This is a genomic window from Actinomadura graeca, from assembly GCF_019175365.1.
GTDB classification, from domain to species: domain Bacteria; phylum Actinomycetota; class Actinomycetes; order Streptosporangiales; family Streptosporangiaceae; genus Spirillospora; species Spirillospora graeca.
In genome coordinates this window covers 5,864,474-5,921,940 of record NZ_CP059572.1, presented here as the reverse complement: position 1 = coordinate 5,921,940, position 57,467 = coordinate 5,864,474, and the positions used below count along the sequence as shown (strand labels likewise).

Annotated in this window: 52 protein-coding genes (2 of these 52 running past the window's edge); 18 read left to right on the top strand and 34 right to left on the bottom strand. The window is 72.7% G+C overall.

Annotated features, from left to right (window positions below; translation table 11 throughout):
* The 5 genes from AGRA3207_RS26200 to glf all read right to left on the bottom strand — a co-directional run.
* On the bottom strand, positions 1-1,516 hold the 5' portion of the coding sequence (locus AGRA3207_RS26200) for an HAD family hydrolase (protein ID WP_231329666.1). The gene continues 1,160 nt to the left of window position 1, outside the view; 1,516 of the gene's 2,676 nt are visible here — the first part of the coding sequence; its start codon is at positions 1,514-1,516; the stop codon falls past the left edge of the window.
* A gap of 138 nt (positions 1,517-1,654) precedes the next feature.
* On the bottom strand, positions 1,655-2,428 hold the full coding sequence (locus AGRA3207_RS26195) for an ABC transporter ATP-binding protein (RefSeq protein WP_231329665.1): 774 nt from the start codon (positions 2,426-2,428) through the stop codon (positions 1,655-1,657).
* A gap of 2 nt (positions 2,429-2,430) precedes the next feature.
* On the bottom strand, positions 2,431-3,300 hold the full coding sequence (locus AGRA3207_RS26190; RefSeq protein ID WP_231329664.1) for an ABC transporter permease: 870 nt from the start codon (positions 3,298-3,300) through the stop codon (positions 2,431-2,433).
* On the bottom strand, positions 3,297-5,459 hold the full coding sequence (locus tag AGRA3207_RS26185) for a glycosyltransferase (protein WP_231329663.1): 2,163 nt from the start codon (positions 5,457-5,459) through the stop codon (positions 3,297-3,299). The genes AGRA3207_RS26190 and AGRA3207_RS26185 overlap by 4 nt, the downstream gene beginning before the upstream one ends.
* Positions 5,456-6,640, bottom strand: coding sequence for a UDP-galactopyranose mutase (gene glf, locus AGRA3207_RS26180; protein ID WP_231329662.1), 1,185 nt, complete (start codon positions 6,638-6,640; stop codon positions 5,456-5,458). The genes AGRA3207_RS26185 and glf overlap by 4 nt, the downstream gene beginning before the upstream one ends.
* Positions 6,641-6,775: 135 nt before the next feature.
* Between glf and AGRA3207_RS26175 the strand changes: the two genes are divergently transcribed.
* Genes AGRA3207_RS26175 through AGRA3207_RS26165 form a run of 3 tightly spaced genes read left to right on the top strand, consistent with a single transcriptional unit; the run spans position 6,776 to position 10,292 of the window.
* On the top strand, positions 6,776-8,080 hold the full coding sequence (locus tag AGRA3207_RS26175) for a hypothetical protein (RefSeq protein WP_231329661.1): 1,305 nt from the start codon (positions 6,776-6,778) through the stop codon (positions 8,078-8,080).
* 8 nt (positions 8,081-8,088) lie between these two features.
* Positions 8,089-9,285: a hypothetical protein gene (locus AGRA3207_RS26170; protein WP_231329660.1), complete on the top strand. Its 1,197-nt coding sequence runs from the start codon at positions 8,089-8,091 to the stop codon at positions 9,283-9,285.
* On the top strand, positions 9,282-10,292 hold the full coding sequence (locus AGRA3207_RS26165) for a glycosyltransferase (RefSeq protein ID WP_231329659.1): 1,011 nt from the start codon (positions 9,282-9,284) through the stop codon (positions 10,290-10,292). The genes AGRA3207_RS26170 and AGRA3207_RS26165 overlap by 4 nt, the downstream gene beginning before the upstream one ends.
* Here the strand turns inward: AGRA3207_RS26165 and AGRA3207_RS26160 are convergent.
* Complete coding sequence (locus AGRA3207_RS26160; RefSeq protein WP_231329658.1) at positions 10,274-11,770, bottom strand: family 43 glycosylhydrolase; 1,497 nt, start codon at positions 11,768-11,770, stop codon at positions 10,274-10,276. The two genes, AGRA3207_RS26165 and AGRA3207_RS26160, sit on opposite strands and share 19 nt — an antisense overlap.
* A 123-nt stretch (positions 11,771-11,893) precedes the next feature.
* On the opposite strand from AGRA3207_RS26160, the gene AGRA3207_RS26155 reads away from it, so the two are divergent.
* Positions 11,894-13,411 carry a sulfatase family protein gene (locus tag AGRA3207_RS26155; RefSeq protein WP_231329657.1) on the top strand — a complete coding sequence of 506 codons (1,518 nt, stop codon included), beginning with the start codon at positions 11,894-11,896 and terminating at the stop codon, positions 13,409-13,411.
* 130 nt (positions 13,412-13,541) lie between these two features.
* The gene (locus tag AGRA3207_RS26150; RefSeq protein WP_231329656.1) at positions 13,542-16,850 is read left to right on the top strand and encodes a hypothetical protein; all 3,309 of its coding nucleotides are present in this window, start codon (positions 13,542-13,544) and stop codon (positions 16,848-16,850) included.
* Here the strand turns inward: AGRA3207_RS26150 and AGRA3207_RS26145 are convergent.
* Together AGRA3207_RS26145 and AGRA3207_RS26140 are read right to left on the bottom strand one after the other, a co-directional pair.
* Entirely contained in the window at positions 16,847-17,794 is a 948-nt protein-coding gene (locus AGRA3207_RS26145) for a glycosyltransferase (protein WP_231329655.1), read from the bottom strand. The two genes, AGRA3207_RS26150 and AGRA3207_RS26145, sit on opposite strands and share 4 nt — an antisense overlap.
* A 260-nt stretch (positions 17,795-18,054) precedes the next feature.
* Complete coding sequence (locus AGRA3207_RS26140; protein ID WP_231329654.1) at positions 18,055-19,509, bottom strand: LCP family protein; 1,455 nt, start codon at positions 19,507-19,509, stop codon at positions 18,055-18,057.
* A gap of 114 nt (positions 19,510-19,623) precedes the next feature.
* Between AGRA3207_RS26140 and AGRA3207_RS26135 the strand changes: the two genes are divergently transcribed.
* The gene (locus AGRA3207_RS26135) at positions 19,624-20,565 is read left to right on the top strand and encodes a DUF6177 family protein (RefSeq protein WP_231329653.1); all 942 of its coding nucleotides are present in this window, start codon (positions 19,624-19,626) and stop codon (positions 20,563-20,565) included.
* 66 nt (positions 20,566-20,631) lie between these two features.
* Complete coding sequence (locus tag AGRA3207_RS26130) at positions 20,632-22,062, top strand: DUF1266 domain-containing protein (RefSeq protein ID WP_231329652.1); 1,431 nt, start codon at positions 20,632-20,634, stop codon at positions 22,060-22,062.
* A gap of 39 nt (positions 22,063-22,101) precedes the next feature.
* On the opposite strand, the gene AGRA3207_RS26125 is transcribed toward AGRA3207_RS26130, so the two are convergent.
* Together AGRA3207_RS26125 and AGRA3207_RS26120 are read right to left on the bottom strand one after the other, a co-directional pair.
* A complete protein-coding gene (locus AGRA3207_RS26125) occupies positions 22,102-22,572 on the bottom strand; it encodes a hypothetical protein (protein WP_231329651.1) in 471 nt (156 codons plus the stop codon).
* Positions 22,572-23,702, bottom strand: coding sequence for a CpaE/TadZ family protein (locus AGRA3207_RS26120; protein ID WP_231329650.1), 1,131 nt, complete (start codon positions 23,700-23,702; stop codon positions 22,572-22,574). Before AGRA3207_RS26120 ends, AGRA3207_RS26125 begins: the two co-directional genes overlap by 1 nt.
* A 1,497-nt stretch (positions 23,703-25,199) precedes the next feature.
* Between AGRA3207_RS26120 and AGRA3207_RS26115 the strand changes: the two genes are divergently transcribed.
* Positions 25,200-25,865 (top strand): hypothetical protein, encoded by a 666-nt coding sequence (locus AGRA3207_RS26115; RefSeq protein ID WP_231329649.1) that lies wholly within the window; start codon positions 25,200-25,202, stop codon positions 25,863-25,865.
* A gap of 66 nt (positions 25,866-25,931) precedes the next feature.
* Here the strand turns inward: AGRA3207_RS26115 and AGRA3207_RS26110 are convergent, their stop codons facing one another.
* From AGRA3207_RS26110 to eccD, 7 genes are all read right to left on the bottom strand, one after another.
* A complete protein-coding gene (locus tag AGRA3207_RS26110) occupies positions 25,932-27,251 on the bottom strand; it encodes a S8 family serine peptidase (RefSeq protein ID WP_231329648.1) in 1,320 nt (439 codons plus the stop codon).
* A gap of 103 nt (positions 27,252-27,354) precedes the next feature.
* The gene (locus tag AGRA3207_RS26105) at positions 27,355-28,602 is read right to left on the bottom strand and encodes a WXG100 family type VII secretion target (RefSeq protein ID WP_231329647.1); all 1,248 of its coding nucleotides are present in this window, start codon (positions 28,600-28,602) and stop codon (positions 27,355-27,357) included.
* A 34-nt stretch (positions 28,603-28,636) separates the two neighbouring features.
* Positions 28,637-29,008: a hypothetical protein gene (locus tag AGRA3207_RS26100; RefSeq protein ID WP_231329646.1), complete on the bottom strand. Its 372-nt coding sequence runs from the start codon at positions 29,006-29,008 to the stop codon at positions 28,637-28,639.
* A 160-nt stretch (positions 29,009-29,168) separates the two neighbouring features.
* A complete protein-coding gene (locus tag AGRA3207_RS26095; RefSeq protein ID WP_231329645.1) occupies positions 29,169-29,456 on the bottom strand; it encodes a WXG100 family type VII secretion target in 288 nt (95 codons plus the stop codon).
* 43 nt (positions 29,457-29,499) lie between these two features.
* Positions 29,500-29,820 (bottom strand): WXG100 family type VII secretion target, encoded by a 321-nt coding sequence (locus AGRA3207_RS26090; protein ID WP_231329644.1) that lies wholly within the window; start codon positions 29,818-29,820, stop codon positions 29,500-29,502.
* Positions 29,821-30,061: 241 nt separating this feature from the next.
* The gene (eccB, locus tag AGRA3207_RS26085; protein WP_231329643.1) at positions 30,062-31,471 is read right to left on the bottom strand and encodes a type VII secretion protein EccB; all 1,410 of its coding nucleotides are present in this window, start codon (positions 31,469-31,471) and stop codon (positions 30,062-30,064) included.
* A 9-nt stretch (positions 31,472-31,480) separates the two neighbouring features.
* Complete coding sequence (gene eccD / locus AGRA3207_RS26080; RefSeq protein ID WP_231329642.1) at positions 31,481-32,836, bottom strand: type VII secretion integral membrane protein EccD; 1,356 nt, start codon at positions 32,834-32,836, stop codon at positions 31,481-31,483.
* 472 nt (positions 32,837-33,308) lie between these two features.
* Between eccD and eccCa the strand changes: the two genes are divergently transcribed.
* From eccCa to AGRA3207_RS26055, 5 genes are all read left to right on the top strand, one after another.
* A complete protein-coding gene (eccCa, locus tag AGRA3207_RS26075; RefSeq protein ID WP_231329641.1) occupies positions 33,309-37,283 on the top strand; it encodes a type VII secretion protein EccCa in 3,975 nt (1,324 codons plus the stop codon).
* A 519-nt stretch (positions 37,284-37,802) separates the two neighbouring features.
* Positions 37,803-38,105, top strand: coding sequence for a hypothetical protein (locus tag AGRA3207_RS26070; RefSeq protein WP_231329640.1), 303 nt, complete (start codon positions 37,803-37,805; stop codon positions 38,103-38,105).
* Between the two features lie 57 nt (positions 38,106-38,162).
* Complete coding sequence (locus AGRA3207_RS26065) at positions 38,163-38,837, top strand: hypothetical protein (RefSeq protein WP_231329639.1); 675 nt, start codon at positions 38,163-38,165, stop codon at positions 38,835-38,837.
* Positions 38,838-38,878: 41 nt separating this feature from the next.
* A complete protein-coding gene (locus tag AGRA3207_RS26060; protein WP_231329638.1) occupies positions 38,879-39,331 on the top strand; it encodes a YbaB/EbfC family nucleoid-associated protein in 453 nt (150 codons plus the stop codon).
* 16 nt (positions 39,332-39,347) lie between these two features.
* Positions 39,348-39,836: a hypothetical protein gene (locus AGRA3207_RS26055; protein ID WP_231329637.1), complete on the top strand. Its 489-nt coding sequence runs from the start codon at positions 39,348-39,350 to the stop codon at positions 39,834-39,836.
* 104 nt (positions 39,837-39,940) lie between these two features.
* Here the strand turns inward: AGRA3207_RS26055 and AGRA3207_RS26050 are convergent, their stop codons facing one another.
* Positions 39,941-41,128: a S8 family peptidase gene (locus tag AGRA3207_RS26050; protein ID WP_231329636.1), complete on the bottom strand. Its 1,188-nt coding sequence runs from the start codon at positions 41,126-41,128 to the stop codon at positions 39,941-39,943.
* Positions 41,129-41,260: 132 nt separating this feature from the next.
* On the opposite strand from AGRA3207_RS26050, the gene AGRA3207_RS26045 reads away from it, so the two are divergent.
* The 3 genes from AGRA3207_RS26045 to AGRA3207_RS26035 are packed head-to-tail and all read left to right on the top strand — an operon-like array spanning position 41,261 to position 43,208.
* The gene (locus AGRA3207_RS26045; protein ID WP_231329635.1) at positions 41,261-41,977 is read left to right on the top strand and encodes a hypothetical protein; all 717 of its coding nucleotides are present in this window, start codon (positions 41,261-41,263) and stop codon (positions 41,975-41,977) included.
* Complete coding sequence (locus AGRA3207_RS26040; protein WP_231329634.1) at positions 41,974-42,573, top strand: hypothetical protein; 600 nt, start codon at positions 41,974-41,976, stop codon at positions 42,571-42,573. Before AGRA3207_RS26045 ends, AGRA3207_RS26040 begins: the two co-directional genes overlap by 4 nt.
* Positions 42,570-43,208, top strand: coding sequence for a hypothetical protein (locus AGRA3207_RS26035; protein WP_231329633.1), 639 nt, complete (start codon positions 42,570-42,572; stop codon positions 43,206-43,208). The genes AGRA3207_RS26040 and AGRA3207_RS26035 overlap by 4 nt, the downstream gene beginning before the upstream one ends.
* Here the strand turns inward: AGRA3207_RS26035 and AGRA3207_RS26030 are convergent.
* The 10 genes from AGRA3207_RS26030 to AGRA3207_RS25990 all read right to left on the bottom strand — a co-directional run bounded on the left by AGRA3207_RS26030 (position 43,099) and on the right by AGRA3207_RS25990 (position 49,364).
* Positions 43,099-44,406, bottom strand: a complete 1,308-nt coding sequence (locus AGRA3207_RS26030) for a hypothetical protein (protein ID WP_231329632.1) — start codon at positions 44,404-44,406, stop codon at positions 43,099-43,101. The genes AGRA3207_RS26035 and AGRA3207_RS26030 overlap by 110 nt on opposite strands.
* A 120-nt stretch (positions 44,407-44,526) precedes the next feature.
* Positions 44,527-44,835: a DUF1416 domain-containing protein gene (locus tag AGRA3207_RS26025; RefSeq protein ID WP_067459603.1), complete on the bottom strand. Its 309-nt coding sequence runs from the start codon at positions 44,833-44,835 to the stop codon at positions 44,527-44,529.
* 45 nt (positions 44,836-44,880) lie between these two features.
* Positions 44,881-45,720 carry a sulfurtransferase gene (locus AGRA3207_RS26020; RefSeq protein WP_231329631.1) on the bottom strand — a complete coding sequence of 280 codons (840 nt, stop codon included), beginning with the start codon at positions 45,718-45,720 and terminating at the stop codon, positions 44,881-44,883.
* A gap of 41 nt (positions 45,721-45,761) precedes the next feature.
* Complete coding sequence (locus AGRA3207_RS26015) at positions 45,762-46,205, bottom strand: DUF4395 domain-containing protein (protein ID WP_231329630.1); 444 nt, start codon at positions 46,203-46,205, stop codon at positions 45,762-45,764.
* Positions 46,206-46,280: 75 nt separating this feature from the next.
* Complete coding sequence (locus AGRA3207_RS40330) at positions 46,281-46,325, bottom strand: hypothetical protein (RefSeq protein WP_420830918.1); 45 nt, start codon at positions 46,323-46,325, stop codon at positions 46,281-46,283.
* Positions 46,326-46,462: 137 nt separating this feature from the next.
* Complete coding sequence (locus tag AGRA3207_RS26010) at positions 46,463-46,882, bottom strand: TlpA family protein disulfide reductase (RefSeq protein WP_231329629.1); 420 nt, start codon at positions 46,880-46,882, stop codon at positions 46,463-46,465.
* A gap of 96 nt (positions 46,883-46,978) precedes the next feature.
* Positions 46,979-47,692, bottom strand: coding sequence for an anti-sigma factor family protein (locus AGRA3207_RS26005; RefSeq protein ID WP_231329628.1), 714 nt, complete (start codon positions 47,690-47,692; stop codon positions 46,979-46,981).
* On the bottom strand, positions 47,689-48,204 hold the full coding sequence (locus tag AGRA3207_RS26000) for a sigma-70 family RNA polymerase sigma factor (protein WP_231329627.1): 516 nt from the start codon (positions 48,202-48,204) through the stop codon (positions 47,689-47,691). Before AGRA3207_RS26000 ends, AGRA3207_RS26005 begins: the two co-directional genes overlap by 4 nt.
* 48 nt (positions 48,205-48,252) lie before the next feature.
* Positions 48,253-48,963 (bottom strand): LmeA family phospholipid-binding protein, encoded by a 711-nt coding sequence (locus tag AGRA3207_RS25995; RefSeq protein WP_231329626.1) that lies wholly within the window; start codon positions 48,961-48,963, stop codon positions 48,253-48,255.
* A gap of 140 nt (positions 48,964-49,103) precedes the next feature.
* Positions 49,104-49,364: a MoaD/ThiS family protein gene (locus AGRA3207_RS25990; protein ID WP_231329625.1), complete on the bottom strand. Its 261-nt coding sequence runs from the start codon at positions 49,362-49,364 to the stop codon at positions 49,104-49,106.
* Positions 49,365-49,571: 207 nt separating this feature from the next.
* Here AGRA3207_RS25990 and AGRA3207_RS25985 point away from each other — a divergent pair, with 207 nt between their 5' ends.
* Positions 49,572-50,285, top strand: a complete 714-nt coding sequence (locus AGRA3207_RS25985; RefSeq protein WP_231329624.1) for a winged helix-turn-helix transcriptional regulator — start codon at positions 49,572-49,574, stop codon at positions 50,283-50,285.
* A 49-nt stretch (positions 50,286-50,334) separates the two neighbouring features.
* Here AGRA3207_RS25985 and pstB read toward each other — a convergent pair whose 3' ends face one another.
* The 5 genes from pstB to mshD all read right to left on the bottom strand — a co-directional run bounded on the left by pstB (position 50,335) and on the right by mshD (position 55,482).
* Positions 50,335-51,111, bottom strand: a complete 777-nt coding sequence (gene pstB, locus AGRA3207_RS25980; protein ID WP_231329623.1) for a phosphate ABC transporter ATP-binding protein PstB — start codon at positions 51,109-51,111, stop codon at positions 50,335-50,337.
* Positions 51,112-51,159: 48 nt separating this feature from the next.
* Entirely contained in the window at positions 51,160-52,056 is an 897-nt protein-coding gene (gene pstA, locus AGRA3207_RS25975; RefSeq protein ID WP_231329622.1) for a phosphate ABC transporter permease PstA, read from the bottom strand.
* Entirely contained in the window at positions 52,053-53,036 is a 984-nt protein-coding gene (pstC, locus tag AGRA3207_RS25970; protein ID WP_231329621.1) for a phosphate ABC transporter permease subunit PstC, read from the bottom strand. Before pstC ends, pstA begins: the two co-directional genes overlap by 4 nt.
* A gap of 92 nt (positions 53,037-53,128) precedes the next feature.
* On the bottom strand, positions 53,129-54,235 hold the full coding sequence (gene pstS / locus AGRA3207_RS25965) for a phosphate ABC transporter substrate-binding protein PstS (protein WP_231329620.1): 1,107 nt from the start codon (positions 54,233-54,235) through the stop codon (positions 53,129-53,131).
* Between the two features lie 407 nt (positions 54,236-54,642).
* The gene (gene mshD / locus AGRA3207_RS25960; RefSeq protein ID WP_231329619.1) at positions 54,643-55,482 is read right to left on the bottom strand and encodes a mycothiol synthase; all 840 of its coding nucleotides are present in this window, start codon (positions 55,480-55,482) and stop codon (positions 54,643-54,645) included.
* A gap of 117 nt (positions 55,483-55,599) precedes the next feature.
* Here mshD and AGRA3207_RS25955 point away from each other — a divergent pair, with 117 nt between their 5' ends.
* A complete protein-coding gene (locus tag AGRA3207_RS25955; RefSeq protein WP_231329618.1) occupies positions 55,600-57,279 on the top strand; it encodes a bifunctional metallophosphatase/5'-nucleotidase in 1,680 nt (559 codons plus the stop codon).
* A 72-nt stretch (positions 57,280-57,351) separates the two neighbouring features.
* Here AGRA3207_RS25955 and AGRA3207_RS25950 read toward each other — a convergent pair whose 3' ends face one another.
* On the bottom strand, positions 57,352-57,467 hold the final stretch of the coding sequence (locus AGRA3207_RS25950) for an inorganic phosphate transporter (RefSeq protein ID WP_476692272.1). 1,048 nt of this gene lie beyond the right edge of the window; only the last 116 of its 1,164 coding nucleotides appear in the window; its start codon lies beyond the right edge, outside the window; its stop codon occupies positions 57,352-57,354.

Sequence of the window (57,467 nt, the reverse complement as noted above, 5' to 3'; positions counted from 1 at the left end):
GGTAGCCCTCGGCGCGGAGCCCGGCCAGGTACACCCGCTCGGCGCGGCGGTCGGTGGCGAGGTAGAGCCCGGCGGGGGCGATGTCGATCCGGGCGATGTCCAGGGCGCGGGCGAGCTGCAGCTGGATCGTCCCGCCCCAGCCGAGGTCGACGAGAGTCAGGCCGGGCCCGTCGAGCGCGCCGGCGTCGCGCAGCGCCTTGATCAGCCGTTCGCGGGCGGCGGTGACGGTGACGGCGAGCCGGTTGCACAGGTGCGGCGTCTCGGTCAGCGCGCTGCTGACGCGGTCGGCGATGTCGCCGTTGTCGATGACGGTGTCCAGCTCGGCGGCGAGGCCGGGCACGTCGCCGGGCTGGAGCTCCAGGACCTCCAGCGCCTGCCGGACGGTCAGCCGGTAGCCGGTGCGGAGGAACGCGTGGACGGCGTCGGTGTCGTGCGCGTCCAGCCCGGCGAGGGACGTCACGAACCGCGACAGCCAGACCGGCCGGGCCTCGACGTCGAGCCCGCGCGCCCGCGCCGCCTCGTTGATCAGCCGGGACAGCAGCTCGCCTTCGCGCATCGTGCACCACAGGACGCGCGTGCCGGACTCGTGCGCGCGCTGGGCCGCCCATTCGGCGAACCCGGTCAGGACCGGTCCAAGCACCCCGGCGCCGTACCGCCACGCCACGTCCAGCGCCGTGGTCGAGTACGGCACACCGGAGTGGACGGCCTTGGCTCGCAGGCTGGTGAGGCCGAAGTCGCCGTGCCGCTCGTGCAGGTCAGGGGCGTGGTCGCCGGAGTAGGTGAGGGGCTCGCGCTCGCGGCGCAGGACGTCCCGGTACTCGTCGTCGAGCCTGCGGTAGTGGACGGTGCGGACGCCCAGTTCCGCCGGTACCTCGTCGTCGGCGACCGGGTGGTCGCCGACGTGCACGATCTGCTCGGGGCTCAGCCCCAGGTCGCGCAGCACGATCTCCCAGAGGCCGGACGCCTTGGCGGTGCCGTGCCGGAGGGAGCGGAAGACGCGGGCGTCCTGGAGGGCGCCCAGCTCGGGGCGGTCGAGGAGGTGGGAGAGCTGGTCCTCGGTGAAGTAGGTGTCGGATACCAGGACGATGGTGACGTCCTGCTTGCGGGCGGCCTGCACGACCTCGGCGATGTCGAGGTCCACGACGGTCAGCTCGCGTTCCAGCGCCACCTCCTCGCCGACGAGCTGCTCCAGCGGCGCGGACCCGAAGATCCCGCCGGGCATGGCCCGCCAGATGTCGGACAGCGAGACCTCGGTGCCGAGGGTGTCGCGGCCGCCGCGGGCGGCGTCCTCGGCGGCGATGCGCAGCCGCCGGAACGTGGCGTCGGTGACCCAGGCCGGGCACAGCCCCGCGGCGCGCAGCCGGGCTCCGAGCAGGCCGAACGCGTCCGGGGGGCGCGGGACGCGGCGCCAGAGAACGGTGTCGAAGACGTCCAGGGAAAGGACGGCGCACGCCCGGTCGGCGATGATGCGATGGACCTTGTCGAGCAGCGGGCTCCCGCTCTCCTGCGTGGTCAACGCCGCACCCCTTTTCCGGAATCGGACCTGCGCCCGCGGTCCGCCCGCCGCGGTTCGGGACACCTTATCCAAGCCCATATCGGAATCCGCGCGCTTTGTTCCGCGTGCTTTGTTCCGCGGGCACTTCCCGCCGGGAATTCACAAGGGCGTCCCGGCGTCGGGGAGTGCGGCCGCGGCGCGGCGGGCCTGCCGGTCCTCCCGGACGAGCCGCCCTGCCTCGGCCGTGGGCCCGTCAAAGGCGACCCGGCCCTGGCGCATGGTCACGCCCCGGTCGCAGAGCCCGACGAGCATCTGGATGTCGTGCGCGACGATGACCATGGTGCGGCCCTCGCCGCGCAGCTCCCGGATGCGCTCCAGGCACTTCTCGCGGAACGGCGGGTCGCCGACGGCCAGCACCTCGTCGATGAGGAACACGTCCGGCTCGGTGTGCGCGGCGATCGAGAACGCCAGCCGCATGAACATGCCCGAGGAGTAGAACTTCACCTGGTCGTCCAGGAACCGGCCGACGCCGGAGAACTCCACGATCGCGTCGAACTTGCGCGTGATCTCGGCCTGGGACATGCCGAGGATCGCACCGTTGAGGTGCACGTTCTCCCGACCGGTCAGCTCGGGGTGCAGCCCGGCGCCCACGTCGATCAGCCCGGCGACGCGGCCCCGGACGAGGACCCGGCCCTCGTCCGGCCGCATGACCCCGGAGATGAGCTTGAGCAGCGTGCTCTTGCCCGATCCGTTCAGCCCCATCAGCGCCACGGTCTCGCCCTGGCCGATCGTCAGGCTCACCCCGTCCAGCGCCCGGAACCGGTCGGACAGGCTCTGCCCCCGCAGCGCGCGGACGCTCATCTCCTTGATCGACCGCGCGTGCCGGAGCGTGAAGTGCTTGGTGACGGAGTCGATGACGATCGAGGGGGTCACGGCTACAGCTCCTGCGCGAATCGCTGCTGCATGCGGCCGAACGCCGCGTGCCCGGCCAGGAACACCAGCACGCTGACGCCCAGCGAGAGGCCCGCGCGCGCGTACAGGTCCGGTGGGAAGGCGAAGGAGCCGTCCGTCCCGGGGTACCAGAACGCCCGCTGGAACAGGGAGACGGCGCTGACCAGCGGGTTGGCGAGGTACAGGTCGAGGACCCAGCCCGGCGCGTGCGTCCGGACGTGCGTCCACGGGTAGATCATCGGCACCGACCAGGTGATGACGATGACCGAGATGTCGACGACCTGCTCCAGATCGCGGAAGAAGACGTTGACGGCCGCGCACAGCAGCCCGAGGCCGAGCCCGAGCACCACGATGATCGCGAACCCGAGCGCGGCGGCGGCGAGGGCGCCCGGCGAGGGCCGCCATCCGGCGGCGACCGCGCCGCCCAGCAAGATCATCATTCCGGGCAGGAAATGCACCAGCGACACCAGCGCCGACGCCGTCGGGAACAGCTCGCGCGGAAGGAACACCTTGCGGACGAGTGATCCGTTCCCCGTCACCGAGCGGGTCGTGGAATGGAGCGTCTCGGTGAACAGGTTGATCAGGACCATGCCGGAGAAAAGGTAGACCGGGAAGTCCTCGACCTGCCTGTCCAGGCCCAGGAAGACGCCGACCACGTAGAAATAGACCGAGAACGTCACGGCCGGTCGTACGTAGGACCAGCCGAGGCCCAGCAGCGATCCCTTGTAGCGCGCCCTCAGCTCCCGGCGCACGAGCAGGCGCAGCAGGTACTTGTTCCGGAGCGTCTGCCGCAGCCCGCCGTCCTCCCCCGGCGGGCGCAGCCGGTCGTCCGGACGGATCGGCGTCGTCGTCATCCCCCGTCAGGCTCCCCGGCCCCGGCACCGGCCGCCCCGGCACCGGCGCCCGCGCTTTCGGCTCCCTCGCCCACGGCTCCACCACCGGGCGCGGACGTGGGCACGGACGTGGCCTCGCTCGCGGCGGCGTCGAACGTCGCGCGCCACGCCTCCGGGGAGGTGAGCTCGTCCATGGCGTCCCGGTAGCGGCGGCTCAGCTCGGGCCACTCCCGGCTGAGCCGCGCGTGCAGCAGCGACGTCCGCCTGAGCAGGCTCCTGAACCGCTCGGGATCGCGCTGGTACCAGGCGACCTTCGTGCCGTCGGCCGAGGAGACCAGCGCGCTGTCCACCTGGGAGAGCAGTCCCCAGTGCCGGTCGATGTGCGGCACCACGACCTGCGGGTTGTCGCGCCCGGCCGGGTCCACCGGCCGGAGCTGGCGCAGGGTGCCGAGCATCGCGCCGGCCAGTACGTTCACCGTGCCGCGCGGCGGCTTGAAGCCCCGTCCCCGCTTGGGGGGCCTGGTCCGCCGCACCTGCGGGAACTCCTCGTGGCTCGCGCGGTTCCGCGCGTCCGGGAATTCCGCCCGCAACGCCATGATCTCCGGCAGCTTCCGGGCGATCCCGGCGTGCATGTGGCCCGGCCCGCCGAGGACGTCCTCGATCGCCGACAGCATCAGCTCGGCGGTGGAGTACTGCATGGACAGGGCGTGCTTCACCGAGACGATGAAGCTCTCCTTGACGAGGTTGCCGCCGCGCTCGTACGGCGAGTGCGCCAGCGCCGTGACGAGCCGGTTCCGCTCGTGGAAGTACGCCTGCCAGTCGATGCCGTCGTCCTTGTCCTGCCACGGCACATGCCAGGCGGCCATGCCGGGCAGCGACACGGTCGGGAACCCGGCCGCACCCGCGCGCACGCAGTACTCGGCGTCGTCCCATTTGATGAACATGGGCATCGACAGCCCGACCTTGCGCATCACGTCGACCGGGATGAGGCACATCCACCAGCCGTTGTAGTCGACGTCCACGCGGCGGTGCAGCCACTTCGTCTCGCGCAGGCCGCCCCGGCTCTTGCGCAGGCGGGGACTCGGGTTGGTGTCGGGCGGGAGGGCGAAGTCGTGCTCGCGCCTGGTGTGCGGCGCCTCCTCCCACCACCACCGGTACCGCCCGATGGTCTCGCCGTAGGCGTGCAGCTGCGACCGGGCGAACAGGTTGAACATGTGCCCGCCGACGATCGTGGGCGTCCGGGCGTGGTCGGCGAACGCGACCGCGCGCAGCACGCCCTCGGTCTCGGTGACCACGTCGTCGTCCAGCAGCAGGACGTAGTCGCTGGTCCCGGCCCTGAGCGTCTCGTCCATCGCGCGGGAGAAGCCGCCGGACCCGCCGAGGTTCGGCTGCTCGATGAGCCGGAGCCTGCGGCCGAGCCCGCGTGCGGCGCGCTCGTAGCCCGCGTCGTCGCGGACGCGCCGGGTGCCCTGGTCGATGACGAAGACGTCGTCCACGACGTCCAGCACCTCGGGCGCGCCGCCCAGGGCGAGGAGCTGGTCGACGCAGAAGCCCGGCCGGTCGAACGTCGTGATGCCGAGGCTGACCCGCCCCTGGCGGACCGGGCCCGTCCGGGCCGGGTCGACGCACCAGTCCGCGCGCTCCAGGACGGCGTCCTGCTCGCCCGCGAGGACGTCCATCCAGTACCAGCCGCCGTCGATGAACGGGCCCAGCGTCAGCCGGAACGTCTCCTCGCGCGGGACGTCGGAGTCGATCCGCACGGACGCCACGCGCTGCACGTGCCCCTTCGCGCTGGACCGGTAGACGATCACGCTGGCCTGGCCGCGCATCCGGACCCGCAGGACGACCTCGTCCACATTCGTCCAGCGCCGCCAGTAGCTCGCCGGGAACGCGTTGAAGTACGTCGCGAACGAGGCCCGCCCGCCGACCGGGACGACGACGCTGCGCCGTCCGACGACGTCGGCGGCGGCGATGCCGTCCTCGGCGGCGGCCTCGGCGGCGAGGGCCTCGGCGCCGCGGCCGATCTCCCCCTCGACGTACAGCGCGAGGACGTCGAGGTCGCGGTCGACGGGCATCACCACGCGCTGGACGACGCGCAACCCGGCGGGCCCCAGGCTGGTGCGGGGGATGTGGGTGGTCGTGTCCTCACCGGGGGCGAGTCCCGCCTGCGGCTCGCTCACTCGTCCATACCTCCGCTTTGTCCGGGTGTGCTGGTAAGACGCGAGCCCCCGGTGAAATGGGGGCGCAGCCTGTTGTCGACCATGCTGAGCGCGCCCGCGATGGCCATGTGCATGTCGAGGTACTTGTAGGTGCCGAGCCGCCCGCCGAACAGGACGCCGTCCTCCCGCCGGGCCAGCTCGCGGTAGGCCAGCAGACGCGCGCGGTCGGCGGCGGTGTTGACCGGGTAGTACGGCTCGTCGCCGCGGGCGGCGGCCCGCGAGTACTCCCGCATGATGACCGTCCGGTCCGGCGGATAGTGCTTGCGCTCGGGGTGGAAGTGCCGGAACTCGTGGATCCGCGTGTACGGGACGTCCTCGTCGGCGTAGTTCATCACGGCGGTGCCCTGGAAGTCGCCGGTCGGCCTGACCTCGGTCTCGAAGTCCAGCGTCCGCCAGCCGAGCTCGCCCTCGGCGTAGCCGAAGTAGCGGTCCAGCGGCCCGGTGTAGACGACGGGCACGTTGCCGGCCGTGTCGCCGCGCAGGTCGAGGAAGTCGGTGCCGAGCCGCACCTCGATGCGCGGGTGGTCGGCCATCCGCTCCAGCCAGGCGGTGTAGCCGTCGGCGGGCAGGCCCTCGAAGTCGTCGTCGAAGTACCGGTTGTCGAAGGTGTACCGGACGGGCAGCCGCGTGATGATCTCGGCGGGCAGGTCGCGGGGGTCGGTCCGCCACTGCTTCGCGGTGTACCCGCGGATGAACGCCTCGTAGAGGGGACGGCCGATCAGCGAGATCGCCTTCTCCTCCAGGTTGGACGGATCGGACACCTCCGCGGCCTGCGCGGCGACCAGCGCGCGGGCCTCGTCCGGGGTGAAGGCGCGGCCGAAGTACTCGCAGATGGTGCCGAGGTTGATCGGCATCGAGTAGACGCGGCCCTTGAACGTGGTGTGGACGCGGTGCCGGTAGCCGGTGAAGGAGGTGAACCGGTTCGCGTAGTCCCAGACCCGCCGGTTGGACGTGTGGAACAGGTGCGCGCCGTAGCGGTGCACCTCGATGCCCGTCTCCGGGTCGGCCTCGCTGTAGGCGTTCCCGCCGATGTGCCCGCGCCGGTCGAGCACGAGGACGCGCAGGCCGAGGTCGGCCGCGCACCGTTCGGCCACCGTGAGCCCGAAGAACCCGGACCCGGCGACCACGAGATCAACGTTCACAGGAGGGCGTCCATCCCAGGCGAGGGGGGAGCGGAGGACCCGGCCGAACGGACGTCACCAGCCGGTCTATTGGTAGGGAATGGGGCTAAGATACCCGGCGTTTGTTCGGTACCGGCGCAAGAACCAAGGATCGCGGTGGTCTCCCCCCATTCCGGCAGGACGGCACAGAACGCGCGTCCCGCGGTCTATCTGCACGTCGGGGCGGCCAAGAGCGGCACGACCTATCTCCAGCAGGTGCTGTGGCACAACCGGGACCGGCTGCGCGGGCACGGCGTCCTCTACCCCGGCGCGGACCAGGCCGACCACGTCAGGGCCGCCTTCGACCTGCGGGGGACGTTCTTCCGCGGCGCGTCGGACCCGTCGGTCCCGGGCTCGTGGCGGGACATCGTGGAGCGCGTCCGGGAGTGGCCAGGCGACGCGATCATCTCGCAGGAGCTGTTCGCCCCCGCGACGGCCGCCCAGGTCGCGCGGGCCATGGACGACCTCTCCTTCGCCGACGTCCATGTGGTGTTCACCGCGCGCGACCTCGCCCGGCAGATCCCGGCGCACTGGCAGGAGGACGTCAAGAACCGGTTCAGCACCCCGTTCGCCGAGTTCGTGGCGGTGCTGCGGCGCACGGACTGGCGCAGCTTCGACTCCGCGCGGCTGTTCTGGGGGCTCCAGGATCCGGTCGCCGTGCTCGGGCGGTGGGGCGCGGCGCTGCCGCCGGAGCGCGTCCACGTCGTCACGCTGCCCCGTCCGGGCGCGCCGCGTGACCTGCTCTGGCGGCGTTTCTGCGCGGCCGTCGGGCTCGTCCCGGACGAGTACGACCTGTCCCGCTCGTTCGCGAACCCATCGCTCGGGCTCGCCGAGACCGGGTTCCTGCTCCGGCTCAACACCGCGCTGGACGAGGGGGTCGGCTGGCAGGTCTACAACGAGTCGGTCAAGCACCACCTCGCGCAGGAGGTGCTGGCCGCGCGCCCGGCGCCGGTCCGGATCGGGCTGCCGCCGGACGGCCTGCGCTGGGCGACCGAGCGGGCCGTCGAGACCGCCGAGGGCCTGCGCGCCGCCGGTTACCACGTGGTCGGCGACCTCTACGAGCTGGTCCCCGCGGCCGGGGCGGCGGACGTCCCGGCCGCCGAGGCGTCCCCTGCTGAGCTGGCCGACGTCGGCACCGACGCCGTCGCGGCGCTGCTGCTGCGCGTCCTGGACGCCGAGCGGCGCGCCGCGTCCACGCCCGGGTCGCAGATGGCGCCGGGCGACCGGCTGGGCCTGCTGCGGGACGACTCGGCGGAGCTGCTGGAGCTGACCGGGCGGCTCGTCCGCGACGCGACGCCGCTGGTCCACCGGGCGGTGCACAGCGCGACCGAGCGGTACCCGGCCGTCCGGCGGGTCCAGGGGGCATACCGTCGTCTTCACGACAAGGCAGGCCGATCGGACGCCGGGACGAGCAAGGGGTGAACGTCCGGATGGACACGCGGGGCACCACGAAGACCGTCTTCCTGCACGTCGGCGCGCCCACCGCCGGAGCCGCGTTCCTCCAGCGGGTGCTGTGGGACAACCGGCGGCGGCTCGGCGACACCGGCGTCTGCTACCCGCTCGCCGGGCCGCAGGAGCACTTCGCGGCGGTCATGGACCTGCGCGAGATGAGCTGGGGAGGCCACCGCGACCCGGCGTGGGACGGCGCCTGGGACCGCGTCGCCCGGCGCGCCCGCGAATGGGACGGCGACACCGTCGTGTTCTCCCACGGCCTGCTCGGCGGCGCGACGGAACGCCAGGTCGAGCGGGCGGTGGCGGCGCTGGAACCGGCCGAGGTGCACGTGGTGCTCGCCACCCGCGACCTGGGCTGGCAGCTGATCCTCGACTGGCAGGAGCAGATCCGGCACGCCCACGCGATCACCTTCGAGCGCTTCGTCGACGACCTCGTGACGCTCGGGCCGGGCGCGCCCGAGCCGTACGGGGAGATGTTCTGGGGGCTGCACGACCCGGTCCGGGTGCTGCGGACGTGGGAGTCGGCCGTCCCGAAGGAGCGCGTGCACGTCCTCACGCTCCCGCCGCCCGGCGGGTCCCCGGCGACCCTCTGGGAGCGCTTCCGCGCGGTGACCGGGATCGGCGCGGGGACGTGCGACATCGGGGGGATCGAGGACGAGGAGCCGCTGTCGGCGATCGAGGCGGAGCTGCTCCGCCGCCTGAACGTCAAGATCGCGCCGGTGCTGGGCGGCGACTACGAGCGGATGGTCCGCGACCATCTCGTCGGGCACGGGCTGGCGGAGGCCGCGGACGAGACGGGCCGCCCCCCGATGGGCCTGCCCGCGCGGCACGTGGAGTGGGCGGCCGAGCGGACCCGGGAGATCGCCGCGTCGCTGCGCGCCTCCGGCTACCGCGTTTCCGGCGACCTCGGCGAGCTGACGACGTCGCGGCACCCGGCGGAGACGATGCTCCCCGGAGACGTCCCGGACGAGCTGGTCGCGGCCGCGTCCGTGGGCGTTGCCGCGCACCTGCTGAAGGGGCTGACCAGGGCGAACGAGCGGATCGGGCTGGCGCACCTACACGGCGAGATGGCCGAGGTCCGGCAGAACCTGGAGAAGCTGCTGGAGGCCGCCGCGGCGCCGGCCCCCGCGCTCCAGCGGGCGGCCCGCCGTGCCACCGGGCGGCGCGGCCCGTGACGTCCGCCGCACGGGACGCGGACGGTCCGCAGAACACGGCGCGGGACCCGGCGCGGGACCCGGTCGTCGCCGCGGTGGTGGTCACCTTCGACCGGCGCGACCTGCTGGACGAGGCGCTCACCGCGATCGGCGCCCAGACGCGCGCACCCGACCGGATCGTCGTGGTCGACAACGCGTCACAGGACGGGACCGCCGCGATGGTCCGCGACCGCTTCCCCGGTGCCGATCTCGTGGAGCTGCCCCGGAACGTGGGTGGGGCGGGCGGGTTCGGCGCCGGGATGGCCCGCGCGCTGGACGCGGACCTGCTCTGGCTGCTGGACGACGACACCGTGCCCGAGCCGCAGGCGCTCCGGGCACTGCTGGACGCGCGGGAGCGCGCCACCGCCGCCGACGGCCCCCCGGCCCTGGTGGCCAGCCGGGTCGTGTGGACCGACGGCCGCGACCACCCGATGAACACGCCGCGCGCGAAGCCCCGCGTCCGCGCCGCCGAGCTGGAGGTCGCGCGGGCGGCGGGCTGCGTGCCCGTCCGCTCCGCGTCGTTCGTGTCGGTGCTGGTGGACGCGGCGGCGGTGCGCGAGCGCGGGCTGCCGGTCGCCGACTACTTCCTGTGGAACGACGACTTCGAGTTCACCACCCGGCTGCTGCGCGGGCGGCGCGGCGTCCTGTGCCCCGGCAGCGTCGTGGTCCACAAGACGAAGGTGTTCGGCGGGGCGGACGCCGATCCCGGCGACCGCTTCTTCTACGAGGTCCGCAACAAGATCTGGCTCTTCACCGGCAGCCCCGGGCTGGCGCCGCCCGAACGCGTCCTGTACGCGGGGTCCACGCTCCGGCGCTGGTCGCGCACGTTCGCCTCGTCCTCGGACAGGGCCGTCCTGCGCCGCGCGCTGCTGCGCGGGGTCGGCAAGGGGCTGTTCACACGTCCGAGGCCGACCGCCGAACTCCTGCGCGAGGTCGGCGTGGACGCGCCGCCGCCGAGCGGGCGGGGCCGCTACAGGAGCTCCAGGTAGTCGAGCTGCCCCTGGCCGTTCACGCGGCGCAGGCCGAGGGTGTTCCACCCGGCGGCCAGCTCGACCTCCGCCGAGGTCGACGTCCAGTCCGCGTCCTTGGTGACGCGCAGCCGCAGCCGCGTCGCGGCCGTCCCGTTCACCGAGAGCTCCAGGTCGGACTCCTGTCCCGACCGGTTGGCGTACTGCGCGCGGACGGAGTAGCGCCCTGCCGCGGGCGCGAACACCGGCACCTCAAGTCGGCAGCCGTCGCGGTCGAACGGCCCGGCGGCCTTGCCGCCCGAGGCGTTGGGCCGCGCGAGGACGGACACGCAGCCGTTCAGCCGCCCGTCCTCCGCCTCGTGGCGGACGGCCGTGCCCCGGATCACGGGCCGGGCCCCGTCCCAGCCGAGCGGCGTGACGTACATCCCCCGGTTCACGTTCGCGCCGCCGAGGTGCTTGAGGATGCCGTGGAAGACCAGGTGGTCGCCGGTGTCGTCGCTGAGGACGTCCGCGCTGCCCGGCCCCTCGACCTTCCCGCCGTATCCGCCGGTGGACTGGAGCGGCCGGCCGGCCTTCTCGTACGGGCCCTCGATCGACGGCGCGACCGCGTACCGGGTCTGGTAGTCCGGCCGGAAGTACCAGCCGGCCGAGTACAGCAGGACGTACTCGCCGCCGCGCTTCACCAGGTCGGGCGCCTCCACCAGCGCGGGCTCCGAGCCGCGCGCGAGGATCCGCTTCGGCTCGCCGTACAGGCCCAGCCCGTCCGGGGTGAGCCGGACGAGGTAGATGGCCGCCGTCTTCCTCGCGTCGCTCTTGTAGAGCAGGTACCGCGTCCCGTCCGGCTCGATGTAGGACGCGGGGTCGATGGCGCCGCCGAGGTCCATCGGGCAGACCAGCGGCTCGCCGTCCAAGGGGACGAAGGGCCCGGCGGGCGAGGTGGCGGTGGCGGCCCCGATGCACTGGGCGTCGCCGTCCTTGCGGCGGGCGGAGAAGTACAGCACGTACGTCTTGGACGGGCCCTGGGGCGGCACGACCTCCGGCGCCCACGTCCGGCCCGTGGTGGCCCAGGCGGGGAGCCGGGCGAGGCCGTCGCCGGGTGCGCGCGTCCACGGCCCGGTGGGCGACGGCGCGGTCGCGACGGGCATCGCCGCATCCGCGTTGTTCGTCCCGTACGCGAAGTAGGTGCCCGCCGCCTTGATGACGGCGGGGTCGGCGAAGTACTGGTCGAGGACGGGCTCGACCGGCGAGTATCCCGGCGGGGACACGGGCCCGGAGGTACCGGCCGGGCTCGGCTGCGGTGCGGGCGAGCCGGGAGCGGAGGCGCGCGCGGAGACCCGTGCCGAGGGACGCGGCGGCGGCTTGGCGGCGGACCCGCCCGAACCGGGGACGCAGGCGTCCGCCAGCGCGACGATCAGCGCGATCACGGCACTGAGCGCGGCGCCGGCGGCCAGTGGCGTCAGCGGCCCGCGCGATCGCGGATCCCCGGCCCACCTGTTCATCACCCCGCATGATGCCAACAACCCCCGGGGACGGCGAACCACACCTGGTGCGCGTCACCGCCGCCGGATCGTTACGCTGCTGACGGTCCCTGATCATGCGCCACGGCGAAGGAGAGACGGACGTTGACCCGACACAGGCGACTCCGGCTCCGTCCGGCGGGCGCGCCGGTCCTGATCCTGCTGACCCTGGTGCTGGCGCTGGCGGCGGGCTGCTCCGGCGGTGGGGACGCCCGGCCCGGAGCGGCGAAGGCCGCCCCGGCGAAGAGGCCGAACATCGTCTTCGTCCTCACCGACGACCTCTCCTGGAACCTGGTGGCGCACATGCCGCAGGTGCGGGACATGCAGGCGCGCGGGCTCACGTTCGACGGCTTCTTCGTGGCCGACTCGCTGTGCTGCACGTCCCGGTCCACCATCCTCACCGGGCGCTACCCGCACAACACGGGCGTGCGGACGAACTTCCCGCCGGACGGCGGCTACCAGGTGTTCAAGGCCCACGGCGGCGAGCAGGCGTCCTTCGGGGAAGGATTGCGGAAGGCGGGCTACCGGACGGCGTTCCTCGGCAAGTACCTGAACGGCTACCAGCCCGGCGACGCGCAGGGCGGCCCCTCGCCGTACGTCCCGCCGGGATGGGACGAGTGGTACGTCACGGGCAACGGCTACCCCGAGTACGACTACAACATGAACGAGAACGGCCGCCTGGTCAGGTACGGGCACGCGCCGCAGGACTACCTGACCGACGTCCTGTCGGGGAAGGCCGACGACTTCGTCAGGCGCGCGGGCGCCACCGGCCGCCCGTTCTTCATGGAGGTCGCGACGTTCGCGCCGCACGGCCCGTTCGTGCCCGCGCCCCGGCACGCCGCCGCGCTCCCCGGCGTCCGGGCGCCCCGCCCGCCCGCGTTCAACGAGCCCGACGTCGGCGACAAGCCGTCCTGGCTGCGCTCCCACCCCCGGCTGCGCAAGCCGGGGCTGAAGGCGATCGACAACGGCTTCCGCGACCGGGCGCGGATGGTCCAGGCGGTGGACGAGATGATCGCCCGGCTGCGGCGAACGCTCGCGGAGAGGGGCCTGGACCGCGACACCTACCTGGTCTTCGGCTCCGACAACGGCTTCCACATGGGCGAGCACCGGCTCGCGGGCGGCAAGATGACCGCCTTCGACACCGACATCCGCGTCCCGTACGTGGTCGTCGGCCCCGGCGTCGCGGCCGGGCGCCGCACCGGCGCGCTCGTCCAGAACACCGACCTGGCCCCGACGTTCCTCGACCTCGCGGGCGCGGCCGTCCCGCCCGCCACCGACGGCCGCTCGCTCGTGCCGTTCCTGCGCGGCGCCGACCCGGCGGACTGGCGGAACGTCGCGCTGGTCGAGCACGTCAAGCCGCGCCCGACGCCCGAGGACCCCGACCGGCAGGACTCCGCGCCCGGCGCGCCGCCGACCTACAACGCGCTGCGCCTGCGCGACGCCCTCTACGTGGAGTACCAGAACGGCGAGCGCGAGTACTACGACCTCGTCCGCGATCCGCACCAGCTCACCAACCAGGGCGGGCGGCTGCCGCCCGACAGGCAGCGGCAGCTCTCGGCCCTGCTGTACGCGCTGACCCACTGCTCCGGCGCCGGTTGCGCGTCCGCCGGGCGCACCCGCTAGGTCCCTGACCGGCGGCCCGGCAGGTCAGCGCGGGCCGAGCGGAGGCACCCCCGCAGATCGCTATCATCGCTGGCGACACTCTGGTCCATGGACGTCATGGATTGACCCGACCCGACTGGGGGAGACGGGCGTGACCTCACCCAAGACTCCGGACACTCCGGACGACGAGACCGGCCGCGACGGTACCCCGGCCGAGCCCTCGGACGGGTTCGCGCCTCCCCCGCCTCCCCAGTGGCTGGACGAGGGCCCGGCGACGGGCGCCGACCTCCTGCCCGAACCGCCCGCGCTTCCGGCGCCCGCGCCCGAGGCGAAGCCCGAGCCCAAGACTGTCGTCGACCTCGCGCCGGGGACCGTGGCCGAGGCCGCTTCTAAGGCCGGTTCGAAGACCGCCCCGAAGCCGGTGCCCAAGACGGAAGCCGAGGCCACCTCCGAGGACGACACCGCGGGCGCCCACGACAAGACGCTTAGCGACGCCGCCGACGGTGCCGCCATGCAGACCCAGGTGTTCCAGCAGAAGCCCGAGCCGGAGCCGGAGCCGGAGGCGTCCGCGCCGCCTGCCCCGGTGTCCGCGCCGCCTGAGACGTCGACCGACCTTCCCGTCCTGCCGCCGTTCCCCCACGCGCAGGACACCCCGGAACCCGAGCCCGAGGCGGAGGCGGAGGCGGAGGCGTCCGCGCCGCCTGCCCCGGTGTCCGCGCCGCCTGAGACGTCGACCGACCTTCCCGTCCTGCCGCCGTTCCCCTACGCGCAGGACATCCCGGACGCGACGCAGGTGGACACGCCGGCGATCCCTCCCGCACGGCCGGCGCCACCACCGGCGCCGCCTCAGGCGCAGCCGCCCGCCGCCGCGTCCGCTCCCCCGCCGTTCCCCTACGCGCAGGAGGTCCCCGGCGCCCCCGCGCCTCCCGCCCCGGAGCCGTTCCCGTACGCGCAGGAGATCCCCGGGACGCCCAAGCCTTCGGCGCCCGAGCCGTTCCCGTGGGCGCAGGAGATCCCCGACTCCCCGCGGCGGTCGCCGTCCGCGGCGGAGCCGTTCCCCTACGCGCAGGAGATACCGGACAATCCGCGGGAGGCGGCGCAGGCCGTGCCCCTGGCGCCGCCGCCCGCGATCGACGAGCCGTGGCGCTCCCCGGCGGGCAAGACCAAGCGCAAGCGCAGCAAGAAGCCGCTGCTCATCGGGGTCGCCGGGCTGGCCGTGGCGGCGCTGCTCGCCGCCGGGGGCTTCTACGCGGTGACGAGCCTCGGCGGTGACGACGACAGCGGGGGCGGCGGAGGCGCCAGGCTGGCCGGTGCCGCGTTCCCGGTCGACGGCGCGGCCCGCACCGACGGCCGCGACCAGGAGCTGACCGGTGTCGCCGCGGTCGGGTCCACCGTGGTCGCGGTCGGCGGCGAAAGCGACGCGCAGGGCTCCCGCGGCGTGTTCCTGGTGTCGGGCGACGGGGGCCGCACGTTCAAGGCCGCGGGCCAGCGGGGCCCGGACGGCGGCGCGGCGCGTCCCGGCGACGTGCCGCAGGCGGTCGGCGGATCGTCCGGCGGCTGGGTGGCGATCGGCACCCGGACGGGCGGCGGCGTCGTCTGGACGAGCGAGGACGGGCGGGACTGGCGCCGCGAGCCCGACGCGGTCGGGAACGTGTTCGGCGCGGGCAACCGCGTCCGGCGGATCGTCGCCACCGGCGGCGGGTTCCTCGCCATCGGCGACACCTCCGCGAAGGGGGACTTCAGCGACGCCACGCCCGCGGTGTGGCTCTCGGCCGACGGCCGCCGCTGGGAGCCGCGCGCGGGCGGGCAGATCGGCCTTCAGGTCAGGGGCAGGTTCTCGCTGGTGGAGGCCGCGGCGAGCGGTGACGTGATCCTCCTCGAAGGGCTGATCACGCCCGCTCCGAAGAAGCCGTCCTACCGGCGGGTCTGGCGCTCCGACGACGGCGGGCGCACCTGGTCGGCCTCGGACGTGCCGGTCCCCAGGGGCAGCCGCGGCCTGATCGTCGGCGGTGGCGAGGGCGGGTTCCTCGCGCTGCGCGAGATCAGGGCGGGCGGCCGGTCCTACGGGCAGGCGTTCACCTCCCGGGACGGCGCCGCGTGGCGGCGGTCCGGGCGGCTCGTGACGGGCGGGTACCAGCGCACGAGCCAGATCGTCGGGGACGGCCGGGGCTTCGCGGCCGTCGTCGTCCGCGGCCGGGACGTGCTGCTGTCGCGCACCTCCGACGGCGCGGCGTGGAAGGACGCGGGCGCCGCCGAGGTCAAGCCGGAGCGCGAGTTCCGGGACGCGGCCCTCGCCGGCGCGCAGACGATCGTCGTGGGCCGCGAGCCCGGCGGCGGTGACATGGATCCGATGCTCGGCGTGTTCGACGCGGGCGGGACCGCCGTCCCGGTCGACCTGACGAAGGTGCCGGGGGCCGTCCGCCCGGACCACACCGTCCAGGCCGTGGGGGCGACCGGCGACCTCGCCGTGGCCGTGGGCAGCGCGTCCGGCGACGCCGCGGCGTGGACGTCCAAGGACGGCGGCACGTGGAAGCCCGCCCAGGGCCTCGGCGCGGCGTTCACCCGCCCCGGGCCACAGCAGCTCCTCGACGTCACCGGCGGCAAGGCGGGATGGCTCGCGGTCGGCTACGACCAGGCGGTCCCGCGCCGCGCGCTCGTCGTCACCTCGGCGGACGGCGCGACCTGGCAGGCCGCCGACTCCGCCGCGCCGTTCCGGGCGACGCGCGACGGGCTGCCCGTGACGGCCGCCGCCGCGTCCGGCCCCGGCGGATACGTGATCGTCGGCACCGCGGGGTACTCGGCGGTGACCTGGTCGTCCGCGGACCTGGAGACCTGGGAGCGCGGCAGGAGCGGCGGCGCGAACGCGCTGGAGGGCCGCAAGGACGCCAGCCGGTGGATGCTGGACGTCACGTCCGGCGCGGCCGGTTACACCGCCGTGGGCGGCACCCGCGACGCCAAGGGGAACCGCCCCTCGGTGTGGACGTCGGCGAACGGCGGGCAGTGGACGCTGCGGACGCTCCCGCTTCCCGGCGGCGTGACCGAGGGGCACCTGACCCACGTCGCCGCGCGCGGGACCACGCTGGTCGCCGCCGGCATCGGCGCGACGCCGCGGGGGCTGGTGTGGCTGGGCTACGTGTCGTCCGACGCGGGGCGGGCGTGGCGTCCGCTGCCCGCCCCGGGCGGCACCGCGGAGGTCACGGTGACGTCGCTGACGGCGACCCCGAAGGGCTTCGCCGCGACCGGGACGACGGTCCGGCAGGGCGCCGCGGACGTGGTGTCGTGGACGTCCGCGGACGGCACGTCCTGGAGCGGCACGGCACCCGGCGGCACCGGCCTCGGCGGGGACGGCGACCAGCAGATCACCGGCCTGGCGGCGTTCAAGAACAGCCTGCTCGGCGTGGGCCGCAGCACCGACGTCACCGGCGACCAGCCCGTCCTGTGGACCCGCCCCGTCCCCTAGAGCGGGGGGTGGGGCGGGGACGGCTCCGCCGGGCGGGCGTGCCGGGGGACGTAGGGGCCCTTGACGGGCGGCGGCGCGAAGGTGAGCGCGGCGCGGTCGCGCGAGCGGTTGCGGCGCGCACCGTACGGCGCCACGAGCATGCGGTAGACCGGGCGCCGGATCGCGGTCGGGACGAGGCGGTAGCCGCCGCGGACGACGACGTTGCGCCAGTACTGCGGGCGCGTGATGAAGCCCTCGCCGCGCATCGCGCGCTGCAGCCGCAGCTCGGAGCGCAGCAGGTCGCGGCCTCCGCGGCGCGCGTACGCGCCGTCCCCGACCCGGTAGTAGACGAGCGGCTCGGCGATGTTCACCACCCGCGCGCCCTGCGCGATCATCCGCGCGAACAGCCAGTAGTCCTCCATCAGCGGCAGGTCGCCGTAGCCGCCGACGGCGATCACCGCGCTGCGCCGGTAGACGACCGTGGGGTGGTTGAAGGGGTCGTGCAGCCGCGAGTAGCGGGCGATGTCGGCGGGGTCGCTCGGCGGGATGCGGCGGCCGACGACGTCGGCGGTGTCCTCGCCGAACTCCAGCAGGCCCGCGCCCACGAGGTCGGCGCCCGCCCGCACCAGCGGCACCTGTTCCTGGAAGCGGTGCGGCATGGCGATGTCGTCGGCGTCCATGCGGGCGACGATGTCGTGCCGGGCGGCGTGGAGGCCCGCGTCGAGCGCGGGACCGAGGCCGCGGTTGTGCTCCAGCGGGACGAACGTGACCTCGACGGGGCTGTCGGCGACCAGGCTCCGCAGGCAGGCGCCCAGGCCGGGCGGTACGGGGCCGTCCTGGACCAGCACCACCTGGTCGGGGCGGAGGGTCTGGCGGTGGACGGCGCTGCGGAAGGCGTCCCGGACGTACTCCTCCCGATCACCGCCGTACACGGTCATCAGCAAGGTGAAGGGTTCGGGCTGCATGTCCATTCGAGAGCAGGGTCCGTTCCGGGGGTCGGGGCGCACGGATCACCCGGCAGAGCCCGAGGCGGGGGGCGGCTCCTGAGGGCAGGGGTCGGGGTCTGATCGAGTATGCAGTCGTAGTTGTGACGCTTTGGCACGGTTGATGGTTGGCGCGCCGCCACCCTACCGGCGCGCCACGTCCGTGACGCCCGCCTTGACTGGTTCTTCACATCCGCGCAACCTGGTGGGCGCGGCGTGCTTCCTCATGTCTGCGTGTCTTCTCAGGTCTGTCCGCAGATGTCAGCGTCCGCACGGATCTCGCCGGTCACGCTGGGCAGTGTCCGCTTCAGGCCGCGCAGCGCGGCACCGTCCCTGCCGATGACCAGGTAGACGTAGCCCGGCCTGCCACCCGCCCAGGCGCGCGGCGGATGGCCGGGCAGCGCGATGGCGAGGCGCGCGGCCTGCCGCTCGGCGCCCCGGCCGTACAGGATCTGGGTCGGCGCCGAGGACGACGCCTTGCGAGAGCCGACCTTGACGACCTGGAACCCGCGCTCGGCGAGCTGGTCGGCCGTCCGCTGCGCGAGGCCGGTGGACGCCGTCGCGTTGTAGACGGCCACTCTGACCTGCGCGGGCGGAACGGGCGGCACCCGCGTGCCGTTCCCCTGCGCGGGGACGGGCGCGGGCGGCGCCGGCTCGGGCACCTTGTTGTCCTCGCGGACCGCCCGGAACAGCGGCTCCGCAAGTACCTGGTTGAACTGCACGCGGTTCTTGTCCTGCGGGTACGGCTGCACCGGCACGGTCACGAAGCGGACCTTGCCCGCGCTCATCCCGCGCAGGCCGCCCGCGAGCTTCTGCATCACCGACAGCGTGAGCCGGTCGTCCGCCTTGATGGACTTGGTGGCGGCGGACAGGAACGCGAACGTCCGCCCAGGGTCGGTGAGCATCCCCCGGTCGGTGGCCTTCTTCACCACCGACGCCATGAACGCCTGCTGTCGCTTGATCCGGTCGAGGTCGGAGCCGTCGCCGAGCACGTACCGGGTGCGGACGTAGCCGAGCGCCTGGTCGCCGTGCACGATCTGGCGGCCCTTCCTCAGGTGCAGCTCGGCCTTCGGGTCGTCGATGCGGCGCGGGACGCAGATCTCCACGCCGCCGAGCGCGTCCACGACCCGCTTGAAGCCGGAGAAGTCCACCTCGACGAAGTGGTCGATGTGGATCTTGGTGAGGGACTCGATCGTCCGCCAGGTGCAGGCCGGGCCGCCGGTCGAGAACGCCGCGTTGATCATCCCGAACTGGGGCGGGGACGAGCCGCCTCCCGGCTTCTTGCACGGCGGGATGCCCACCATCGAGTCGCGGGGGAAGCTGATGCCGATCGCCTGCTCACCGCCGGGCGAGATGTGCAGCAGGATCGTCGTGTCGGAGCGCTGCCCGGCCTCCTCGCCGTAGCGGGCGTTCTCCCCCGCGCGGCTGTCGGAGCCCATGAGCAGGATGTTCATCGAGTTGTTGAGCTTGGCGGGACGGTCGTCGCCGAGCTTGCCGTCCACGTTCTCGCGGTCGATCTGGCCGTCCAGCCGCCGCCAGAACCCGTACGCGGTGAGGCTCGCGACCACCAGCACCGCGGACATGCCGATCGACACCCAGCCGAGCACGCGCCACAGGCGCCCCCGCGCCGGCGGTCCCGGCGGCCGGGGGGCGCTGTCCGCGTGGGACGCGGGCGGCCGCGCGGCGGTCTGCTGCATCCGTAACATTCCAGCACAGAAAGGACACCAGCCACGCGGGTCGCGGCAAAGTCGTCCGGTCAAGGTCATCCGGCCCGCGGACGGCGGTCCGAAGCCCACTAAACTCGGACGAAGATGAGCATCGTCGACGCAATGACCGACCGGGCCATGGTCGTGCTGCAGGACCGGCCGGTCGTGCCGCTGAGCGCATGGCTGGCGAGGGCCGTCGCGGACTGCGTCGGCAGCGGGCGCACCCTGCAGCTCGTCACGCCCCTGGACTCCCGGCTGTCGCTGCCGCTGCGCACCACCGCCGCGGGCACCGGCGTGCTGTGGGTCGTCCGCAACGGGGACGGCTACTACGAGGGCCTCACCGGGCGTCCGCTGAAATGGAGCGGTGCGGCGTTCGTGCCCGTCCCCGAGGCGCGCGACTACGCCCCCGGGTTCACGACCCGTCCCACCGCGCCGATCGGCTCGCAGCTCACCCTCGTCTACCGCGTCCGGCACGGCGCGGACGGCGACCTCGGCGGGCCCGTCGAGCACCTCCTCACGCTCCTCACCGGGAAGGCGCCCGCCGGGGTCGGCCCCGCCGAGCCGCTGGAGCACCCGTGGCGCGGCGACCGGCTCACCGAGTACGCGCGCGCCCGCTCCGCCTCCCGGCTCCTCGTCATCGGCGACGGCCCGCGCCCCGCCCAGGCGATCTGCGACTTCACCACCACCGAGGGCGGCGGCGTCGCCGAGGTCACCACCGTCACCATCGGCTACGCGCCCGCCGACCCGCCGCCGCTGGGACACCTGTCCTCGCTCGTCGGCGCGCTCGCCGCCGGGCAGCCGGTGGCGTCACTGTTCGTCCAGCTCAACCCCGGCCGCGCCGACCTCACCACCGAGCCCCGCTGGACGGGCGCGGCCGCGCCCGTCGCACTCGCCGTCACCGGCACCGTCGGCGGGCCGGACGGCATCCCCGGCCGGCAGGTCGGTCCCCCGCACGCGCCGATGACGCTCTTCCCGCTCGGCGACGGACGCTCCCCGGAGGGCTGGCAACGGCACCGCCTGCTGATGCGGCACCTCCAGCCCGCCTGAGGGTGTCACCCCTCACACGGACCACACCGATGATCAACATGTCGGCGATGGGGTACGGTCCTGCCCATGGAACAGGCCCGCCGCCTCGACGCGCTCGAGCGGGCCCTCGCCGGGACCCTCGCCCGGGGATCGCTGAGATTCGACGGCGACGAGGGCGTCCTGCGGGTCGAGGGCCCACTCGTCCTGACGACCGGCTGGTCCGCCTTCCTCGGCGCCGGAGGCGTCGTCCTGCTCCTGCTCGGCGCCGCCCTGTCGCTCACCGGCCTCCAGGACGAGGCGCGCTGGGCCCTCGCGCCCGGCGCGGCGCTGCTCGCGCTCGCCTGCGTCCTCGTCCTGCTCCTGCGCTTCACCCGGCTCGCCGCGCACTGGCCCAGGCTGGAACTGCGCTTCGCCGAACGCGCGATGGTCTACCGCCGCACCCGCGTCCCGTTCGGCGAGCTGCGCCCCGAGCACCTGGTGTGGAAGGACGGCCGTGTCTTCCAGCGCCTGTACGTCCGTCACCCGTCCCTTCACCGGCAGCTCGCCGGTTTCTTAAGGAGCGAGCAGAGGCAGGCCGCCGAGTTCCGGGACCGGCTCTGGGAGCTGATCCGCGACCCGGACGCGCACGGCACCCGCACCGCGCGCGGTGAGCGCGGCCTGACCCCGGTGCAGCGCTGGATCCTCGGCGCGGCCGCCCCCTACGGTGCGATCAACGGGTTCCGCCCCGACCGGCTCGGCGCCACCCCCGGGCCGGGCGCGGACACCGACCGCCGCGCCGCCCAGGAGCTGCTCCGCGAACCGTGGGGCGCCTACGACCTCGAACAACTCCTCGGCGCCGTCAACTGGCTCGTCCAGGACGGTCACCGCGCCGACTTCACCCAGGACGCCGCCCTCGCCGAACGCACCCCCGCAGAACGCAAGGAGTACGCGAACCTCCTCCGTGAGGTCGACGACCTCATCGCCCGCGACGTCCTCGAACCGCCGTTCGTGGAGCGTTTGATCGCGCTCGTCCGCGTCCGCTACGGGACGCGGGGCGCCGCGTACGCCCGGCTCGTCCCGCCCCTCCTGCGCGAGCAGCCCGGCGCCGACGCCGGGGAGGAGGGCGCCGAGCTCGGCCGCTTCCTGCACCGGCTGTTCAATGACCGCGACCACGCCGCCCACGAGCTCCACCGTCTCAAGACGCTGGAGGACCCGGCGCTGCGCGCCAACGTCGGCCGGTTCCTCATCTGGGACTACGGCCGCGCGCTCATGCTCTACCGCTGGGGCCACATGGTCGGCTGGCTCACCGAGGAGTACTGCTGGGAGCGCATGCTCCCGCTCGCCCTCGACATCCAGCGCCGTTACACCTCGTGGGAGGACATGGCGACCTGCTATCTCCAGGGCCGCCTGCTGTGGTCCGGCGGCGGAGGCCAGTCCCAGGCCGAGTACGAGCGGGTGGTCGAGGAACTGTCCGCCGACCCGCACGGCCCGTGGAAGCTCGTCCCCTGGAAACAGGACCTGACCCGCGACTGGCGGTAGGTACCTCCCTGCCATGGCGAGGCCACAGCGACCTTGGGGTCAGCCGCCTATGACGCCGTCGCGATAGGCGGCGCCGCCCGATGTGCCCGCGGACGCGCCGCCCTCCGCGGGGACGTCGGGATCGATCGCCTTCCAGCTGCGCGCCGGGGCCTCGATAGCGCCGTCGGGGTAGACCGTTCCGCCGAGCCAGTGCACGAGGGAGTCGGCGAACCTGCGCGCCAACCGCGCCGCCTCGGGGACGTCGGCGACGGCGCGCACGTCCACCCACCAGACGGGCGTGACGACCCGGGCCGCGAACTCCGCCCCGAGCAGCCGCCCGATCTCGCCCGGCACCGACACCTGCACCGCGTCCTCGATCGAGACGAGCAGCCGCCCGCCCGCGTCGTACAGCAGCGTCGGCTCCGGCTCGCCGCCGCGCAGCTCCAGCGCCTCCCCCATGGCGATCATGCCGTCGGCGACCGCGTGCACGTCGGGACGGCGCCGCACCAGCGCGACCAGGTCACTGCTCATCAGGACACTCCGGCGGTGAGCGAACGCGAGAAGACCTCGTGCACGACCCGGATCACGGAGCTGCGCGCGGCGGCGGAGATCCGACCCATGTCCAGGGAGCCGCCGGTGGCGAGGTGCCGGTCGTAGGGGACGGACACCACGGGCAGCCCCCACGCGGTGAGCATCTGGTGCGCCCGCTCCAGGTCGGCGCCCACCTGCGGGGCGTGCGACACCATCGCGATGACGGTGCGGCCCAGCAGCTCCTGCTGGTCGTTCCCGGCGAACCACTCCAGCGCGCCGCGCGCGCTCAGCGCCCCGTCGACCGTCCCCGGCGTCACCAGGACGAGGCCGTGCGACGTGGCGATGACGCCCCGGTTCAGCTCGGTGAGGATGCCCGCGCCGCAGTCGACGACCGTGGCGGTCACATACCGGCCGACCAGGCTGAGGGCCTGCTGGAACGTCTCCAGGGTGAACTCGCCCGCGATCCGCCCGCCGCGCGTGGACGACAGCACGAACAGCCCGTCGGCGGTCCGCGACAGGAACCGCGCGGCCTCCTCGAACGAGCGCGGGTTCTGCCCGGCCAGCTCGAACAGCGACAGGTCCGGCCGGACGCCGAGGCGCAGCGGCAGCGAGCCCAGCTCGGCATCGGCGTCGGCGGCGAGCACCCGGTCCGCGCGGTGCCGCGCCAGCTCGGTCGCCACGAGCGCGGCCATGGTCGTCTTCCCGGCACCACCGCGCACGCTGGCGACCGCGATCTGCCGCGCGGAGGGCACCGGATGCCGCATCAGCTCCGCGAACGCCTCCACCCCCCTGGCGTCCCCCGACCCGCCGCCGACGACGCGGAAGACGCCCTGCCGCATCCGGCGCCCCAGCGGGTCGCCGTGCTGGTTCTTGCGGACGAGCTGCTCGGCCGCCACCTGCGCCTGAGGGTTCTGCACGCCCGCGACCGGACCTTGGCCACCAGGTGCATGAGGATGCTGCGGGGCGGCCGACCCCGGTGCGCGCGCCGAGGCGGCGGCGGATCCGTCCGGCGCACCGGACGGATCCGCCGTCCCCACGCCGGGTATCGGGCTGACCGCCGCGGCCCAGTCGAAGTCGGGGTGGACGAGCGGCTCGGCGGCCTGGGCACGTTCGGCGGCCTGCTCGACCACGGGCCGCTCCGGCGCCGAACGACCAGGCGACGGGATCTCGTCACCGCTTCCGGACGGCGGCAAGAAAGGCGCCTGCGGCGGAGACGCCGATTCCTCGCCAACCTCCTGGACCACCGGCCCGACCGGAACGGAAGAAGCCGCCGTCTCAGACGCCAAAGGCGCAGGCGGAACGTCTGTAGGCGAAGCAGGCGCGGACGCACCCGGCGCAGGCGGGCCAGGCGGCGAAGGCAGCTCCCCGCCGTCCTGCGACGGCGAGAGAGAAGGTGCCGGAGCAGACGCGGACGCAACCTGCGCAGGCGGGGCAGGCGGCGAAGGCAGCTCCGCGCCGTCCTGCGACCGCGAGAGAGAAGGTGCCGGACCGGACGCGGACGCGACCTGCACAGGTGGGGCAGGCGGCGGAGGCAGCTCGGCGTCGTCCTGCGACGGCGAGAGAGAAGGTGCCGGAGCAGGCGCGGACGCAACCTGCACAGGTGGGGCAGGCGGCGAAGGCAGCTCCCCGCCGTCCTGCGACCGCGAGAGAGAAGGTGCCGGAGCAGACGCGGACGCGACCTGCGCAGGCGGGGCAGGCGGCGAAGGCAGCTCCGCGCCGTCCTGCGACCGCGAGAGAGAGCGTGGCGGCGCGGACGCGGACGCGACCTGCGCGGGCGGGGCGGGCGGCGGAGGAAGTTCCCCACCGTCCGGTGACCGCAGGGGGGAAGGTGCCGGAGCGGACGCGGACGCAACCTGCGCAGGTGAGGCAGGCGGCGGAGGGAGTTCCGCGCCGTCCTCTGACCGCGGGAGAGAAGGTGCCGGGACGGGTGCGGGCGCGACCTGGGCGGGCGGGGCGGGTGGTGGAGGGAGTTCCGCGTCGTCTTGTGTCGGCGGGAGGGAAGGTGTCTGCGGAGGGGCGGTCGGCTGCTCCTCCGGGGGGTGCGCAACGGCCGCCGCGGCGATCGGCGCGGCGGGCGGCTGCTCAGGGGCGGGCCGTGGCGGTGCCTCGGCGCCCCAGGTGGCCGGGGGCTGGGCGGATGGCGCGTCGAAGACCTGGAATCCCCGGTTCGGGACGCCGATATCGCGCAGGACGGCCTGCTGCCAACTCGAGTCGGACACCTGCCTCCCCTCTCCTTCGCAAGCCTACGAGACACTCGTCACCCCACGCACCGCCGTTGGGCCGTGAGGCCCGTCCCGCAGGGGGTGCGCGGCACTTGCGATCGTTCCCACCGGCCAAGACGTGGTGATAAGCGGTGAAATCACCGCGACCATCCCGCTAGTCTTGCCGGACCTCATTCGGCACCCCGCACGTGATATCAGCACGGAGCACTCATGAACCCCCCTGAATGGCCCGGTCAGCCACCTGGCCAGCCGGGATTCCCGCCGCCGGCCGCGCCCGCCGCACCGCCGCCCGCGCCCCCGAGGGCGCCCATCGGCGCGCCGATGGGCGGCCCCCCTATGCCCGGACCGCCCATGCCTGGCGGGTTTCCGCCACCTCCTCCGCATCGCGGTGGCGGCGGTGCCGCGGTGCCGCTGCTCATCATCGGGGCGGTCGTCGTGCTGGCCCTGGTCGGCGTGGGCGCGTTCGTCCTGCTGAAGGATGACGGCAAGGACGACCCTCCGCCCGTGACGCTGGCCTCGCCGACCAGTCCCCTGTTCACGGCGCCGTCCGTCGAGCCGAGCCCGACGACCACCGGCGGCGGGACGACGTCCGACCCGTCCACCGTGCTCTCGGAGACGGTGCGGACCGCCCAGGGCAACACCTTCACCCGCGCGGGGACCCGCACGGAGTCGTGCATCACCCGCGCCAACAGCAAGATGCTGTCGGAGCTGAGCACCAACCCGTGCATCGGCAGCATGTACTCGGCGGTCTACGCGAACCCGTCCCGGACCATCATCACGGCGATCTCGATCGCGAAGTTCGCGAGCCCGTCCGCGGCGAGCACCGTCGGCAACGCCACCAACCAGCAGGGGTGGCCGAAGCTGCTGACCCCGTCCGATGCGAGCGGCCTTCCGCAGCCGCGCGCGAACCCGGCCTACTGGACGCGCACCTGGACCCGCGGCTCGAACGTGATCTACGCCCAGTCCTACTGGTCCAGCGGCGGCCCGACCGGCGGACGCACCGGCTCGGTGTTCGCCACCGCCGGTGAGATCGGCGTGGAGATCACCAACACGCTCCTCTGGAGCAGCTGAGGCCCCGCGCTTCACGACGGACGGGCACGGGCGGCCTTCCGCCCGTGCCCGTTCCGCGTTCCCGGCCTACCGCGCGGGCGGTTGCGGAGGGGCGCCGTCCCCGGGCGGCTGCCACGGCTGGGCGGGAGCCTGCGGCTGGTAGTGCGGCGGCTGTCCTTGAGGCACGCCCGGCTGCGCGGGCGGCCGGGTCTGCCCGAAGCCCGGGGGGACGCCGGGGCCGAAGCCCGTGCCGGGTGCGGGCGGTCCGGGCGGGCCGCCCTTCTTGCGCCGGGCGAAGAAGAACGCGAAGACGCAGATTCCGAGACCGACCGCGACGATCGCGGCGTACCCGATGACGTCCCCGGTGCCGATGCCGCCCGAGTCCGGCTTCTCCACGGGCTCGGCGGCCGCCTTCTTGTTCCGCTTGGCCCACCGGTCGTAGTCCTCGAAGACGGGGTTCGCCGTCCCCTTCGGCACTTTCCCCGTGAGCACGCGGTTGGGCCGGACGACACCGAACCCGGTGCGCTTGTCCCTGCCCTTGTCGTCCACGTCGAGCGCGGACGCGATGAGCCGCCGGACCAGCTCGCGGTTCGACATCTCCGGGAACTTCGCCCGCAGGACGGCGATGACGCCCGAGGTCAGCGCGGTGGCGTCACTCGTCCCGCTGCCGCCGTAGAGACGTCCGTCATTGCCGAGGGCGACCGTGCGGACGCCGGGGGCGGCCAGGGTCACGTAGTCCTGGCGCTGGCTCTTCTCCCACGGACGCGAGGCGGTGTCGATCGCGCCCACCGCGACGACGCCCTTGCAGTTCGCCGGGGAGTTGCTGGAGTTCGCGCCGTCGCCGTCGTTGCCCGCCCCGGCGACGACGATGGCGTTCTTGTCGAGGGCGTGGGCGATGGACCGCTGGAGGTCGGCCGGGCACGGGCCCGGCACCGCCTGCGACAGGTTCACCACCGTGGCGCCGTGGTCGACGACGTACCGGATGCCCTTGGCGTAGGCGTCCGTGCTCTGCGCCACGACCGAAAGTATCTTGGCGTCGGGCGCGACCCCGACCATGCCCGTCGCGCGGCCCTGACCGGCGATCAGCGACGCCATCGCCGTGCCGTGCCCGCCCTCCCGCTTGGTGTCGGTGAGGCCGTCGCCGCTCCCGTTCTCGGCGTCGATGCCGGGGAGCACGACGCCCTTGAGGTCCGGCAGGCCCGCCTCGACGCCGGAGTCGACGAGCCCGACGGTGACGCCCTTCCCCTTGGACTCCGGCCACAGCAGATCGTCCACACCCCAGGCCGGGAACCACCATTCGCCCTTCAGCGGCTTGACGTCCGCGGCGGCCGCCCCCGGTGCCCCGGCTGCCGCGATGACCAGCAGGGCAAAAGCCGAGCAGACCAGTCTCCGACCACGCTGCAGCATCCGTGCTCCTCGTCCACAGCAATCGATTCGGCAAAAGCATAGGCAGGCCAGGTCGGACTGGCCTGCCTATGCGGTCGCCTCCGCCATCACCTCGGGCTCTGCGTCAACCGATCACCGGGGGCGCGGTGTCGTCGTCGCCGCCCCAGACGTCCTCGTCCTCGGTGAGCCACGTGCTGCGCTCGCGCTCCTCGCCGTCGCCGCCGCCGTGGCCGCCCGCGCCCATGGGCATGCCCATGCCGGACATCCCGCCGCCCTTGCCGAGCGCACCGGCGCCCATCAGGCCGCCGGGACCACCGCCCAGGCCGCCGCCGAGACCGCCACCCGGGCCACCGCCCAGGCCACCCGCGCCGAGACCGCCACCGGGGCCACCGCCCAGACCGCCGCCACCACCGCCCGGTCCGAGACCGCCGCCGCCACCACCGCCGGGGCCGGGCGGCAGGCTGGCCAGGTCCGTGCCCGGACCGCCGGCGCCGCTACCGGGCCCGCCGGGCAGGTGGGGTCCGCCGCCGGGACCGTTCGGACCGCCCGGGCCGCCGGGACCGCCTGGGATGTCCGGTCCGCCGCCGGGACCGCCCGGGCCGTTGGGGCCGTTCGGGGAGTCAGGTCCCTTGGGGATCTCGGGGCCGCCGCCGGGACCCTTGGGCAGGTCGCCGCCGGGACCGCCGCCGGGGCCGCCGCCGCCGGGCATCTTCGGGGTCTTGGGGCCGCCGCCCGGGGGGTTCTCCGGGTAGGGCTGCTGGTTCCGGACGTTCGGGTCGACCTCCGGCATGTCCTGGCGGATGTCCGCCGGGAAGTTGTTGTTGGAGTTCTTGGTGCCGTCGTTGATGGCGTCCATCACGTCGTCGGCGGCCCAGTTGTTGCCGATCAGGCCCGCGATCGCGCTGGGGGCCGTGACGGGGTTGACGGCCATCGCCCGCGCGCCCCAGTTCGCGACGTCCTTGACCCAGCTGTCGTTCGGGCTGCCGGAGCCGTAGGACTGCTTCCACTGCCGCTGCTGCTTGGCGTGCGTCGCGAGCGCGGTGCCGGTGTCCGAGGACTTGGTCTCGATCTCCTGCGCCTGCCGGTAGGCCTTGTTCATCTGGGTCATGGCCTTCTCGGCGTCGTCGCCGCCCCACGCCTCGACCATGCGCTTCGCCTGGTTGTAGATGAGGTCGACCGACTCGTTCATCCGCTTCGCCAGCGCGTTGTAGGTGGTCGCGCCGGTGTCGAGCTTCTCCGGATGCATGCTGTCGACGATCGCCTTGACCTTGTCGAACTGGTCTTCCCAGACCTTGAGCATCCCCCAGCCGCCGGTGCCCTCGCCACCGGTCTGGATGGTGTCCTGCCTGATCTTCTGATTCTGCTTGGTCACCAGCGCTCACCCCTCGTCATCGCGTCTGTGCCGCTCACGTGTAGTTGCCCGGGGACCCGGCGTTCTGGACGCCGTGCTTGGACTTGTCGTCGGCGTCGCGGTGGGTCTTCTCCGAGTTCCGGATCGCCTGGATGACGTTCTCGTACGCGGTGATGAACTGGGAGTAGGTGTTGCCGATCTGCATCTTCGCGGCGGAGACGGTGCCGTACAGGCCGCGGCCCGCGGTGTAGTTCCCCAGCGAGCCCTCGCTCGGCGAGTCGTCCTCCAGCTTGTCGTCATAGCGCAGGCCCTTGAGGGCGCGCAGGTCCTTCTCAAGCTTGTCGGCGATGTCCTTGAGGGTGTCGTGGTGGACACCGATCTCCTTGCCGCCCGTCGACGGCAGGCTCTTCGGGTGGGGGGGTGCCATCTTCGCTACCTCCTGTCAGCCTCTTGCCCCCTGAGCGGCTGTGTCTGGGAGACAAGACGGCACAGCTCTGGTCTTCGTTCGGGGTGGGGCGGGCCCCGGCCGCCGACACGGCCGGGGCCACCTCACTCCCGCGTCCAGCGGACGGGGGCCGGACCCGCGGTCAGCCCCAGATCCCCGAGTTGGAACGCTCCGCCTGCTGGTAGTTGTCGTGCGCGTCGCGGATGGCGAGGCCGAGCTGCGCGACGACGTTCTGCATGTCCTTGGCGGCGCCGTCCCACTGCTTCTGGAACACCCAGTAGGCCTCCTGCGCGGAGCCCTCCCACTGGTTGAGCTTCGTCCGGAGCTTGCCCTCCAGGTCGTTCAGCTCGTCCATCAGCGCGCGGGCGGCCTTGCTGAACTGCGCCTCACCCTCGGTCAGGCCACCGAAATTGGCCCTCGTGTAGCTCATGTCTCTCCTTCTCCAGCCGTCGTCACCTAAATATGAGAGTTGTTCAGGTAGAGCCGTTGAGCAGGGCCTGGACCTTGTTCACGGCCTGCTCCGACATCTCTTCCTTGGACTCGTAGGTGATCTTGGTCTGGACGAGGCTCTGGTGCATTCCCTCCAGCGCCCGCAGCACCTTGCCGAAGTCCTCGTTGAAACGGTTGAACACCGTCTCGAAGGCCATCGAGGCGTTGCCCTCCCAGGCACCGCGCACCTGCTGCTTGTGGCCCTCGAGCTGGGTCTGCAGACCCTTGATGATGTTCGCGGACGCGTCGATGTCATCCGCGGCCTGCTTCATGGCTGCTCTGTCGACGGCAGACTGCTGCCCCATCAGTCACCTCCAGTGACTTGTACCGTGACCCGCGGTCGTGAGCCGGGCATAGACGCCGGGTCAACGCCATAAGCCCCCGTTTCGGCAGCGCAAAGGACCCTGAGGCCGATGATGGCGGGGGGTCGCACCGCAGAGTAGCCAACACGATAGGTGTGTTTGATCACCCTGTCCATCCGTTTCGCACGAGGATGGGACGCAATGGGGATCTCCGCGGTTCGGTTCGTCGCCGAGGTCTTCACAATCAGTTCCCCGCCGGTGTGCCCGCGCCCGCCGGGGCCGTGACGGCGTCCGGATCCAGCACCGGTCCCTGGGCGATCAGGTCGAGGACTCCGGCGGGCACCTTTGAGGCGTTCCCCGGGAGTGCGTAGCCGAGCTTCTGAGCCGTCTCATTGTCCTTGATGGGGAATCGTTTTCCCTCGGCCACCAGGTAATAGGTGCTGACCTCATTCGCCTTTCCCGGGCTCGGGACGCGGCCGGCCAGCGCCGCGCCGCCGGGCGGGAACACCAGCTGGTCGGCGCCGGCCGGCTGGACGGTGTCGGGCGGGGCGGGCAGGTCGCCGCCGAGGGTGAGGGCGGCGTCGGAGTTCCCGCTCGGATCCGAGTACACCGCGCACAGCGGGCTCGTCTCCTTGAACGGGACGATGCCCGGCGCCTTGCCCTCCAGCTGCCGGTCGCGCAGCGGCCGCGCGGACTGCGGCACGGCGTTGACCCGTCCCGCGTCCACCTCGATCGGGCGGACGGGCTGGTTCCCGTACGCCCTGCGGATCTGCGGGTCGGCGACCAGCAGGTCCCGCTGGAGCGGGGTGACCTGCGCGAGGCCGTCGCCGAGCAGGACGTACGAGGCCGCCGCGCCCGAGGCCGTGCTCACGCTGAAGATCTGGCCGACGCGCCCGGCGCCGAGCGGCCCCTGGGCGGGCCGGCCGAGGGCCGGGAGCTGGGGTGCGGCAAAGTCGGGGCCCTGGGTGACGGAGTTGAGCCACTTGCCGGCGATCTGGGTGGCGCTCGCGCCGAGCGTGGTCAGCGCGTACGGCGGCATCCGCATCCGGGTGTTGCGCCAGATCAGCCAGTTCTGCCCGTCCGCGGCGACGACCATCGCCTGGTCCGGGCGCAGCTCGGTGCCGCCCACCCGGCGCCCTGCGGTGAGCGTCACCATCGACCGGCGCCCGAGCGAGGTGCTCTCGACCGCCCGCACGCACACCGCCCACGGCGCCCGCGTCAGTTTCTTCGCGTCGGGCAGCGTGTTCGGGGCACCGGCGATGCCGATCGTCGGGCCGCGTTCGTATTCGGTCAGGGAATTGCCGGACACCGTCCGGCGGCTCTTGGCGTCGGCACCGGCGACGAGCCGCGCGGAGACGTAGTTGGCGACCGGGCACAGCCTGCCGTTCTGGCACCATACGTAACGCGCACCGGTCTCCTTTTCCACGATCAGCATCCCGGCCTTTTCGAGACCGGTGGCGCCCCCCGGGCGGATGACGCCGTAAATGCCGAACGCGGCCATGCAGAGGATGCCGACCATGATGCCGCTGAACGCGGCGATGTTCATCCTGCGCAGCGGCAGCTCGGGATTGTCGGGCTCGCCGGAGACGAGCGCCAGCGAGGCGCGCTGGCTCATCAGGCGGTGTGCTTGCAGAAGGTCCTTGCGAGTCTGCACGCCGCGCTCCTATCCGGCGAGCCCGCGCATGTACGCGAACAGCCCGCACTCTCCGAGGGCCAGCGGGATGAGGGCGATCAGCAGGAACATCTCCAGGATGTCGCCCGCGCGGTTCCAGAACGGCGAGGGACGGTGGCCGGGAAGCCACAGGCCCACCCCCACGACCAGGGCGGTCACCGCGACGAGGGGCAGGAGCCCCCCGGCGGCCATGGTCAGCGGCGAGGCGTCCCAGGACAGCGCGAGGGCCAGCACCCCGAGGCCGAGCATCCCGGGCACCAGCAGCGCCAGGCGCTGCACGCGGCCGCGGAACAGCCGGGAGCGCAGCAGCATCAGGACGGCGATGACCGCGGCCGTGACCGGGCCGAGCCATCCGTCCCGGAACGCCGAGGGGATCTGGCCGAGGACGCCCACGAGCCCGAGGCCCACGGTGAAGCCGGTGATGAACCGGTCCGCGCGGCCGGTGCGGGTCAGCACCTGCTGCCCGTCCACCATGATGGTGTCGCGGCGCAGGTCGTCCGCGCTCTGCGGCACCGGCGGAAGCGTGACCTTGGAGAAGCGGAAGGCGAGCGTGGGGGTCAGCGGCGTCAGCATCATCGCGACCACGACGACGACCGCCGCGATCCCGGCCGCGGACAGGTCCTCGAAGAGCAGCGCGACGCCGGAGCCCGCGGCGCCGAGGAGGCCGCCGACGACCGAGCCCCAGAAGACCGAGGCCCCGTCGGTGACGCCCACGGCCGCGATCATCGCGACGAGCACGAGGACGCCGAACCCCGCGAGGACGTTGAGCGCGTCCAGCTCGGTGAAGGCGTGGTCGCGCGCCGGGCCGAGCAGCCCCGCGAGGAAGGCGTGCGGGAGCGCGGAGAACGCCAGGACGGTCCCGGCCTTCGCGTCGCCCGCCGCCCGCGACGCCACGACCGCCCCGACGGTGAGCAGCAGGGCGATCACCCCCGCCGCCGCGGCCGGGACGATCCAGGGCGGACCGGCCAGCAGGATGATCGCGGCGGCGAACGCCGAGCCCCCGGCCCCGGCGCCGAGCGAGAACGCCCGCGTCCACTCGGGCCGCCAGCGGTCGCGGCGGTCCTTGACGGCCGTCGCGACCACGTCGGCCACGTCGTCGAAGGCCAGCTCCGGAAGCTGTGACATGCCCGGCCGCAGGTAGAGGATCTCCCCGTCGCGCAGTCCCGCCTGCGCGGGGGTCGCCGCGCCGTCGAAGGGCGCCTCGTCCAGCCGCTGCAGGACCCACCCGCCGTGGGCCAGTCCGGCGTCGGCCATCTGGCTGCCGGAATAGTGCAGGATGGCGGGGAAGAACTGGGCGAACGGCACGTGGGCGGGGAGCGAGATATCGATGCGGCGCTTCGGGGCCACCACTGTGACCCTGCACAGCTCAGCTCCGGTGACTGAAGCCACTGAACTTCCTCACATGTAGGCACGGCCCCGCTGGGAGCATCCGGACACCGGCGGAAACCGTAACAACATAGACCTCCCGGCCCGCCGCCCGCGACCATCTTCGTGATCGTCCAGGAGGCCCCGCTTCGACGCCGCCACCGGGGTCCCGGTTCCGAACCGGCGGCCGCGACACCGACGCCGCACGGACGCCGCACGGTCCGTGAAGCGGCGCCTCGCGCGGCGCCCCGTCGAGCCGCGCGAACTCCGGGCCCGGCCTTCGGATTGGTCGTCCCCGCGGGATTTGCCATTGCCGACTCGACGGGGAAAATCATTTCATCGTGATGGTTGCGGCGTCTTGGCCGCAATGGATGATGATCAGGGTGTGCGGGGGCGTATCACCCGTATGATGACCGGTCGCGACGCTAGACGGCCACGAGGGGAGCCCAGTCCAGTGAGCACCGTACTGGTCCGGCGCAAGGAACGGCGCAAGCCCCCGGAGATGCCACGGGGCGAGGTCCTGCTGGAGTCGCCGCCGGAGCTGCCGGAGGTCGTCGCCGACGGATTCCGCAACGTGCTGACGTTCCTGCCGATGGCGGCGGGCTCGGGCGCGATGGCGTTCATGTTCCTGAACCCCAACTCCAACCCGCTGCAGATGGTGGCGGGCGGGATGATGGGCCTGTCGATGTTCGGCATGATGTTCAGCCAGGTCGGTCAGCGCAGCGGCGAGCGCAAGTCCAAGCTGAACGGGGAGCGCCGCGACTACCTGCGCTACCTCGGGCAGGTCCGGGCGAAGGTCCGCAAGGCCGCCGCGCAGCAGCGCGAGGCGCTGGAGTGGTACAACCCCGACCCGGCGCGGCTGTGGTCCATCGTGATGAGCTCGCGGCTGTGGGAGCGCCGCCCCGACGACGCCGACTTCGGGCAGGTCCGGGTGGGCGCCGGGCCGCAGAAGCTCGCCGTCCAGCTGATCGCGCCGGAGACCAAGCCGATCGAGGACCTGGAGCCGATGAGCGCGGGGGCGTTGCGGCGGTTCATGCGGACGCACTCGACCGTCCCGGCGCTGCCGGTCGCGATCAACCTCCGGTCGTTCTCGCGGATCTTCCTGTCCGGGGACGCGGACGCCGCGCGGGCGATGCTGCGCGCCATGCTCATGCAGATCGCCGCCTTCCACTCCCCCGACGACGTGCGCGTCAGCGTCTGCACCTCGCAGGACCGGCTGCCGCACTGGGACTGGGTGAAGTGGCTGCCGCACGCCCTGCACCCCACCGAGCACGACGCCGCCGGGCAGGTCCGGCTGATCGCCCCGACGATGACGGAGCTGGAGGTGCTGCTCGGCCAGGAGATCAAGGACCGGGCCCGGTTCGTGGCGGGGCGCCCGTCCGGCGACCTGCCGCTGCACGTCATCGTGGTGGACGGCGGCATGGCGTCCTACGACTCGCAGATCGCCGCCGACGGCATCGAGGGCGTCTGCGTCGTCGACCTCGCCCAGACCGTCGGGTACACCACCGAGGCCGGGACGCTGCGGCTGAACGTCACCGCCGACCGCGTCCACATGCTGCGCAAGGACAGGACGGGCAAGGACGTCCCGACCTCGATCGGCGCGCCCGACAACGCCGGCGTCCCGCAGGCCGAGGCCCTCGCCCGCCAGCTCTCCCCCTTCCGCTCCAGCGCGAGCGACACCACGGAGGAGGAGGACGTGCTGTCGGGCAACATGACGCTGACCTCGCTGCTAGGGGTCGAGAACGCCTACGCCGTGGACCCGGCGCGGGTGTGGCGGCCGCGCGCCCAGCGCAACCGGTTCCGGGTGCCGATCGGCCTGGACGCCGAGGGCCGCCCGATCGAGCTGGACATCAAGGAGTCGGCGCAGGGCGGCATGGGACCGCACGGCCTGTGCATCGGCGCCACCGGGTCCGGCAAGTCGGAGCTGCTGCGCACGCTCGTCCTCGGGCTGGCGATGACGCACGCGCCCGACATCCTCAACTTCGTCCTGGTCGACTTCAAGGGCGGCGCGACCTTCCTCGGGATGGACGGCCTGGAGCACGTCTCGGCCGTCATCACCAACCTGGAGGACGAGCTTCCGCTGGTCGACCGCATGTACGACGCGCTGCACGGTGAGATGGTGCGCCGCCAGGAGTACCTGCGGGCGATGGGCAACTACGCCTCGCTGCGCGACTACGAGAAGGCGCGGCTGGACGGCGCGGACCTGCCGCCGATGCCGACGCTGTTCCTGGTCCTGGACGAGTTCTCCGAGCTGCTGTCCGCCAAGCCCGACTTCGCCGAGCTGTTCGTGATGATCGGACGGCTCGGCCGCTCGCTCGGCGTCCACCTGCTGCTGGCCTCGCAGCGGCTGGAGGAGGGCAAGCTCCGCGGGCTGGACACCCACCTGTCGTACCGGATCGGCCTGCGGACGTTCTCGGCGATGGAGTCGCGTGTGGTGCTGGGCGTTCCCGACGCCTACGAGCTGCCGCCCGCGCCGGGCAACGGCTACCTGAAGTTCGCCACCGAGCCGATGGTGCGGTTCAAGGCCGCGTACGTGTCGGGCCCGGTGGACGAGCAGCCCAAGCAGGACGAGGCGAGGCAGGGCAGCCAGATCGCGGCGCAGATCGTCCCGTACCTGCCGGGCTACATCCGGCCGCAGGTCATCGAGCAGCAGGCCGCCCCCGAGCCGGCGCCGGAGGAGGGCAAGAGCCAGGCGTCGCTGTTCGACGTGGTCGTGGGGCAGCTCGCCGGGCACGGCGCGCCGGCGCACCAGATCTGGCTGCCGCCGCTGGACGAGCCGCCCGCGCTGAACGAGATGCTGCCCCAGCTCCAGGTCACGCAGGAGCACGGCCTCACCACCGCCGGGTGGGAGGGCCGCGGCAAGCTGTACGCGATGGCGGGGATCGTCGACAAGCCGTTCCACCAGCGCCGCGACCCGTACTGGCTGGAGCTGTCCGGCGGCGCCGGGCACGTCGGCATCGCGGGCGGCCCGCAGAGCGGCAAGTCCACCACGATCCGGACGCTGATGGCGTCGCTCGCGCTCACCCACACCCCCGCCGAGGTGCAGTTCTACTGCCTGGACTTCGGCGGCGGCGCGCTGGCCTCGATGGCCGGGCTGCCCCACGTCGGCGGCATCGCGACCCGCCTGGACGCCGACCGCGTCCGCCGGACGGTCGCCGAGGTCAGCGGCCTGCTGGAGCAGCGGGAGCGGGAGTTCGCCGAGCGCGGCATCGACGGCATCGCGACGTACCGGCGGATGCGCGCCTCCGGCGAGCACCCCGGCGACGGCTACGGCGACGTGTTCCTGGTCGTGGACAACTGGCTGACGCTCCGCCAGGACTACGAGGCGATGCAGGACACCATCACCCAGCTCGCGGCGCGCGGCCTCGGGTACGGCATCCATGTGATCGCCGCGACCAACAAGTGGACGGAGTTCCGCAGCAACGTCCGCGACCTGCTCGGGACCAAGCTGGAGCTGCGGCTCGGCGACCCGTACGAGTCGGAGATCGACCGCAAGCTCGCCGACAACGTCCCCGAGGGCCGCCCGGGGCGGGGCCTGTCCCGCGACGGGTTCCACTTCCTCACCGCCGTCCCCCGCATCGACGGCGGCGGCGCCGACGAGTCGCTGAACGACGGCGTGCTGAAGATGTGCCAGGCGGTCGCCGAGGCGTGGAACGGCCAGCGCGCGCCGCAGGTCCGGATGCTCCCGGACGTCCTGCCGCCGTCATCGCTGCCCTCGCCCGCCGAGACCGGGATGCGCGTCCCGATCGGCATCGACGAGGACGCGCTGGCGCCGGTCTACCTGGACTTCACCCAGGACCCGCACTTCCTGGTGCTCGGCGACGCCGAGTGCGGCAAGTCGAACCTGCTCCGGCACATCACCGCCGGCATCACCGCGCGCTACACGCCCCAGCAGGCCCGGATCATCTTCATCGACTACAGCAGGTCCCTGCTGGACGTGGCCGACACCGAGCACCAGATCGGCTTCGGCGCCTCGGCACCCGCGGCGACGTCCCTGGTCAACGACGTCCGCGGGGCGATGATGGAGCGGCTCCCGCCCGCCGACCTCACCCCCGACCAGCTGCGCTCCCGCTCGTGGTGGACGGGCTCGGAGCTGTTCCTCATCATCGACGACTACGAGATGGTCGCCACGTCCGACAACCCGCTGCGCCCCCTGGTCGAGCTGCTCCCGCAGGCCCGCGACATCGGCCTGCACATCATCCTCGCCCGCGCCATGGGCGGCGCCGGACGCGGCATGTTCGACCCGGCCGTCACCCGCATCAAGGAGATGGCCTCACCGGGCCTGCTGATGTCCGGCAACAAGGACGAGGGCATCCTCCTCGGCAACGTCAAGCCCCACAAGCTCCCCCCGGGGCGCGGCTACCACGTCGACCGCCGCACCGGCACCCGCCTGATCCAGACCGTCCACAACGAAGAGGCCGGGCGGTAGGCCGATGGCGCGGCCGTCAAAGGCGGAAATGCCACCGTCAGGTGGACTCGCTTCCACGCCACCTGCTAGGTTACGGCCTGAATTTACGGCCGCCGAGTCGGCGGCCGGCCCGCTCCCCGGCAATTCCGCGTCGCCCTAACGCGCTCGATCACAGTGCCAGCGGTCACCCGCGAGGGACTTGCACGCGGCGATCACATCCGAAGGATCATCGTGCAGGTATTCGACATCGAACGACGGCGGGGTTCCGGTCACCGCTGAGCCCCTCCCGTCCGGACTTCGGCCAGGACGGGCCCACGCGACGCGGCCGTGCCGGAAGGCTCCGCGGGCGACGCCGCTGACCTGGGCTGCGATTGCCCGGAACACCGCCCGGGGTCCGTCCGCCACCGCCGTCCGAAGGAGCGCGAGAGACGCGAGAGCGGCCCCGCCGGGGAACCGGCGCCGGCGGGCCGGACGCCGTTTCCCACCCTGGAACCCGACCCCATCCGACCGCCGACCGCCTTTCGAAGGGGAGCATTACCCATGAGCGTGGAAGCCAAGGTCAAGGCCGCCAATCTCCGCAAGCTCGGCGACGATTTGGAGAACGCCGCCAAGAACGGACTCGAAAAGGCCAAGGCGCCGCTGGAGAGCATCAGTGTGGGCTTCCCCGGCTTCTCCGTCCTCGGACTGTCGCTGTACTTCGCGCACGAGGTCTTCATCAACCAGTCCAAGGAGAACATCGACAACGCCAAGGACGCGATGACCGACTTCCACAAGGCACTGGTCGCCACGGCGAACACCTGGAGCGAGTCCGACGACTCCAGCGCGGCGACCATCACCTACTGAGACCAGGTCCCGCGGAGGGCGCGCGGCGCCCGTCCCGTCCACCACCGGAGGAAGCGAATGTCCCTCGAATCGGGCATGCCCATGCACCTGGCCGGCACCGCGATGACGTGGGGCTCGGTCTGGCTGTTCCCGAACCTCATCCCGCTCGGCGTCTGGATGACCCTCGGCACCTCCAACCCCGGCATGATCGACGCCGCCGGGACCCACTGGGAGGACGCCAAGAAGAAGATCGACGAGTACGACACGTCCATCAACGACATCAAGAAGCAGTTCGACGCGGACCCCACGAACTGGACCGCCGACGACAAGCTCTTCTTCGACAGCGCCGTCGAGAAGTACCTCGGCGAGCTGAAGAAGGTGCACGACACCGTGGACACGGTCGAGGGGCTCGTCAAGGCCGTCGCGAAGATCCTCTTCGGGCTGTGCATCGCCGTCCTCACGATCGGCGGCGCCGTCCTCGCCATCGCGCTGTTCACGATCGCGCAGCTCCCCATCCCCGTGGTCGGGGAGATCGCGTACTCGATGGCCCAGACGGCGGCCCTCATGCTGATGGAGGTGAGCATCCCCATCTTCACCACCATCCAGGGCTTCCTCATGACGCTGCTGGGGTTCATCACGACCGCGCTGGGCATCGCGGGCGGCACCTACGGCACCCAGCTCATCAGCCTGGGCACCTCCAACCCCGACTTCAAGGAAGTCAAGATCGAGATGCCCTCCGGCCCGCTCAAGTAGCACCCACGCCTGAAACAGGCACTCATCGAAAGCGGAGCGACATGACGGCAGACTTCGGCGAATTCGCGAACATCAATGTGGACGAGGTCCTCCGGCGGGCCCAGGACCAGGCGGCCCGTGTCGCGGCCCTCCAGAAGGAGCTCGCCGACACCGCCGGGCACGCCGAGTCCGAGGACGGCCACGTCAAGGTGTCCTACACCAGCACCGGCGGGATCACCGAGCTGGAGATCAACCCCCGCGCGATGCGGATGGCCTCGGCCGACCTCGCCGACACGATCAAGCGGGTCGTCCAGGAGGCCGCGAACGATCTCCAGGCGAACATCCGTGCCAAGATGGCCGCGGTGTTCGAGGGACAGGAGGACGACCCCCTGGCCATCATCGACGACCCGTCGAAGATCACGGCGAAGATCAGCGACATGCAGGGCCTGATGGAGAGCGCCATGGGCGACGCCTCCCTCCACATGGAGAAGATGCGCAGGCGCATGGGCCTGTGAATTGAGGAGTGTCTCAGTGTCCAAGAAGCAGACGCCCGTTCTCAACGTGCTCCCCGAGACGCGCGCGCAGGCCCTGGAGCTGGTCGCCGACGGCAAGCTGATGCGGGCGGCGGGCCTGGTCCGCAAGGCGACCGGCGCCGACCGCCAGGCCGCGAAGGAGTACGTCGACGGGCTGCGGGTCGAGGTGCTCGCCGGCCGCGTCCCGCCCGAGGTCGAGGAGCGGGCCCGCGCCCTGGTCGCCGAGGGCAAGACGATCGCGGCGGCCAAGCACGTCGTCCAGGCCACCGGGCTCGGCCTCCAGGACGGCAAGCAGTACGTCGACGCGCTGCGGGCGGGACGCGTCCCCGGCCGCGACACCGGGGGCGGCGGGGGCGGCGGGACGCTCTCGGACCGTGTGCGGGCCTTCGTCGCCGCCGGGGACAGGCCGTCGGCCGTCGCCCTCGTCCAGGCCGAGACGGGCATGGGCCCCGAGGAGGCCGAACGTTTCGTCGCCGCCCTGGAGTGACCCGCTGCCCTGTCTCTGTGGGGGGACGACCCCCCACACCCCCCGGAAACCCCCGTGTCTTCTGTGGGGGGACGACCCCCCACACCCCCCGGAAACCCCTGTGGTCAGCCGCCGGGGCGCCAGTTGCGGCGGCGCCCGGCGGGGCCCACCAGCGCGGCGATGCCCACGCCCGCGGCGGCGGTCAAGGCCGCCGCGGCGATGGACAGGGCGATGTTCCTGCCCAGGCGGTCCTCGGGCGGCGGCCGGTCGATCGCCACGCGCTGGGCGCCGGTGGCCGGGGCCGGCGCGCCGCCGCCCGTCGAGACGGTGGTCACCGCGCGCAGCGGATTCACCACGCCGGAGCCGGTGCCCTGGACCTGGGCGCCGTCGGCGGTCTGCTCGATCCGCTCCTTGACCTGGAGGTAGGTCAGGCGGGGGTCGAACGAGCGGACCAGCGCGGCGGTGCCCGCGACGTAGGGGGCCGCGAGGCTGGTGCCGTCGTCGACCTTGTAGGCGTTGCGCGGCCAGGTGCTGATGACCGCCTGGCCGGGCGCCGTCACGGTCACCGGCGTCACCGTGTTGGAGAAGCCGGCGAGCTTGCCGTCCTTGGACAGGGCGCCGACCGAGATCACGCCGGGGTAGCCCGCGGGGAACGCCTTCTGCGGGGTCTGCCTCGTCTGGTCGGTGAGGTTGCCCGCGACCGAGACGATCACCACGTCGTGCTGCTGGGCGTAGTGGACGGCCTTCCGCAGGTCGGGCAGGTCGGGCGACTGGGACGAGATGTTGATGACCCTCACGCCGAGGTCGACCGCCTTGCGGATCGCGAGCGGCGCCCACCGCGAGTCGTTGCCCTGCGACCTGGTGGCCATCTTCACGGAGATGAGCTGGGCCTCGGGGGCGACGCCGAGGAACGAGATCCCCTGGCCGCGCATGTCCCGGCCGCCGATGATGCCCGCGACCTGCGTGCCGTGGCCGACGCAGTCCTGAAGGCCGCCCTTGGTGACGTCGTAGGACGCGATGTGCCCGCGCAGCTGCGGATGGGTCGCGTCCACGCCGCTGTCGACGATCGCGACCTTCACCCCCTTGCCCCGGGTGTGCGTCCAGGCGTCGACGTAGTTCAGGCGCTCCTGCGGCCAGAGCTGACGCGGGAGCTGGCTCGCGGGGCTGCCGTAGACGAGGGGGTCCTCGCAGGCCGCGGCCCGCGCCGGAGCCGCGCCGAGAGCGGAGCCGGGGAGAGGGCCGAGCGGAGGCGCGAGGACGCCGCCGAGCGCGGCGGACGCCGTGAGCGCCAGTGTCGCCTTACGTCGCCGCACCTTTCCTCCCATGCCGACCCGATCATGAGCACAACGCACATTACCGGCCCGCGGGCCGCTGAGGCGGTGGACGGAACGCGGTGCCCCCTGTCCGATGATCTCCGTGACGACGGAAGTATTACCATTCGGCGGGTGCAGTCCACCGCACCGGTCCCCCCGGCCTCCGGCGGCCGCGCGCCGAGGCGCCGGCTGGTCTCCGCGTGCGTCCTGTGCGCGGCGGCCGTGACGGCGGCGGTGCTGTGGGCGGCGGGCGGGTTCGAGGAGACGCCGCGGCAGCCGGCGGGAGCGCCCGGGAAGGCCGTCGACCTCGGCCTGTTCACCGTCGTCGTGCGGGACGCGCGGATCGGCGTCGCCGCCGGGGACTTCGGCACGGGGCGGCAGCGGTTCCTCATCGTCCGGCTGCGTGTCCTCAACCGGGGCGAGGAGACCGCCTCCCTGGGGATCGGCGGCCTGTCGGACGGCGTCGCCGCCCGCACCAGGACGGGAAAATGGGTCAAGCCCGACCAGGTGGAGGGAACCGCCGGGGGCTCGAAGACCGACACGACGCAGCCGGGCCTGCCCGTCGAGGCGTCGGCGATGTGGAAGATGGGCCCGGCGGACGCGCCACGCCAGTTCACCGTGGGACTCCGCAAATGGGAGTACGGCCACGGGTTCACCGACACGAGCTTCCGCTGGCGGATCGACCTGGAGGACGACGCGCTCGCCGCGCGGCTGACGCTGCCCGTCACCGCCGTCGCCGCTCCCGCAACGCCCCGGCCGACACGGCACGCCACGCCCAAGGCGCGGCCGAGGTTCACGCCCAGAGTCCGGCCGAGGTCCACGCCCAAGCCCACGGCGGGCCGGCGGTGAACGTCCGCAGGCTGCTCACGCAGGGCGGCGCCGGGATCGGCGGAACGGTCCTGCTCGCCGGCGCGATGTGGCTGCATTCCATTGAGCCCAAGGTCGAGGCCGGGGAGCTCGATCCGATCCGCGGCAGCGGCCGGATCGGGCAGGACGTCGGCAACCACGAGTTCGTCGTGCGCGTCGAGCGGGTGGAGGCGGCGCGGTCCCTCGCGCCGAGCCTGTCCCTCGGTGACCCGCCGCCGATCGGCTCCGACGGCGTCTACCTGGTCGTGCGGCTCCGGGCGACGACGAGGCGCGCGCCGCTGAAGCTGACGTCCGCCGAGCTGGAGACCCCCGGCGGCCCGTCCTACAGGGCGGGGCCGCGGACGGGCGCGGGCGACGTCGTCCAGCCGGAGTTCCAGCCGATGATCTGGACGCCGACGGTGTTCGTGTTCGAGCTGCCCCGGGAGCGGGTCGCGGGGGCCCATCTGGTCGTGGGGACCGGCGGGCTGCTGCCCCAGCTGTCCGCCGCGGCCGACATCGACCTCGGCCTCACCGGCGCCCGCGCGGCCGAGCTGATCCGCACCGCGTCCGACCGCTACGACGTGCGGGCCCGCCCATGAGCGGCGACCCCACGCGAACGCGGCCCGACCCGCCGGAGGCCGATCCGCAGGAGCCCGGGCGCTCGGAGCCCGCGCCGCCCGGGACCGGGCCGTCGCGGATGCGGCCCCGCGACCGGCGCGTCGTCCAGGCGATCGCGCTCGCCACCCTGCTGCCCGTCCTGCTCGTCGTGCGGTGGGTGGACGAGACGCACGGCGTCCACGCCAACCTCAAGCCGGAGGAGAAGGCGACCACGGTGCCGCGCGGGGAGACGGGCGTGCTCGGCGGCGCGCAGTGGAGGGTCGTCGACCGGCGGACCGCGGCCCCGCTCACGGCAGGATCCCCGGCGGGCGCGTCCCGGGGACAGGACGTGGTCGAGCTGCGGCTCACCCTCGCCGTCCGTCCCCTCGACGCGGCGGGGGCCAAGACGGTCGGCTCGTACGGGATCGTCTACCGCCTCCGGGAGGACGGCGGCGGGGAACGCGCGTGGTCGGCGACGGGACTCATGACCGGCGCGCCGCGGCCGGGCGTCGCCGCGCGCCTCACCGTCAGGGGGACGGTGCCACGGGCCATGGCCGGTTCGCTGGTGCTGGAGGTGCGTCCCCCGGCGTACCCGCGGGGGAAGGGGCCGCTGCCTTTGCTGCGGTTCGCGCCGTGACGCGCGCCATCACGAGGTCGAACGCGGCGGCGAGCAGGCAGATCCGCAGGATCTGGAAGATCAGCCCGGTCCCGTACGCGACGAGCGGCATCCGCGGGATCCACCAGGTCACCTCGTGCGGGCCGAGCAGCTCGTAGACGAGACGGCGCGAGGCGTCCTCGGCCACGTCCAGGCCCGTGAACAGCAGGCAGAACGTCGCGAACGGCAGCACCCCCGACCGGCGGACGAGCCGCAGCCCGTACCAGGCGGGCAGCCACATCTCGCGGAAGCCGCGCGTCAGGATCTCGCGCGGGCTGTTCAGCCGGTCGAGCCCCCCGGCGCGCGACAGCCGCCGCGCCGCCCGGCCGCGGCCGAGCACGAGCTGCTCGTCGCGCGCGTCCAGGCCGAGGATCACCCCGGCGACGACCAGCCAGATCAGGGCGCCGAGCACCGCCTCCTTGAACGGCGGCCACAGCTCCAGGACGGGACCGGCGATGTCGGTCACCCACGTCCACGCCTGCCGCCGGGCGGACCAGTCGACGCCCTCGCCGCGCAGGTGGTCGATCGTGAAGATGGCGAACAGCGCGAAGTTGATCTCCAGGAAGGCGACCAGGGCGCCGACGGAGCGCGGCAGCCGCTCCTCCAGCAGCCATTCCACCAGGAACCGGACGGCGAAGAACCCGGCGGTGAGGCCGATCGCCAGCGGGACGTGCTTCTCCAGCGACACGAGCATGCCGAGGCCCTTGATCTGCCCCGCGAACCCGCCCTCGGCGAAGCCGCGGCTCGTGGCCTGGTCGGCGAACTCGCGGGCGTCGTCGCCCTGGAGGCCCCAGCCCAGGTAGAAGACCACGAACGGGAGGGCGGCGCGGCCCGCGGCGCCGAACACCGACTCCTCGTTCCCGACCGCCCAGGGCGTCAGGTCGCCGTCCGCCTCGCGGGCGTGGACCACGTCCAGGCCCTCGCGCACGCAGTGCACCATCGCGACGGCCACCCCGAGCGTGACCATCACCAGGACGCCGACGGTCAGCAGCGGCGCGACGGCCGCGACCGTGCCCTTCATCTCGCCGAGCCGGTACCCGCCGTACATCGCCCCGTACCGCAGCAGCTGCCCCACCGTGAACCACAGGGTCAGCGGCAGGACGAACCGCGCCGCGAGCCTGAGCGCGGCCCAGGGCAGGATCAGCGGCGAGCGGGGGGACGGGAGGAACCGGACGGACATCGCGCCGATGCTACCCATCGCGTCCGCCGGCGCGCCGCGTGCCCGGCCCGCGAACGACGGACCCCGCCGTCCCGCGAGGCGGGGACGGCGGGGTCCGGTGACGGCCCGCGAAGGCTCTGCTCAGATCGCGACCTCGAGCCCGGCGACCTCGCCGGTCTTGGCCGTGACGCTGTTGTCGACGCTCACGCCGCCCGCGGCGAGGACGCGCACGGTCCAGTCGCCGTCGGCGGCGAAGAACCGGAACACCCCCTCCTCACCGGTGACCACCTCGGCGGTGAACTCGCCGGTCGAGTCGAGAAGCCGGGCGTAGGCGCTGGACACCGGGGCGCCGTCACGGGTGACGGTCCCCTGGATGACGGCCTCGTTGTCGAGGTCGACGGTCGCCGGAAGGTGCGCCGTCTGCGCGGGCGCTGCGCAGCCTTGGGTCATTGCTCCTCCATCTCCGTGCACACGGAAGGGTCGGGTTGTGGACGGTTACTTGGGCTCGCCGAGCTCGATCGGGACGCCGACGAGCGAGCCGTACTCGGTCCAGGAGCCGTCGTAGTTCTTGACGTCCTGGAGGCCGAGCAGCTCGCGCAGCGCGAACCAGGTGTGGGACGAGCGCTCGCCGATGCGGCAGTAGGCGATCGTCGGCTTGCCCAGGTCGACGCCGGCCTCGCCGTAGATCTCGCGGAGCTCGTCGTCGGACTTGAACGTGCCGTCGTCGTTGGCCGCCTTCGACCAGGGGATGCTGCGCGCGGTGGGCACGTGACCGGCCCGCTGCGCCTGCTCCTGCGGCAGGTGCGCGGGGGCCAGGAGCTTGCCGCTGAACTCGTCCGGCGAGCGGACGTCGATCAGGTTCTTGGTGCCGATCGCGTCGACGACCTCCTCGCGGAAGGCGCGGATCGTCAGGTCCTGGTCCTGGGCCTTGTACTGCGTGGCCGGACGGGACGGGACGTCGGTGACGAGCTCGCGGGAGTCCAGCTCCCACTTCTTGCGGCCGCCGTCGAGCAGCTTGACCTTGTCGTGCCCGTACAGCTTGAAGTACCAGTACGCGTACGCGGCGAACCAGTTGTTGTTGCCGCCGTAGAGGATCACCAGGTCGTCGTTGGCGATGCCCTTGGAGGACAGCAGCTGCTCGAAGCCGGTCTTGTCGACGAAGTCGCGGCGGACCGGGTCCTGCAGCTCCGTCTTCCAGTCGATCTTGACCGCGCCACGGATGTGGCCCTTGTCGTAGGCGGACACGTCCTCGTCGACCTCGACGAGAACGAGGCCGGGCGAGTCCAGGTTGGACTCCACCCAGTCGGCGTCCACCAGGACGTCGGAGCGGCTCATGCGGGAACCTCCCTGTCGGAGCGAATCTTCGCGGTGGTGAATCAGTACTTCTCCAGGGGGGACGTGCCCCCACGTCCCCCGACCCGGACGCGCCGGGTCAGGAGATACATCTCGCAGCCGAGGCAGAACCCGAACGCCGCGTTCAGGAACGCCGCCCCCAGCGCGAGGGCGGTGGCACCGATGCCGAGCCAGGTGCTCCCCGCCGCGTATCCGACCGTCCCCACCAGGGCGAAGACGAGCCCGACGCCCTGCGCGAAGCGGGGCGGGGCCTCGTCCTCCAGTTCCCTGGGAGGGGCGAGCCGGGGGCGGACGAGCACCTTGAAGACCAGTCCGTACGGGGCGTACCGGAGGCCGAAGAGGGTCGCGACGGCGAACACCGCGGCCTGAGCGGCGAGCAGGGCCCCGCTCCCCAGCACCAGGACCGTGATGAGTACCACCGACGTGACGGCTGCGACGAAGCGCTGCCCACGCGGATCAACCTGCATCGGGGTTCTCCAGAGTGGAGGAAGCGTGCGTACGAGCTGGAATGGGACTGCTCGGGGGCGGAAGGGCTCGATGCCTCAGGCCATACGACAGAGCGAAGCGGCCAGGCGGCAGAAGTCCACCGCGCGGCGCTTCGTGAGCAGCTGCTCTGTCCAGTAACGCACGGACACGATGGTAAGCCGACAATCCACGCGCTGTCACATCCATCTCGCCTTGCGAGACAGTGACAGTCCTCTTCCCGCAGGTCAGCAAGGTCAACTCAGGGGAGGGCGGTCCCCAGGACGGCGATGACGTCGGCCTTCCGGGGCGCCCCGGAGGCGCGCTGCACGACACGTCCGGCCGCGTCCAGGACCAGGACGGTCGGGGTGCGGACGATGTTCAGCCTGCGGACGAGGTCAAGGTGCGACTCGGCGTCCAGCTCGATGTGCGCGACCCCCTCCACCATGCCGGCCACGTCGCCGAGGACGCGCCGCGTCGCGCGGCAGGGGGCGCAGAACGCGCTGGAGAACTGGAGCAGGGTGGCCCTCTCGCCGAGGTCGGCGCCCAGCTCGCCCGGTCCGAGGACCTCGGTCACGCCGTCCTCCCTCCGCGCGCGCAGCACGCCGTCACGCCGTCGCCGCACCAGCCCGAAGACCGTGGCGGCGGCGAGCACCGCCACCGCGATCACTGCGCCTTCCATCGAAGGTGACAACCCGGCCACACCCCGGATTCTTCCGGAACCGCGGAGCGGATCGGTGCGGGAGACACGGATCGCAACCCTTGGGGCGGAAAACGCTCAGGTGGGGATCGTGAGCAGCGGCGCCCCGTCGAGACCGACGATCTCGAAGGAGAACAGCTGCCCGCGCGGGAACATCGTGGAGCCGCGGTACTCGCCGTACCCCTTGTCGTAGGGGACGTACCAGCTGCCCAGCGCGTCCCGCTGCCCGTCCCTGGCGATCACCAGCAGCCGGCACCGTGACCCCTTCGGGACGCCCGACAGGTGCAGCTCGACCTCGGTGCCCCACTTCTTCTTGCGGAGCATGACATAGCCCTTGATGTTGTTCCGGGGGTTCTCCGCCGCGATCCGCTCCGCCGTCGCCGCCGGCGAGGCTCCCGGCGAGGACGTCGCGGGCCGCGGCGCGGCGCGGTCGGCGCCGTCCGAGGGGAACAGCAGGCCGCCGACCAGGGCACCGACGACGAGCAGTACGCAGGCCGCGACGGCGAGCGGGATCCGGCCCAGGCCGCCCCGCAGCCTCCGCCATCCCCTCCGCCGCTCGGCCGCGCGGGCGAGCAGGCCCTCCAGCAGCTCGGGCGGAGGCCCGGCGACCTGGCTGAGCTGCCCCTCGTCGACCCGCCCGAGCAGGGCGGGCAGGGCGGCCAGCCCGGCGAGCTCGTCCCGGCAGGACGGGCAGCCCTCCAGATGGGCCTCCACCCGGCTCCGCTCACCCGGCTGGATCGCGCCGAGCACGTACACCCCCAGGGAGGTGCGCACGTCCGTGCAGTCCTTCATGGCGCCAACCCCCGCTCCTCCAACGCGAGCTTGAGCGCCCGCAACGCGTAGTAGGTGCGGGACTTCACCGTGCCGGGCGGGATGCCCAGCGTCTTCGCGGCCTCGGCCACCGACCGCCCCCGGTAGTAGGTCTCCACCAGGACCGCCCGGTGCGACGGGGTCAGCTGGGCCAGCGCCTCGGCCACCGTCCAGGATTCCAGGGCCCGGTCGATGTCGTCGGAGCCGGATGCGGTCATCATGACCTGCTCGTCGATGCCGGTCTCCGGCGGCCGCGCCCGCCGGGCACGATGCGCGTCCACGACGAGGTTCCGCGCGACCGTGAACAGCCATGGCCGTACCGGGCGCCCTGCGAGCGCCTCAGGGTGCCTCCAGGCGCGCAGGAGCGTCTCTTGCACGACGTCCTCTGCCTGGGTTCGGTCCCCGCCCGTCAGCCGCAGTACGTAACCGAGGAGGGGACCCCCATGCTCGCTGTACAAGGCGCGTAGCAAACCCTCATCCGCGGTTGGACCCACACCACTGACACGTACGCCTGCGCGGCCCGGTTCACAAGGATCCGCAGGTTATTTCGCCTGCGGGCGCTCCAGGTCGTTCAGCCGGACGTTGCTCGCCGTCGCCGAGACCCGCAGCCCCGCCGCGGTGGGCTCGATCTTGCTGATCCGCGTCCCGACCGGCAGGTCCGCCACGGGGACCAGCCAGGTCAGCTGGCGCCGCACCAGCGCCACCGGCATCTGCGCGGAACCGGCCGACCCGACCGACAGCGGCGTGACGGCGATGCCCTGGGCGGTGGGCTTGACGGAGACGACCGCGCTGCCGGACAGCGGGACGCCGAGCACCGACCCGGTCAGCCCGACCTCCAGGTCCCCGCCCTTCGGCCCGATGCTCTTGACCTGCTTCGGCGCCCGCTTCTGGATCGCCTCGTAGGGGACGATGGCGGACGCGGTCGCCGTGCGCGCGGTGACGTTGGACGCGTCGCCCGACGTCACGTCCGCCAGCGGCGCCTTCACCCCGCGCATGTCGACGCGGACGTCGGTGACGGTGATCCCCTGGTCCGTCCAGTCGCCGATCTTCACGTCGATGTGGTCGTACTCGCCGCCGACGGCCTGCGTCAGGAACGGGATGCCGTGGATGGTGACATCGGGCCGCTCCTGGAGGCTGTACTGCGCGGCCACCTGCTTGCCGATCTCGTTCTGCGCGACGCGGACGCCGAGCCGGTCCGCGGCGATCAGGCCGCCGGCCACCAGGAGCAGCAGCACCAGCAGGACTTTCCGCATATCTCTCCTCTACCCGACGGCACGCGACCGGCCACACCATAGTGCGCGAACCGCCCGTCACGGGTCGCGCCATGGAATGAGATCGCCGCGGGCGCCCGTAGGTTCGCGGCATGACCGCGCCGGCGTGCCGTCCGGCGGGATCAGCCCCCGGCGAAGGGCGGCAGCACCTCCACGACACCGTCCTCCGGGAGGGCGACCGACGCGTGCGGCCGGGCGCCCACAGGGTCGCCGTCCACCAGGAACGAGCTGCGCCCGACGACGCGCCGGAACTCCCCGCCCCGCCCGTGCCGCGCGGCGGCCGCCGCCATCGCCTCCGCGAGCGTCTCCGCGTCGTACGGCTCCTCGCCGGTCCCCGCCGCGGCCTTCGCGGCGGCCCAGTACCGGATCGTTCCCTTGGCCATGCGCACAGCGTCTCATCCCTCACCCGCGGTGGTGCCGTTGCCCCTGGGAGGGGCTCGGATATGCTCGTGGCGAGGGATCCGGGCGATGAGGCCAGGGAGTTCATCCGACAGCCGTCACGGTCACCTCGTCCTCGAGCCGCCGGCCGGCCGCCGCGCTTGACGATGAGCCGCCGGGATCCCACGTCTTTCCGGACGAGGAGGCGGCCTTTGAGCGGCTTGCTCTTGCTGACGAACGCGTTGGAGCCGTCCGACGAGATCCTTCCCGCGCTCGGGCTCCTCCTGCATTCCGTGCGGGTCGTCCCGGCCGAGGGCTCGGCCCTGCTCGACGCGCCGCCGTCCGACGTCGTGCTCGTGGACGCGCGCCGCGACCTCGTCCAGGCCAAGGGCCTGTGCCGGCTGCTGCGCACCACCGGCCTGGACGCCCCGCTGCTCGGCATCGTCACCGAGGGCGGCCTCGCCGCGCTCACGCCCGAGTGGGGGCTGGACGACGTCCTGCTCCAGACCGCGGGCCCCGCCGAGGTCGAGGCCCGCCTCCGCCTCGCCGCCGGGCGCGCCGCCGACAGCGGCGCCGAGGAGACCCCCGGCGAGATCCGCAGCGGCGAGCTCACGATCGACGAGGCCACCTACACCGCCCGGCTGCGCGGCCGCGTCCTGGACCTCACCTTCAAGGAGTTCGAGCTGCTGAAGTACCTGGCCCAGCACCCGGGCCGGGTCTTCACCCGCGCCCAGCTCCTCCAGGAGGTCTGGGGCTACGACTACTTCGGCGGCACCCGGACGGTCGACGTCCACGTCCGGCGCCTCCGCGCCAAACTGGGCGCCGAGTACGAGTCCCTGATCGGCACGGTGCGCAACGTCGGGTACCGCTTCGTCCCGGACCAGCACCCCGGCGACACAGAGGACAAACCCCGGGCGCGGGCCTAGGGTCTGTCGGGATCTGTCGGGTTCTGTCGAGGTCTGTTCGGGACGCTGTCTAGCCGAACCGTCCGGTGATGTAGTCCTCGGTGGCCTTCTGCTCGGGGTTCGTGAAGATCTTGCTGGTGTCGTCGATCTCGATGAGCTTGCCGGGCTGGCCCGTTCCGGCGATGTTGAAGAAGGCGGTGCGGTCGCTGACACGGGCCGCCTGCTGCATGTTGTGGGTGACGATGACGATCGTGTACTGGCTCTTCAGCTTGCCGATGAGGTCCTCGATCGCCAGCGTGGAGATCGGGTCCAGCGCCGAGCAGGGCTCGTCCATCAGCATCACCTGCGGCTGGACGGCGATGGCGCGGGCGATGCACAGGCGCTGCTGCTGGCCGCCGGACAGGCCCGCGCCGGGCTTGCCGAGCCGGTCCTTGACCTCGTTCCACAGGTTGGCGCCCTGGAGCGAGCTCTCCACGATCTCGTCGAGCTGGCTCTTGCGCCGGACGCCGTTGAGCTTCAGGCCCGCCGCCACGTTGTCGTAGATGGACATCGTGGGGAAGGGGTTCGGCCGCTGGAACACCATGCCGACGACGCGGCGCACGGCCACCGGGTCCACCGACGAGGCGTAGAGGTCCTCGTCGTCCAGCAGCACCTTGCCCTCGACACGGGCGCCGGGGATGACCTCGTGCATCCGGTTGAGGGTGCGCAGGAACGTCGACTTGCCGCAGCCCGACGGCCCGATGAACGCCGTCACCGAGCGCGGCTCGACCGTCATCGAGATGTCCTCGATGGCGTGGACGCCGCCGTAGAAGGCGTGCAGTCCGGAGACTTCGATCCGCTTGGCCATGGGGTGAATGCTCCTTGTGGGGTGATCAGGCCGGGGTCTGCCGGAACGTCAGCGGCCGGCGGGGCTGCGCCGTCCGGCGACGAGCCGGGCGACCAGGTTGAGCAGCATGATGATGAGGATCAGGACGAGCGCGCCGGTCCAGGCGCGGTCGATGGAGTTCTGGCTCGGGTCCTTCGCCTGCTCCCAGATGAAGGTGGGCAGCGAGCCCTGGGGGCCGGAGAACGGGTCGGTGTTGATCGCCTTCGTGAAGAAGATCGTGAGCAGCAGCGGCGCGGTCTCGCCCATGACGCGGGCCACCGCCAGCATGATCCCGGTGATCATGCCGGTGAGCGCGGTGGGGACGACCACGAACATGATCGTCCGCCAGCGCGGCACGCCGAGCGCGTACGACGCCTCCCGCAGGTCGTTGGGGACGAGTTTCAGCATCTCCTCGGTCGCCCTGACCACAGTGGGGATCATCAGGATCGTCAGGGCCAGCGCGCCGGCGAGCCCGGAGAACCCGAAGCCGAGGGTCAGCAGCCACAGCGCGAGCACGAACAGGCCCGCGACGATCGACGGGATGCCCGTCATGACGTCGACGAAGAAGCTGATCGTCCGCGCGAGCCGGCCGTTGCCGCCGTACTCCACGAGGTAGATCGCCGTCAGCACCGCGATGGGCACCGCGATGACGCTGGCGATGGCGACCTGCTCCAGCGTGCCGACGATGGCGTGGTAGGCGCCGCCGCCGGTGTCCCGCCCGCTGACGCCGTTCATGGAGCGGTTGAGGAAGTCGGCGTCCAGCCGCTTCACGCCGTTGCCGATGACGGTCCACAGCACCGACACCAGCGGGATCAGCGCCAGCGCGAACGCCAGGTACACCAGGCCCTGGACGGCCCTGTCCTTGACCTTGCGGACGGGTGACACCGACCCGAGCGAGGAACGGGGGGTGTTGGTCAGGATGCTCACACGAACTCCTTGCGGCGCGCCACCACGGCCCGGGCCGCCATGTTGACGACGAGGGTGATCGCGAACAGCACGAGGCCGGAGGCGATCAGCGCGCCGCGGCCGGTCGTCGTCGCCTCGTCGAAGCTGTTGGCGATGTTGGAGGCGAACGTCGCGCCGCCGTTCTCCAGCAGGTGGATGTTGATGCCGGGCACGTAGGTCAGCACCATCGCGACGGCGATCGTCTCGCCCATCGCGCGGCCGAGCCCGAGCATCGAGGCGCCGATCATGCCGGACCGGCCGTACGGCAGCACCGCCATCCGGATCGTCTCCCAGCGGGTCGCGCCGAGCGCCAGCGCGGCCTCCACGTTCGCCCGCGGGACCTGGAGGAACACCTCGCGGGTGATCGAGGAGATGATCGGCAGGATCATGATCGCCAGGACCACCGAGGCGGTGAAGATCGAGTTCTTGCCCGGGGAGTCGCCGCCGAACAGCGGGATCCACCCGAGGATCCCGTTGAGGAACCCGCTGATCCCCTCCATGTGCTTGGACAGGAACACCAGGCCCCACAGGCCGTACACGATGCTGGGCACCGCGGCGAGCAGGTCGACGACGTAGCCGAGGCCCGACGCCAGCCTCCGCGGCGAGTAGAACGAGATGAACAGGGCGATGCCGATGGCCACCGGGGTGGCGATGAGCATCGCCAGCAGCGACGACACGATCGTCCCGAACGCCAGCTGCGCGATGCCGAACCGCGGCGGCGTGGCGTTGGGGTTCCACTCCTCGGCGGTCAGGAAGTTCGCCTTGTTGTCCTGGAGCGCCGGGATCGCCTTCCAGACGAGGAAGATCGCGATGGCGGCCATGATCGCCAGAACGGCGATGCCCGAGCCCCGGGCCGCCGAGACGAAGATCTTGTCACCGGCCCGGCCGGTGCCCATCCGCAGGCTGCCGGTGGCGCGATGCCTTGCGCCGGCGGTCGCCTCGACGCCGGAATCGCTGGTCACGGGGGGACCTCCCTGGATCACTTCGGCGGAACCCAGACCGGCCCCGCCGCCGAGCTGGTCGGCGGCGGGGCTGTCGGAGTCGTGGTCGGTCGTCAGGACAGTGCCTTGACCGACGTCTGGACCTTGGTCAGCACGCTGTCCGGGACCGGCGCGTAGCCGAGGCCGGTCAGGATCTTCTGGCCGTCGGCGCTGGAGGTGTAGGTGAGGAAGGACTTGACGAACCTGGCCTGCTCGGCCGGCAGCCCCTTCTCACACGCGACCTCGTAGGTCACCAGGACGATCGGGTAGGCCCCGGCCTCCTTGGTGGTGTAGTCGATCTTCAGCGCGACGTCGTTGCCGGTGCCGACGACCTCGGCGCCCGCGACGGCCTTGGACGCGCTCTCGGGCGACAGCGTCGTGTACTCGCCGGCGCCGTTCTTGACCTGGGCGGTCTGCAGCTTGTTGTTCGTCGCGTACGACAGCTCGACGTAGGAGATGGCGCCCGCGGTGCTCTTGACCTGGCTGGTCACGCCGTCGGACTTCGGCGCGCCCTGGCCGGTGGAGTTCGGCCACTTCTTGGCCTTCTCCCACGTCCAGATCTTCGGCGCGGTGGTGTGCAGGTAGTTCGTGAAGTTGTCCGTGGTGCCGGACTCGTCCGACCGGTAGATCGGCTTGATCGGCGAGGACGGGAGCTTGGCGCCCGCGTTCTCCTTGGCGATGGCCGGATCGTTCCAGGTCTTGATCTTCCCCGAGAAGACACCGGCGATCGTTTCGGACGACAGCTTCAGCCCGTCCACGCCCTGGAGGTTGTAGACCACCGCGACCGGCCCGACGACCATCGGCAGGTTCAGGGCGCTGGAGCCCTGGCAGCGCTGCTTGGCCGGCCCGACCTCCTCCGGCTTGAGCGCCGAGTCCGAGCCGGCGAACGCCACCTGCCCCGAGGTGAACGCCTGGATGCCGGCGCCCGAGCCGCTCGGGTTGTAGTTGAGGTTGGCCCCCGCGCACTGCAGCGAGTACTGCTTGGTCCATTCCTCGATGGCGTTCTTCTGAGCGCTCGACCCGGCGGCGTTCACGCTCGCCTTCGCGCAGTCGATCTTGCCTGAAGGCGCGTTGCTGGCGCTCGCCGCGGACGTGTTGTCGTCGCTCCCGCAGGACGACAGGGCCATCGCCCCCGCGACGACCACACCGCCCAGGGCGGCGAGTCGGGAACCGTTCTTCACCGGAGGGTCTCCTCGTTAGTCTCGTCGGGCACGTCCCCCGCCCGTCACGCTGGCAGGGTTCGGCCAGGTGGCGGGGTTGCCGTCGGATGCGACGCTAAGCAGACCAGGTGACCAGCCGCCCCGATCCAGGTGAACGAAGAATGAACTGAGACGGGCAGAGCTACGAAGAATGCCCCGATTTGGCATGTCCACCGGGTTAACACCGCAGCTCACGCCGGCCAAACCCCTCCCCGCCTTCGGTCAACCGCGTTTGAGCCGCCGGTGTCCTGGGGAACCGCCGCCGCCACAACCCCGACGAGCGCTCTGACCTGCGGAAGCCCACGCGCGCCGAAGCCCCGGCCCGGGGGCCGGAGGGGGATCAAGAAGAGGTGCGGGCCGGGATCGCAGTGGCTAGGCGTCCATAGTGACTAGGCGTACATGACGTCCACGGCGTACTTGGTGAAACCCAGCGTCTCGTAGAGGTGCACGGCGGCGCGGTTGGACTCGTCCACGTACAGCATCAGCTCGGTGAGGCCCTGGTCGCGCAGGTGGTGGAGGCCGGTGAGCGTGAGGGCCCGGCCCAGGCCGAGCCCTTGGGCGGACGGGTCGACGCCCACGACGTAGACCTCGCCGAGGCCGCCCGGATGCACCTTCGTCCAGTGGAAGCCGGCGAGGCGCCCGTCGCGTTCGGCCAGGAAGAAGCCGGACGGGTCGAACCAGGACTCCGACTCGCGGGCGCGGAGGTCGTCGATCGTCCAGGAGCCCTGCTCGGGGTGGGTGGCGAAGGCTCGGGCGTTGACCGTCAGCCAGGCGTCCTCGTCCCGGCCGGGGCGGAAGGTGCGGACGCCGACGCCGTCGGGGACCTTCGGGTCGGGGAGCGGCCGGTCGGCCGGTCGGCGCATTTGGAACAGGGCCCGGGCGCGGGTCATGCCCTCGGCGGCGGCCAGCGCCGCGGCCCCGGGCAGATCCCCGTGCGCCCAGACGCGCAGCGGGCCCGCGGCCTCCTCGCGCAGGGCGCGCAATAGCCGCCGGCCGTGACCGCGCCTGCGGTGACCAGGGTGGACGAACAGCTCACCGGAGGCGGGCTCGCCGTCCGCCGCCGGGTCGAGGCGGGCGCAGGCGACGACGGCGGAGCCGTCCGAGACGGTCAGCGCGGGCGCACCGGCACGGAGCGCGAGCACCGAGTGCTCCGACAGGGGGGCGACACCGTCGGCCTCGGCGGCCGCCTCCGCCGCGGCGAGGACGCCGTCGATCTCGGGCTGCTTCACGATCACCAGCGTAGGCGCACGGCCGGGCGGCGCGCCCCGCCCGGCCCTGATGGAAACGTCACACGAACGTCACTGAGTCGCAGAGATCCGTATGCCGGGCTGACCTACGTTCACACCATGACTCGACGACGCACCCTCCTGGCCTGCGCCGCGGCCGGGCTGACGGCGCTGGCGGCGGCCGCGCAGCCGGCCGCCGCGCGGCCCGCGCCCACCGCGTCAGTGCGGCTGCTCGCGCTGAACGACTTCCACGGCAACCTGGAGACGCCGACCGGAAGCTCGGGCACCGCGATCGACGAGAACGGCACCGCCGTTCCCGCCGGCGGCGCCGCCTACGTCGCCGCGCACCTGAAGCGGCTCGCCGACCGGCACACGCTGACCGTCGCGCAGGGCGACCTGATCGGCGCGTCGCCGCTGATCTCCGCCGCGTACCACGACGAGCCCTCGGTCCGGTTCCTCGGGAACGTCGGCGTGACCGCCTCGGCGGTCGGCAACCACGAGTTCGACGAGGGGTACCGGGAGCTGCTGCGCATCCAGGACGGCGGCTGCCACCCGGTGGACGGCTGCTCCCCCGAGGGCAGGTGGAAGGGCGCGGAGTTCGACTACCTCGCGGCGAACGTCCTGCTGGACAAGAAGAACAGGCCCGCCCTCAGGCCGTGGACGATCCGCCGCGTCAACGGGGTGAAGGTCGGCTTCATCGGCGTGGTGACCAGGACGACCCCGACGATCGTGACCGCGGACGGCATCAAGGGCCTGACGTTCGAGGACGAGGTGGCCGCGGCGAACCGGTCCGCGCGCGAGCTGAAGCGGCGGGGCGTCCGCGCGATGGTGCTGCTCGTCCACGAGGGCGACCAGGTCAAGGCGGGCAACCGGCCGGACGAGTGCGGGACCGTTCCCGGCGCCGGGACGCGCATCGCCCGCGAGGCCGACCCGGAGATCGACGTGGTGCTGTCCGGGCACACGCACCAGCAGTACGTGTGCTCGGTGCCGGACCCGGAGGGGCGGCCGCGGCTGTACTCGTCCGGCTCGTCGTTCGGGCGGGTGATCACGCAGGTCGACTTCGAGGTGGACACGCGGACGGGCGACGTCGTCCGCTCGTCGCTGAAGGGCGACAACCACGTGGTGACGCGCGACGTCCCGCCGGACCCGGCGACCGTGTCGTTCGTCCAGACCTGGAAGGACCGGGTCGCGGCCATCGCGAACAAGCCGGTCGGCAAGATCACCGCGGATGTGACCCGCGCACCCTCCCCCGCCGGGGAGACCGCGCTCGGCGACCTCGTCGCGGACGCGCAGCTGGCCTCGATGAAGGACAAGGGCGCCCAGGTCGCGCTGATGAACCCCGGCGGCGTCCGCGCCGACCTCACCTACAAGGCGAGCGGCGGCGAGGGCGACGGCGTCGTCACCTACGGGGAGGCGTTCACGGTCCAGCCGTTCAGCAACGTGATGGGCGTGACGTCGCTGACGGGTGCGCAGCTCGACGCGCTGCTGGAGCAGCAGTGGACGGCGGCGGGCGAGAAGATTTTGCAGCCCTCGGCCAACCTGCACTTCACCATCGACCGCTCCAGGCCCGTCGGCGACCGTGTCTCGGCGATCACGATCGAAGGGACGCCGGTGGACCCGGCGGCGGCCTACAAGGTGTCGGCGAACAACTTCCTGCTCGGCGGCGGTGACGGCTTCAGCGTGTTCACCCAGGGCAAGGACCAGGTCCTCGGCCCGATCGACCTGGACGGCTTCGTCGCCTACCTCGGCGCGCAGGGCACCGTCTCACCCCCGCCCCTGAACCGCATCTCGGGCGGCTAGCGGCATCATCGGGCCCGCCGTTTCCAGGGCCGACCCTGGAGACGGCGGGCCTCCCCGCGCGGTGCGCAGCCGTCAGGCGCCGAAGAAGTGGACGAGACCGTAGACGATGGCGGCCACGGCGGCGGCCATCGGCATGGTGAGGACCCAGGCGAGGACGATGTTGCCCGCCATCCCCCAGCGCACCGCCG

Bases quoted from the DNA above. Each gene is read 5' to 3' on its own strand.
- AGRA3207_RS26190 (WP_231329664.1), bottom strand. From the start codon at position 3,300: ATGACGACGACGCCGATCCGTCCGGACGACCGGCTGCGCCCGCCGGGG.
- AGRA3207_RS26170 (WP_231329660.1), top strand. From the start codon at position 8,089: ATGGACACGCGGGGCACCACGAAGACCGTCTTCCTGCACGTCGGCGCG.
- AGRA3207_RS26160 (WP_231329658.1), bottom strand. From the start codon at position 11,770: ATGAACAGGTGGGCCGGGGATCCGCGATCGCGCGGGCCGCTGACGCCA.
- AGRA3207_RS26145 (WP_231329655.1), bottom strand. From the start codon at position 17,794: ATGCAGCCCGAACCCTTCACCTTGCTGATGACCGTGTACGGCGGTGAT.
- AGRA3207_RS26140 (WP_231329654.1), bottom strand. From the start codon at position 19,509: ATGCAGCAGACCGCCGCGCGGCCGCCCGCGTCCCACGCGGACAGCGCC.
- AGRA3207_RS26135 (WP_231329653.1), top strand. From the start codon at position 19,624: ATGAGCATCGTCGACGCAATGACCGACCGGGCCATGGTCGTGCTGCAG.
- AGRA3207_RS26130 (WP_231329652.1), top strand. From the start codon at position 20,632: ATGGAACAGGCCCGCCGCCTCGACGCGCTCGAGCGGGCCCTCGCCGGG.
- AGRA3207_RS26125 (WP_231329651.1), bottom strand. From the start codon at position 22,572: ATGAGCAGTGACCTGGTCGCGCTGGTGCGGCGCCGTCCCGACGTGCAC.
- AGRA3207_RS26110 (WP_231329648.1), bottom strand. From the start codon at position 27,251: ATGCTGCAGCGTGGTCGGAGACTGGTCTGCTCGGCTTTTGCCCTGCTG.
- AGRA3207_RS26100 (WP_231329646.1), bottom strand. From the start codon at position 29,008: ATGGCACCCCCCCACCCGAAGAGCCTGCCGTCGACGGGCGGCAAGGAG.
- AGRA3207_RS26095 (WP_231329645.1), bottom strand. From the start codon at position 29,456: ATGAGCTACACGAGGGCCAATTTCGGTGGCCTGACCGAGGGTGAGGCG.
- AGRA3207_RS26090 (WP_231329644.1), bottom strand. From the start codon at position 29,820: ATGGGGCAGCAGTCTGCCGTCGACAGAGCAGCCATGAAGCAGGCCGCG.
- AGRA3207_RS26070 (WP_231329640.1), top strand. From the start codon at position 37,803: ATGAGCGTGGAAGCCAAGGTCAAGGCCGCCAATCTCCGCAAGCTCGGC.
- AGRA3207_RS26065 (WP_231329639.1), top strand. From the start codon at position 38,163: ATGTCCCTCGAATCGGGCATGCCCATGCACCTGGCCGGCACCGCGATG.
- AGRA3207_RS26060 (WP_231329638.1), top strand. From the start codon at position 38,879: ATGACGGCAGACTTCGGCGAATTCGCGAACATCAATGTGGACGAGGTC.
- AGRA3207_RS26035 (WP_231329633.1), top strand. From the start codon at position 42,570: ATGAGCGGCGACCCCACGCGAACGCGGCCCGACCCGCCGGAGGCCGAT.
- AGRA3207_RS26030 (WP_231329632.1), bottom strand. From the start codon at position 44,406: ATGTCCGTCCGGTTCCTCCCGTCCCCCCGCTCGCCGCTGATCCTGCCC.
- AGRA3207_RS26025 (WP_067459603.1), bottom strand. From the start codon at position 44,835: ATGACCCAAGGCTGCGCAGCGCCCGCGCAGACGGCGCACCTTCCGGCG.
- AGRA3207_RS26020 (WP_231329631.1), bottom strand. From the start codon at position 45,720: ATGAGCCGCTCCGACGTCCTGGTGGACGCCGACTGGGTGGAGTCCAAC.
- AGRA3207_RS26015 (WP_231329630.1), bottom strand. From the start codon at position 46,205: ATGCAGGTTGATCCGCGTGGGCAGCGCTTCGTCGCAGCCGTCACGTCG.
- AGRA3207_RS26010 (WP_231329629.1), bottom strand. From the start codon at position 46,882: ATGGAAGGCGCAGTGATCGCGGTGGCGGTGCTCGCCGCCGCCACGGTC.
- AGRA3207_RS26005 (WP_231329628.1), bottom strand. From the start codon at position 47,692: ATGAAGGACTGCACGGACGTGCGCACCTCCCTGGGGGTGTACGTGCTC.
- AGRA3207_RS25995 (WP_231329626.1), bottom strand. From the start codon at position 48,963: ATGCGGAAAGTCCTGCTGGTGCTGCTGCTCCTGGTGGCCGGCGGCCTG.
- AGRA3207_RS25990 (WP_231329625.1), bottom strand. From the start codon at position 49,364: ATGGCCAAGGGAACGATCCGGTACTGGGCCGCCGCGAAGGCCGCGGCG.
- pstB (WP_231329623.1), bottom strand. From the start codon at position 51,111: ATGGCCAAGCGGATCGAAGTCTCCGGACTGCACGCCTTCTACGGCGGC.
- AGRA3207_RS25955 (WP_231329618.1), top strand. From the start codon at position 55,600: ATGACTCGACGACGCACCCTCCTGGCCTGCGCCGCGGCCGGGCTGACG.